Source organism: Acetobacter ascendens (assembly GCF_001766235.1).
Taxonomy (GTDB): Bacteria; Pseudomonadota; Alphaproteobacteria; order Acetobacterales; family Acetobacteraceae; genus Acetobacter; species Acetobacter ascendens.
The window spans coordinates 1,518,187-1,575,857 of record NZ_CP015164.1; the positions used below are offsets into that span (position 1 = coordinate 1,518,187).

A 57,671-nucleotide genomic window follows, 5' to 3' on the forward strand; every position below is an offset into this window, starting at 1 on the left:
GCTTTCACCTTTCAACGCATGGGTGATGCTCAAGGGGCTGGAAACACTTTCTCTGCGCGTTAACGCCATGGCAGCCAACGCCGCAGCTGTGGCCGATTATCTGGCATCTGCCCCCGGTATTGTAAGCGTGCGCTATCCGGGCCGGGCAGACCACCCGCAATATGAACTGGCCAAACGCCAGATGAGCGGCAGCGGAAGCCTGATTGCCTTTGAGGTAAAGGGCGGCCAGAAAGGCGCGTTTGCATTCATAGATGCCCTGAAGCTGATTGCTATTTCCAATAACCTTGGGGATGCACGCTCTTTGGTGACACATCCTGCCACAACCACCCATTCCAAGGTGAGCGCAGAAGACCGCGCAGTTCTGGGCATTACGGATGGCGCCATTCGCTTTTCCGTCGGGCTGGAAGACAGTGCAGATCTGATAGATGATCTGGCCCGTGGTGTTGCGGCCCTTCAGGCTATCTAAACAACACCTGCATTGTCCCTCCCCTCCGCCATAACAGGATCGGGAGGGACAATGCTTGGCATAACAGATGGGTTCGTGATAGGTGCAAGCACCATCCCGTACCACAAACAGGATATTCCATGCCCGACTGGGCCACTTCTCCCCTTTTGCAAGATCCAGAAGAAGCCATGAACGAGCTATTTTCCTCACTGCCCGTCTATGAGGCCGTTACGGAGAATGTGCGCGTGCAAGTGCAGGTGTTCTGGCTGCCAGACCAATCCGAACCGGATGAGCAGTCCTACTGCTGGGCCTATCGTATCCGCATTGGCAATGATGGCACCCAACCTGTGCAGCTTCTGGAACGTACGTGGCACATTACGGATACAGCCGGGCACACAGAATATGTACACGGTTCTGGCGTAGTGGGAGAACTGCCGGTTATTCAACCCGGTGCGCTTTATGAATATACCTCCGGGGCATCCCTTACCACGCCGGGCGGATTTATGAGCGGACACTACCTGATGCAGGATAAAAGCAGCGGCAGACGGTTTGATGCCAGCATTCCTGCTTTCAGCTTGGATAGCCCCTTTCTGCTCCGCCAGATCCACTAATCCGCCCCATCATATCCCTATCTTTTTCTGGAGTGTGGCATGAGCGTGCCTCCGTCTGATACATCTAAGCGCCCAACACAAGCAGAAGCAGAACAGGCTGTGCGCACCCTGCTGCGCTGGGCTGGCGATAATCCGGACCGTGAAGGCCTACACGATACCCCTGCCCGTGTTGCCCGCGCTTACACCGATTTTTTCTGTGGGTATGAGATTGATCCCGCAGCCCTGTTGCGCCGCACCTTTTCCGAAGTGGAAGGGTATGATGAAATTGTGCTGCTGCGCGATATCCGCTTTGAAAGCCATTGCGAACACCATCTGGCCCCCATTATCGGGCGCGCACATGTCGCTTACCTGCCACGCCAGCGCGTTGTAGGCATTTCCAAATTGGCACGTGTGGTAGATGCCTATGCCAAGCGCCTGCAAATTCAGGAACGGCTTACGGCCCAGATTGCCAATACCATCAATGATGAGTTGGAACCCCACGGGGTTGCCGTTATTATTGAATCTTCCCACGAATGCATGACAACACGCGGCGTGCATAAGCCCGGTGTTTCCATGGTGACCAGCACCATGCTGGGCGTTTTTCGGGAAAATTCAGATACACGGCGCGAACTGATGGCAATGCTCAACCGCCCTGCCGCCTGCGAATTCTAAAAGAAAAACCTCTCTCCCATCCAGTTTATGATGGGAGAGAAAAAGCCTTTGAGCCTTAGATGCTCACATTTGCCCCCAGCACCTTAAGGAACTGAGCCAGCCACGCTGGATGTGCTGGCCATGCTGGGGCTGTTACCAGCTCACCATCTGTTACGGCTTCTGTGACCGGAATATCAGCATAAGTGCCGCCAGCCAGCTCCACATCTGGGCGGCAGGCTGGATAAGCCGAAACTTCACGCCCCTTAATAATACCCGCAGCAGCCAGAAGCTGTGCCCCGTGGCAAATTGAGGCAATTGGCCTATCGGCAAATGCTTTTACAATTTCCAACACCCGCGCATTCAGGCGCAGATATTCAGGCGCGCGCCCACCGGGAATAATCAGCCCCAGATACTCATCGGTATCAATGGCATCAAAATCTGCATTCAGCACAAACGCATGGCCGGGCTTTTCGCTATATGTCTGCGCGCCTTCAAAATCATGAATAGCCGTCAGCACCTTATCGCCCGCTTTTTTGCCGGGGCAGATCACGTCCACCTTATACCCCACCATAAGCAGGGCCTGATAAGGCACCATGATTTCATAGTCTTCTACGTAATCACCTGCCAACATCAGTAGTTTGACATCATCAGTCATGATGACCATTCCCTTTCAAGCCTTCGCGCAAACGCGGCATTAACTCCACAAAGTTACAGGGCCGGTGGCGGCTATCAAGCTGGAAGACCAGAATATCATCCCACCCATCCTTCACCGCCCCAGTAGAACCCGGCAGCGCAAACAGATACGTGCCACCCGCCACACCTGCCAACGCACGAGACTGAATGGTGGATGTGCCGATCTTGCGATAAGATAGCATACGGAACAGCTCACCAAATCCTTCAATGTGTTTTTCCAGCACGCTTTCAAAAGCTTCTGGCGTAACATCACGGCCAGTTACGCCTGTGCCACCGTTTGTAATAACAACATCCACCTGCGGATCAGTAATCCACTTGCGCAGTTGTGCTGCTATCTTGTCTGCATCGTCCGAGATAATGGCCCGATCAGCCAGAACATGGCCCGCACCTTCCAGCCGCGCAACAAGCGCTGCGCCAGAGGTATCTGTTTCCAGCGTGCGCGAATCCGAAACGGTAAGCACAGCAATACGAACAGGAAGAAACGGCAGGTTGGTATCGATTTTAGACATTGAGAGAATCTTATCTCCATAATTCTGATGCAGAACTGCACCATATGGCCGTAATAATGGCCTATTTTTATATAAAAAATCCATTAAACTGCACAACAGCGACTACAATCGCATAAAAAATGCTTTAGAAAACGGGAACCGCAGTATCCCGAAACCCAAGGCCACACTTTTTTCTGCTGAAATATGAGGTGGTCGAAAGAAATAAAAATTAAGGGAACATGATTAAACGCCTTCACCTCCATTTTCCTTTTCGCGCCTTATGGCCGACCTGCCTGCTTGTTCTATCTCTTTTCGTTGTTTTACCTGCGCACGCACAGTTGCTGACAGGTGGAAACAGCGCCGTAGGCCTCTGGCCCAGCTTGCAGGTGGATAATGAAGCCGATCAGGTTGAAGATCCTGGCCCCTTTTTTTCTGCACCGTATGGCAAGGATCATTTCTTTGGAAACTGGTGGGGCGCACAGCCTTGGCTGCTGAGCCACGGCATCCATATCCTGGCAGACGTGCATGAAGAACTTGCAGGCAACTTTCGCGGTGGCCGCAGGAAAGGCGTGGATAATGCCGGACAGGTGGGTGTTGAACTGGATGTGGACTGGGGCAAGCTGACCAATGCCGACATCATGAAAGGGTTCTGGACCCACATGATGGTGGTGAACGGGCATGGCCGTAACCTGAGCACAGATTACATTGGGGATTCACTGGGCGGCGTGCAGCAGATTTATGGCGCACGTGGTAACGTGGTGGCCCATCTTGTTTACCTGTATGGTGAACACGCTTTTCTGCACAATCATGTAGATATCAGCGCGGGCTGGATTCCGGTTGGCAGCTTTTTTGCCGCTTCACCACTGTTTTGTATGTACATGAACGTTGCCATGTGCGGGAACCCGGCCCCCACCAAATACACAGAAGGCGCACGAGACTGGCCATCCGGTAACCTCGGTTTTGTTGCCCGTGTTATGCCCACAAAACAAGCCTATATTATGGCTGGCCTGTTTGCTGTTTCCCCGCACGCGTATAACGGCGGTATTTCTGGCTGGGCATGGGCGCAGGATGGCTTGGGTAAGTTCTCATCCCCGGTGGAAATTGGTTGGCTTCCTTCCTTTGGGCGCAATCATCTGGTGGGCCACTACAAGGCTGGGTTTGGCTACGACAACTCCAAATACAAAAACCTGCTAAACGACGTAAACGGCAATGCATGGGTGCAGACAGGCGCACAGCCGCAATACGAGGCAGGCCGTGCAAGCGCGTGGTTTATGGCTGACCAGATGCTGATGCGGAATGGGGATGGCCCCACCAATGGCCTGATCGCTCTGGCGGGTTGGATGTGGTCTGATGGTAAAACCACCGCCATGTCTCACCACGTATGGGCCGGCATGACAGAAACCGGTGCCGCATGGGGCCGCCCGAATGATAGCGTTGGCGCCATGTTCCAGTGGATGACCATGAGCCGCGCCTCTGTTCTGCAGCAGGAAGCTGCATTAGCTGCTGGCGTGCCCTTCCCCGATAACCAGTGGGGCAAGGTATGGGGCATTCAGACCCACGAAAACATCTACGAAGTGTTTTACAACGCACATGTTGCCAATGGCATGTCTTTGCAGCCGGACTTCCAGTATATCAACCGTCCGGGCGGCTCCACCGTGTTCCATGATGCCGCCGTGATGGCGCTTCAGTTTAACGTGGTGATGTAAAACTTTCTTGCGGGCGCAGGCTTAACATCCTGCCCCGCAATGGCGCGAACAGTTGCGCATGGCACGTAAAAATAAGAATCTGAAAGCGCGTAGCGGCTTCTGCCAGCACATCAAACAAACGTTCCAGCCGCATTGGATCTGCAAAAGTAAGTGCATCATCCAGCACCAGAATGGCCGGCACACCGCGCCCATGCAGCATTTCAGCAAAGCCCAGACGCACCAGAACAGCTATCTGCTCGCGCGTACCATCAGAAAGATCTACCACATCTTCGCGCTGATTGCGTGAAAGGGCAGCCACCCCGAAATCTGCATCCATTTCCAGTTCAGCACCGGGAAACAATGCTGAAAATGCGGGCTGCATGGTTTTTACCAGTGGCCCCATATAGCGCGCTGTTTGCTCTTGCTCTGCCTTGCTTAAAACCTGATCAAGCAAAACAAGGGCAGACCTATCCCGCGTGCAGGCAGCCACTTCCATATTCAGGCGCTGCTGAAGCCGATCTGCCTCCGCTATACGTTCATCCAGCCCTTCACCTTCTGCGCCACGCACGCGGGTTTCGCGCTCACGTATATCTTCACGCAGGCGGGCTATGGTTTCTCCATCTGTTTTCTGGGCCTGTTCGCGCCGCTGAATGCCGCTTTCCACCACAGCCAAAGGCCGTTCTTTTTGGCGTGCGTGCTCACAATGCTCCACGGCTGCCTGTGCAGCGTCCTGCTCCTGCTGGCATAGCTGCTTACGTTGGGCCAGTGTCGCATCTGGCTCACGCTCCTGCCAAAGTGCCAACTCTCGCTGCACACGGGCCAGCCCGGCTTCCTGCTGCTGTTGGGCTGCATTGGCTTTATCCAATGCAGCTTTGGCCGTTATAAACACCTGTTGCGTATCGCGCTCTTTTTCTCTGGCGCGCTCTACTGCTACTGCTGCTTCCTGCTCTTGCTGTACGGCTTCCTCTGGCAGGCAGTTGAGGGCACACTCATCAACACTTCCGATCTGACTAGCCAGATTTTGCGCCAAGGTTTGTTTTTTCTGTGTGTAAGCGGCTTCTTCTCTGGCCAGATCATGCCGCAATTCCAGCAAAACCTGATCGGGGTTTGCGCCCTTTTTATTGGGCACCGTGGCGGCAAAAACGGCCTTGGCTTCCTTAAGCTGACGCTCTGCCAAACAGCGCTTTTCATACTGTTGTTCGGCATCTTCTACATTCAGGCATCCAGCCTGTTGCAAAAGATCGGTTAATGCGGCTTGAGCTGTCTGTAACGCCTGCTGCAATTCAACCGTATCCCCGCCAACAGAAGGGGCAATAATAAACCGGCCGATGCCTTCTATCTGAAGTTCTGCAGGAGCATGTAACAGGCTTTTACCCGATGCGCAGGCTTTGCCATTTAACACAACACGCTGCTGCGCTTGTGGTAGCAAATCCATTTCCAACACAGTTGCCTGCGCTTGCAACTGTTGCTCCAGCGTTGCCACTTTTTGGGCTGCCTTACGCAGGCGCTGAATTTTGGCTTCATCCATAGGCAACGCATCAAACGCTGCCTGTGCCTGCTCTATTTGGGCAAAGCTTTCTTGCACATGCTTTAAGTTTTCACGCTGGCGTAAAAGCGCTGCTTCCATATGCTGCACTTCGCGCTGCTGCATGACATGATGCAAAACAGCACGCCGCACCTGATGCTGCTGCACGGCCTTCTGGCATTCAGCCTGTGCAGCCTGATACCGCAGATTGGCAGCTTTTTCGTGCTCTGCCAGTTCTGCAAGTTCTTGCGTACTGGCTGCAATCAACTGCTCCAGCCGGGCGCATTCGGCCCGGTATTCTTTCCGCCGTTCCTCTTCATCCCGAATATTCTGGAACTGCTGCACCGCTGCGGCTTTTCTGGCTTGAGCAGCTTTTTCTTCTGCATCCAAATTGCGCAGGCGGTCACGCTCTTCACGCAGCTTATGCAGTTCCTGCTCTTCCTGCTTTTGCCGTTCTGGGTTTTCCTGCTCACGCAACATGCGGCGAGTTTGCTCAAGCAGAACCATATCTTCTTCCAGCGCAGTACGTTTGGCGTGAAGATGTTTCAGATTTTCCGCAGCTTGGGCCTGATCATCCAGAAGTTGCTTATAACGCCCTGTCGGTCTGCCGGTCGCGGCTGTTTGCAACTGCCCCAACCGCGCCTTTACACGTTCCAGCAACGCCCCCGCAGCGGCAATGCCTGTTACTTCCTGAACACCTTGTTCCAAACAGTTCTGAATACTGGAACGGCCTGCATTATTAAGAATGGGGGCAGCAAAACTTTCCCCTTGGCGCACCAAAAGAGCGTTCCACAAACCCGTTGCTTCGCTTTTGCCGTTTTTCTCCAGCTCTAGCAGAGCATTCAGGTGTTCTTCTGCTGTGTCTCCATCAAAACGCTCTTGCCCCAGCTCAAGACGCGCAAAGGCGCCCTTCATGAAGCGTTTTTCTAACCAACAGGGCTTACCGCTCCATTCAAATCCTACACCAATATGGGGTGCACCGCCGCCATAAGGCTGCATGTCTTTTACGGGTTGAGCTTTAGAGCCATGACGCAAGGTTAACGCAGCACGCAGGGCCATCAGCAAAGTGGATTTACCAGCCTCATTCGGGGCAGCCAGCACATTCAGCCCTTTGCCCAAACCTTCCAGACGCACTGGAGAAGCAAACCGGCGCACACATTCAAGCTGGATATCTGTCAGAATCATGCTGCGGCACCTTCCACTTCATGCCAGAACAGGAACAGCCTTTGCAGGGCCTCTCTTGCTACAGCACCTTCCTCACCTCCTCGCTCAACCATCTGCAACAGTTCTTGGGCTGCTACCTTTACGGTTGCTGAAGCATCAAGCCGCTCCAGATCCTGTGCCCCTGCTGCCAGTTGAGGTGCGCCAGTTATGCGCAAACACGCCACAGCACTTTGTAAGCGCGTGTGAATAACGCTTTCGTATTTACGCAAATCATCCACACCCAACAGGCCAGAAACTTCCAGCCATGCCATAACAACACTGGGGTTATCCGGGTTTATGCCTCTTACGCGGGCTTCCAATGCTTCAATATCTTCACCGTTAGTCAGCACAATGTCTTCCAACTTACGCCAGATATACTTGCCCGTGCGGTGCCGGGAGATAACAGGCTGCGCACATGGACCATCCACTGTTACCACCAGTGTTTCCCCACCGCCTGCGCCACCCGTTACAAAGCGGTCTGTTTCCGGGGTGCCAGAATAACAGGTGCGGGCATCAATCTGGCAAAAGCCATGCCAGTCCCCCAACCCCAGATAGGCAAGCCCGGCCTGTTTGGCCCGATCCAGCGCAATAGGGTTGTGCTCGGCCTCTTGTCCATTGCTAAACCCCACAACAGACCCATGCGCCAACCCAATGCGCAAAGCATCTGGCGGTGTCACCTCATCATTCATGTAATCTGTTAAATCAGAAAGCGTATGGCGGCGCTTGAGCACGGCAGGCAACAGCCACGTATTATGTGCTTTATCTATCTGCACTGCTTGCGGGCATGTATGCAGATGCACGTTATCCGGCACAGCATCTTCACGCCTTAAACGCGCCCACACACCCTCTGGCGAATCTGCATCGTGGTTGCCGGGGATAAGATGCCACTGCACATCGGGGAACTGCCGCATCCGCTCCATGGGCTGATGCAATGTGCGTCTTTCTGGCGTTTCATGTTCATAAATATCACCCGCCACCAGCACGCAGGTTGCACCTTCCTGCCGGGCCAAAGCACCAATGTTGCGCACAACATCTACACGTGCGGCCTGTAGCGCGCCCAAGGTATCATCATCTGCAAAACTAAATGTCTTGCCGATCTGCCAGTCTGATGTGTGGATAAATTTCATGAACTCTGGCGCACTCCATCACGCAACTGGCAGAAAAAATTTCACTTTTCCATGACATACCCAGATCGTGAGCAGCCATCTCTTAACCTCACTTCATCTTATCTTATCATTAGGTTAGATATAATTCACACCCTCGCCATCTGGCCTGACCCGCGTTAAGCGCAACCCCCCTCATCACTCATGGCATCACGCCAAAGATTATATTTTATTTTAAGAAGCATGCTGATACTGCGAGATTCGCTTAAACCCGCCCTGTCTGGCCGGAAATGGCATGCCCCCTAATGTGAAGCAAAGAGGTTAAAGACAGCACAGACATGACAACAGAAACACCGGCAGCATTCCGTATGGGATCTTGGAAGACATTGTTTCTTCCCCTGTCACGCAGCATCTTCGCACATGGCTGGTTTCTGTTTTGTCTGCGCACGTGGCTGTCTGCTGTTCTGGCACTTGCCACGGCTTTCTGGCTCCAGCTTTCTTCCCCCGGTTCTGCTGCTGTTACGGTTATGATTTTGGCGCAGCCCACACGTGGGCAGGTGCTTTCCAAAGCACTTTACCGGCTGGCTGGCACAATTATCGGGGCGTTTGTCGCTCTTTTTCTGACAGCCTGCTTTAATCAAGAACGCGGGGTTTTTCTGGGCGGCGTGGCGCTGTGGCTCACCCTATGCACCATTATGGGCACACTAGAGCGAGACTTCCGTGCCTATGCGGCCATGCTTTCTGGCTACACTGTAGCCATTGTGGGCATTAGCTGTATTGATAACCCGGCTTCCATCTTTGATGTCACTGTTAACCGTGTGTCCGCCATTGTGGTTGGTATTGCAGCCACCGCTGCCATTAACGATGTGTTTGGCTCCCCCACCGCGTTTGAAAAACTGGCAGCCAACTTACGTCGCACAGGCGAAATGGTGCAACGCATTGCGCGTGATGCCGTAGCCGGCCACGGTGTGCCGGATGACATGACATGCGCTGGTTTGGCGGGGGAAATTATTGCCCTGACATCTCAGGTTTCATTCGCCAAAACCGAGCTTGCTGATGCCAAGCTGCGCCTTGCGGGTGCACGCTCTGCCATGGTGGCGCTACTGGAAATGCTCACCTGTAGCCGTGCCATTGCCAATGTGCTGCGCCGGGGCAACATCTCCGGCCCCATACTTAAGCACATCCGCACATCATTTGGTGATGGCACCCCAGTAGAATCTCCCCTTCAGGCTGTGCATGATCTGGAAGATCTGGCTAAGGAAGCCCACGCAGAGGAAGCCTCGCTTGGACCAACACTGGATGAAGCATGGTTGATCGAACGCTCCATGGCGCTTCTGTCTGATGCACGTTGGGCCGCAGATGGCATAGATGCGCTCCAGCATGGGCAACGTGCCCGCACACAAGCACCAGAACTCAAGATCGATCAGCATCATGATGTTATTGCAGCCCTACTTAACGGCTTGCGCACCCTGATTGGGTTTTCTGTTGCAGCCGGGCTTTGTATTATCTCGGATATCCCTGCTACCTATAGCGCGCTTTCTCAGGTCGCCATTATTCTCACTTTGGCTGCTACCACTTATAATGCGCGCGGTTTTGGCATGGGGGCCCTTATTGGCACACCATTGGCAATTGCTGTGGCTGCGGTGCTAAACTTTGGGGTATTACCCCACGGCGCAGACATGCCTTTTCTGGCAATGGCTATTCTTCCAATTATCTTTGGAGGGTGCCTGCTGTTAATGAACCCTAAAACAGCGACTATTGGGTTTAACGCGGGCGTTTTCTTCTTTGTTATTCTGGGTGTGGCCAACCAGCAAAACTACGAACCCTCAGCGTTTATAGACCGCAACGTGCTGTACCTATTTGCAGCTATTATCATCTTTATCTCACTGGTGTTGTTGCTACCACCTTCTGCTACGGGTAGGCGCTTTAGGGTTGGTATTACCATTGGGCACGATTTGCTGCTCCAGTTTGAAGGACATGGTGAACAAGCCGGTTCTGCCCTGATCAGCCGCCATTATGATCGGCTGTGCCGCATTCTGGAGTGGAACCGCTACCTCCCCAACAATAAGGCAAAACAGCGCGTTTTCTCGCGCCTTGCCAGTCTGGATGAATTGAACGTGGAATTGGCACGTGCACGCCGCCATCTGCAACGTGCCGCCACCATTCCTGCAATCCGGCTGGATGCGGAATCTGCCTACCGCGCCACCATTATCTACAATGTGGATTCAGCGCTTTACCGCATGAAGCGCAAGGCACGCGTTTTGCTGGATCATTCCATCAACCTGCCACATGGCCAGATGGCAACGGCTCTTGCTGCCGTATCCGCCATGGTTGGCGCCATACATCTGCTGGAACATAACCGTTCCGCTTTGCATCTGTACGATCTTATCCCTGTGCCAGATCAGCAATGGAAGGCCCGCTAACATGGAATTACGCCCTGTTCTGGACATAGGCGGGCTGCTTGTTTCGTCCTTTGTTGTCCATGCCGGATTGGCTATTGCCACCCTGCTGGCTCTTAACCCGGTTCTATCCAAAGTACGTGCCCGCCGCGTGGTATGGAACCTGCCTCTGGCTGAATTTGGCATTTTGATATGCCTTATCGGCCTTTACACTATTTTGTTGTGAAAGGGCTTTCCGACCGTGTTTGAGCGCGCACGCCGCGTCCTGCAGTTTATCACAACGGGGACCATTCTTGCCATTGCAGCCGTTGTTTGCTTCGTACTGTGGGATTACTACACAGCCGCCCCCTGGACCCGAAACGGACAAGTACGTGTACAGGTTGCAGATATTGCCCCACGTGTTTCAGGCCAGATTATTGCTGTGCGCGTGCGGGATAACCAGTTCGTGCACGCTGGGGACATTCTGTACGAAATTGATCCGTTTGACTTTAAGGTGGCGCTGGCAACAGCAACGGCTATGGTTAACCAGCGCAAAGCGGATATGGCGCTGAAAGACACGCAGGAATTCCGGCGTGACAAGCTGACAGATGCTGCTGCCTCCCGCGAAGAAAAGCAGGTTTATCAAGCCACGGCAGACATTGCCAAAGCTGCTTATGCGCAGGCATTGGCAAATCTTTCCCAAGCAAAAATCAACCTTGATCGTACATATGTGCGCAGCACGGTAACAGGCTATGTCAATAACCTCATCATGCGTGTGGGTGATTATGCAACTGCTGGCAAATCCAATGTTGAGGTAATTGATGCCTCATCCTACTGGGTGGATGGATATTTTGAGGAAACCAAAATCCGCTCCATTCATGTTGGGGACCGCGTGCGGCTAGACCTTATGGGGTATCGTGAACCCATGTGGGGCCATGTTGTTAGTCTTACGCGTGGCATTGCAACGGCCAACGCGGCAACCGCAACGCAAGGCCTGCCATCTGTTGATCCTGTTTATACTTGGGTGCGTCTGGCGCAGCGTATTCCTGTACGTGTGCAGATAGATAGCATTCCTCCCGGCACCCAGTTGGCCGCTGGCATGACCAGCACCGTGACTGTTGTGGGCAGCAAAGGCAAACGCGCACATGATACACTCACTGAAGCATTGGATCGTATGCACGATGCCTTAATGGGTGGCACAGGTGGCAGTGGGCTACGCCATTAAACAGGATAGACGCACCCCTCAGGCACTGGCAGAAAGAAGGCATGCTGTATTCTTTTTTTCGTTCAGAAGTTTGCGCTGCAACGGCTCTCTGCCTGGCAGTTTTTCTACCCTCTATTGCCTGTGGGGCAGAAAAAACCCAAAGCCCAACGCTTAATATTGCAGCGCCTTGCCTGAGCAGCCTACATATTCGTGCTCAAAAAGGCGTAACGCAGCCTGAACCAGAAAATGGCCAATGGCCTGCGGGCATTCAACTAACTACTAACTCAGACGGTAGCCTATCTGTTGCAGGGCAAAGCTGTGGGGCAGATACCAATCTTACGCTCACCACCTCGCCGAATATGCCGCTGGTTATTACCAGCACAGGCAAAGCATCCATTCAGGTGGATGACCGCAAAAGCCCCGTTTTTCTTCAGGCAGGCAGGGGAGCCGTAACACTAGGGCGTGCTGCTGAACTGAACGTTGTGTCTGATTCCACAGGCACTATCAGCATTCCTGTATTGGCGGACTCTGCGCGTTTGCGTTCCACAGTTTCTGCCCCGTTTATGATCGGGAAAGTGCAAGCGCCGGCCCTGGCTGTTTATCTTGGTGGCTCTGCTGCCTTTACAGCCCGGCAAGGCACGCTGGAAGCGTTGGAAATTACATCCAACAGCACAGCAGATGCTGTATTTCATGGTGAAACATCTGTGGCAGCCCTGCATGTTGAAAATGCGGGCAACATTTTGGTGGATAAAGCCACAGGCACCTTGGCTACAGAGCGTGATGGCAAAGGGAAAATTATTGTAACCTCTACCCAAGGCAACCCCTAGCCCGCATTCTGCGCTGTAAATGCGGATCGAGCATGGTCTTTCAATATGAAAGCCCTTAAAAACATCGGTGCACTTTTAACCGATATATCAAGGACTCTCTAAATGTCTGATACCCTGCCCGACCGCCTTTCCGTAAACCCGGAAAGCCCTTTTTATAATGAAGACCTGCTGGCCCGGGGCATTGGCGTGCGCTTTAAGGGCGTAGAAAAAACAAACGTTGAAGAATATTGCATCAGCGAAGGGTGGGTGCGTGTGGCTGTAGGCAAAACGGTAGATCGGCGCGGCAACCCGCTTACCATGAAGCTGAGCGGCCCGGTTGAAGTGTGGGTCAAGGACTGACCTGCCCTCCACACATATCCCAAATACAATTAAATACTTTATTAAATTGTAGATGTTTGGGATAGTGCACCCACGTCAACGTGAGATTCAGGGAGACTTCCATGACTCAAACAGAAAACTCCACAACACCAGATCTACGCTACACTGTTGTTGTCGTGGGTGGTGGATCGGCCGGTATTGCCGTAGCAGCGCGCCTGCTGCGTGAACGCTCCACACTGGATATTGCCATTATCGACCCCGCAACCACCCACGCCTATCAGCCGGGCTGGACACTGGTTGGCGCAGGCGTAATGAAGCTGCGGAGCACGCTGGATCAGGAAGGTGGCGTTATTCCCAAAGGCTGCACATGGCTGCGTGCTGCTGCGGCATCCTTCCAGCCAGATGACAACATGCTTACGCTGGAAGATGGCCGCACCGTTGCTTACAACCGCCTGATTGTTTGCCCCGGCCTCCAGCTTGATTGGAACAAGATTGAAGGCCTGACAGATACGCTGGGCCGTAACGGCGTGTGCAGTAACTATTCCAAAGATACTGTGGAATATACATGGACATGCATTCAGTCCCTTTCCGGCGGCACGGCATTGTTTACCCAGCCGCCTATGCCTATCAAATGCGCTGGTGCGCCGCAGAAAATTGCCTATCTGGCATCTGATTACTGGCGCAAGCAAGGCACGCTTAACCGCACTAATGTAGATTTCTGCATGACGGGTGATGCGCTATTTGGCGTTGGTTACTATCGCCCCGGTTTGCAGGAAGCCGTGGATTATTATGGCATTAACGTACTGTACAAACACACGCTGATTGCCGTAAACGGGCCGGAACACAAGGCAACCTTTGCCGTTACCGGGCCAGATGGCAAAGTTACAAATGTGGTGAAAGAGTTTGACATGCTGCATGTCACCCCACCACAGAGTGCTCCGGACTTCATCAAGAAAAGCCCCTTGGCAAATGAAGGTGGTTGGCTGGATGTAGACCCCAGCACGCTCCAGCACACCAAGTATCCGCTTATCTTTGGTATGGGCGATGTTATCGGCACATCCAACGCCAAAACCATGGCCGCTGCCCGTGCGCAAACCCCTGTGGTGACAGCAAACGTTCTGGCATCCCTGGATGGCAAGCCGCTGACAAGCAGCTACGATGGCTACGGTGCCTGCCCGCTAACCGTTGCCTATGGCAAGATTATTCTGGCTGAGTTCCTGTATGGCGGCAAACCTGCCCCCAGCTTCCCTTACGATCAGCGCAAGCCTAGCCGCTTTGCTTGGTTCCTGAAGACAATCGTATTCCCCCGTGTTTACTGGGATATGATGTTGAAGGGGCGTGATATTGAAATGCCGCACCATCCTGAATGGGTGAAAAAGTAAGCTCCCGCCTTTCTGATTTCTCTTTCAGAAAACAGATATAAAAAAGCCTCCCGATATTTTCGGGAGGCTTTTTTGTTACCTACTCTTATGGCCTGCTTTTTATCAGGCCTCGTCTATAGGCCGCTTAGGCAGCAGAGCTGGCACAAACACAAGTGTGGCCAACAGCGTGCAACCCAGAGAAAGCAGCAGCAACCGCCCCATACTGGCTGTGCCCGGATGGTGCGAAAGCGCCAGAGAGCCAAAGGCCGTGCCTGTTGTAAGGGCGGAAAACAGCACAGCGCGCGCGGTAGGAGAAGCCAGCGGATATTTTACGCCATCCCGCCAGTTCATAACGAAATAGATGTTGAAGGAAACCCCAACCCCAAGCAGCAGGGGCAGTGCAATAATGTTGGCAAAGTTTAGGGTTTCGGGCAGCAGCACAATCAGAATAACCGTCATCAAAGCGGAAAGCAGCAGCGGTGCCAGCACCAGCGCCATATCCTTAACGCGGCGCAGAGCCAGCATGAGAATAACGGCAATCATCACAATAGCTGCACCGGCGGCCTGTTCAAACGCCTTCACAATGGAACGTGCGCTTTCCACAATATCAACCGCGGTGCCAGCCATTTGCGGCTCTACCTTCTGCAGAGAAGCCACAAACTTACGCAACGCACCAGAATTGGACATCACACCCTTAGGATGCACTTCCACCAAGGCGCGGCCATCTGGCAGCAGGTAATCATCTGCAATTTCAGGGGGCACATCCTTGATACTTACAGACGTTGCCTGAAGCATAGTGCGCAGCTGATCCAGCTCTGTCGGTAGGAAGCGGACCAATGCGGTATTAGCTGCCTGCACAGTGGCATCTGGAGCTTCTGCCAGCTTGGCCAGAGCGGCCTGAATACGGCGAAGCGGATCCTGCGCTGGCAGTTTATCCAGCACACCAGCCAAGGCGACAGATGTATCATGCGCTGATTTACGCAGATCATCCGCTGTGGGGGCGGCTTTAGGCTGCGGCACAATAAGCGTTGGCAACAGAATAGAAGCTGCATCCTGAATCAGTGCCAGTTTCTGCTGCTGTTGGGTTGGCACAAAGGAGCCAAGCCACATCACATCATTCACATCTGGCAGATTAGACAGCCGCGTGGTTTCTTTTTCTGCATCCGCAAGAGAATGCACTAGCAGCTCTGCACTGTAAGGAGATGTCTGAGGGTTGTTGATCAACAGCTTAAGGGCGCGCATCCCTTCCGAGTTCGGGTTTTTAGTATGCAGCGGGTCACCATCAAACTGTAAGCTGGGCACCAGTGCCAAACCCACCAAAGCCACCAGCGTAAAAAAGCCCAGAAGCAGCTTGCGCATATGACGGATTTTAATATCCACCGGCTTCATGAACGCATAACCCATGCTAGGGCAGTTTAGCGGCGGGTGGCAGATTTTCAGCAGCGAAGGTAAAAGCGTGGTGGTGCAAATAAAGGCCACCAACATACCAATACCGGCAATAAGACCAAGCTGTGCAACACCCAGAAAAGCTGTAGGCGTAAAGGCCAGAAACCCAGCAGACGTTGCCAGTGCAGCCACAAGTATCTGATGCCCGGTTTCTTCACCCGTTAGGCGCAGAGCTTCAAACACGCCCTCTTCACCCGGCTGCGTGGGGGTTTGGGCACGGAAGCGGACAGAAAACTGGATGGCAAAATCCACCGCAATGCCAACAAACAGAATAGCGAATGCCACGGAAATCAGGTTCAGCGTACCCACGGCCACAGCAGCAAAACCGGTCGTCAGCAACAGGCCCACAACAAGCGTGACTACAATAGGCAGCACCACACGCCATGTTCTGACAGCAAGCGTAAGCCATAAGGTAACAAGTGCTAAAGACCCCAGAAGCCCTGCCACCATGCCTTCTGCCACGGTTGCAAACTCTTCATCATCCAGTTGCACCTGCCCGGTCAGATAAACCTTGGCATGCCCGTTTTTAACAAATTCCAAAGAACTGACAGCCTGCCGCATGGTATCTGCGGCGGCCCCACCCGGCTGAAAGGACCCGTAATCCAAGATCGGCTTGGTGATAACAAACTGATAGTTACCCGCCAGATCAGAGAGCTTGCCGCCCAAAAGCTGCTGCCAAGACATAGCCTCAGCATGCCCAGCCACAGCCTGTTCCAGCGTATTAGCAAAACCAGACAAAGGCGCCTGAAAGCCAGATAGATTAGCCTGATCCTGTTTTACACCCTCTGCCATAAGGGAAAGAGCACCAAACAACCCACGTGCTGAAGGGTCCTGCGCCAACGCCGCCAAGAATGGCTGCGCTGTAATGGTATCATTCAACACCTGAGAAAGGGGCTGAGGCTCCAGAAACATCAAACCATTGCGCAGCAGATACGGGTTGGCATCTGGCCTATGCGCAAAAGAAAAGTGTTTATGATCGGAACTTATCTTGGCAGCCAGTTCCCGCGCTGTTTCCTGCCCTTCTTCTGGCATTTTAGCCTGAATAACAGCTACCAGAAGGTTTTCCTTCTGGGGGAACAGACGCCCCATTTCATCGGAACGCTGCTTCCACTCCAAACGGGGGGAAAGCATTTTGCTGGTATCTGTCGTTACTCCCAGACGGGTCATGCCAGCGTAAACGCCTGCCCCCGAAAGCACGAGAAACAACGCCACAACAGCCCAGGCATGGCGAGCGCAGAACGTAATGAAACGACCTATGGGTGCAAACAGCATGATGAACGACAGGATCCCAAAATAATCACAGCCCAAGCAGAAGGGGCTGTCATGGTTTGCCCAACCCCCCAGCCAGAAGCAAGTGATGATGTAAGCAGGGCTCTGTTTTCCTTTTTACAGACCCGTGCGAGAAAAGGGCATTTTACGCAGGCGCTCGGCATAAGGGCGCCATGTATGCTCAAGCCATTGCCACAGCATAAGAGAGGGCAAACCCCAAGCAATTTCACGCAAACGTTTGATGAGAGAAAGCGCAATAGCAACCGCAGGCGGCATACCAAAAAGGCTGCCAACCATAATGTAGCCCCCTTCTGACACACCAAGAGCACCGGGCACGGCAAACCCGGCTGATTTAGCTGTTTCCCCCACACCTTCGATCACAAATCCGGTAGCAAGAGAGCTCCCATGCCCCATGAAGTGCAGAATCAGCCACACCTCAACAGCCCCTAAAGCCCATGCGCAAAACTGCAATATCAGACCAGTAACCGCGTTGCGGCCTGATTTATACAGCGCGAGCACTTCCTTATTAAGGCCGCGAATACCATCAACACCGCTCCACCCCAGATGAGCGGCTATGCGGATAAGCAATTTTTCTATGAAAGCCACGGCCCCAAGCCACTGGCTGATAAATACGCCGCCACCTATGGCCAAAAGCACCAATGCGCTTTCCAGCAATCGGTCTGTAACGGCGGAACGCTTGACCAAAAACAGCAACATAACCAAGCCGCTGAGGGTAAATACCACTTGGCTCAGCAACTCGATTGTCAGATCGCAAATTGTTGCGGCTGCCGCATGTTTCAGGCCCAAACCGCGGCGGGCCAACAGGCGGGAGGACATAACCTCCCCGCCAACCTGTGCAACGGGAAGAAGATTATTTATGCCCTCTCGCACACAGCGGAGCATAAAATAGGCTCTTAACGGCAGAACCGGGCCAAAAGTGCGCCCTGCAATGGTGCGCCAAGCAGAAGCAGAAAGAAAAACCTGCACGCCATGAAAGGCAATGGCGGCCAAAATGCCCCAACCACCTGTCATAACAAGAGAAAAAATAGAGAACACCCCAAACTGGGCCAGCATCCATATGGTCAACCCCAAACCGAAAATCCCGGCAATGAGAGTGACCCGCTTCATGCTCCCTCCATCCTTTTTCTGGCTTGGCTTTTACACTTTCGGTTGGTGCAGCCTAACACAGCCCATTTATTCAGCCTTTGATCTGGCGCAGTAAGGCCAGAGATTCCACACACGCAGCAGCGGCTTCGCGCCCTTTGTTGTGGATATCATCAGCAGAGCGTACCTGTGCCTGCTCTTCTGTATAAGTTGTCAACACACCAAAGGCGATAGGCGTTTCTGTGGCCAAAGAGGCCTGAAGAATGCCCATTGTGGCGCCTAGGCTGATAAATTCAAAATGCGCTGTATCCCCTTTTACAACGCAACCAAGGCAGATAACGCCTTCATAATTGCCTGTTTTGGCAAGTGTCTGTGCCAGAAGTGGCATTTCAAAGGCACCGGGAGCCGCAAAAACATCACCGTCTTTCACAGTAATGTTATGTTCAGCCAGCCACGCAACAGCACCATCACGCAAGCCGCCCGTTACAACTTCATTAAACCGGCTAACAATAATGGCCAAACGTGGCGCAGGAGAAAGCGCCTTAAGATCCGGCAAGGAAACGGGGGAACGTGTACCCATCAGTTAAACACCCTTTAATCATTCGCTTATTTAAAAATCAGACAACCACATCTGGTTCGGCATCAGCGGCAACAAACTGCCCAAGATGATGCCCCATACGCCGGCGCTTGGCTTCCAGATAGGCACGATTATGCACTGTGGGCGGAATTTCCAGCCCAATCCGGCGACGTACCATAAAACCGCGCGCTTCCAGAGCACGCACTTTATCTGGGTTATTCGTCAGCAAATCCAGCTCGCCTACGTCAAGGCTGCGCAATATGCCCGAAGCCGCGCGCCAATCTCGGGCATCTGTTGCAAAACCCAGCCGATGGTTGGCATCTACCGTATCCAGCCCGGCATCCTGTAGCTCGTAAGCGCGGATTTTATTGACCAACCCGATGCCGCGCCCTTCATGTCCTCGCACATAAACCAGCACGCCACATTCCGCCTTCCCTATAGCCCGAAGCGCGGCATGCAACTGTGAGCCGCAATCGCACCGCAGAGAACCAAGGGCATCGCCCGTCACACATTCAGAATGCAGGCGCACTAGCGGCACAGCCCCTTTGCGGCGCACATCACCTTTTACCAAGGCGACATGCTCCACGCCGTTTTCATCCTGATACGCATGGATCACCAAATCATCCCCCCCGTAAGCACTGGGTAAGGATGCCTGTGCCAGATCTGGCACTGCTGGTTCTGGTGCAACTTCCAGATTTGTTTTTGCAGCCTGCGTCGCCAAGGATGACAAGCCGTTTGCTTTAATCCACGTCACCAACTCTGCAATCGAAACAATCGGCAGATCATGCTGGCGGGCAAACACTTCCAACTGAGGACGGCGCGCCATGGTGCCATCTTCATTCAGAATTTCGCAGATAACAGCGGCAGGCTTTAGCCCGGCCAAACGCAGTAGGTCTATCGAACCCTCCGTATGGCCAATACGTTCCAGCACCCCACCGGGGGCTGCCCGCAGCGGAAAGATATGGCCCGGTGTGGCAATATCCGCAGGTGTTGCGTTTTCTGATGCCGCTACACGTACGGTATGCGCCCTATCTGGCGCAGAAATACCGGTGCTCACGCCTTCCTTGGCTTCAATGGATACCGTAAACGCCGTACCGTACTGGGCTGTATTATCACTCTGCCTTACCATCATGGGCAGGCCGAGGCGATCCACCTGCTCTGGCGTAAGTGGCAGGCACACAAGGCCACGGGCATGGGTGATCATGAAGTTCATGGCTTCTGGCGTCATGAACTCAGCAGCCATGACCAGATCGCCTTCGTTTTCACGATCTTCATCATCCACCATGATAACCATACGGCCTGCACGCACGGCTTCTACCGCCTGCAAAAGCCTAGCCGATGCCTTAGCTGCCACAGGGGCTGCTGTATTTACTTGGTCCGGCATTGTGCCTCCACATATTTGGCAATGATATCCACTTCCACATTCACGGCATCACCTACTTTTAGCGTGCCGAGTGTAGTGTGCTCCCATGTGTGCGGAATGATCATCAGTTCGATGGGAAAGGTCTCGCCGTTTGGCTCACCCACTTCGTTCAGGGTCAGGCTGATACCCGCAAGTGCGACAGACCCTTTGGGCACCATGTAGCGCCGCAGTTGAGTAGGCACTTCAAACACCACACGTCGTGCATCGCCTGACTGCGTACATTCTGTAAACCGTGCCACCGCATCCACATGGCCTTGCACAATATGGCCAGAAAGACGTGTGGCGGGGGTAACCGCACGTTCCAGATTGATCCGGTGCCCGGCCTCAAGCACGCCCAAAGTGGTGCAATCCAGTGTCTCGCTGCTGACAAAAAAGCGAACAAGACCAGTTGTCGAAGGCTCTACAGCAGTCAGACACACACCATTTACGGCTATGCTTTCACCCTCCGCCACATCGTGCAGCCCTGTTTCCACTTCCAGCATAAGAGACTGGGGGCTGCGCTCTGCCTTAGCCACATGACCGAGAGATTCTATGATACCGGAAAACATACCTGCTCCTGCGCACACCGCACCCACTCGGGAAAAAGAGAAAGGGGTGTGACATCATGTTGGATTGAAACAGCAAGATGATCCTGCCCTGATGCATCCTGACGAATGGTCAGCCAATCATCCCACAAATTATGGGTTTTAAGGGCCTCAAGCAGAGTTGGCCCGGCTTCTACCATCACCCACAACGCATCACTTTGCGCCAGAATATCTGGCAGTTGCGCAATATCGGGGCAGAAACGCACATCGAACGCGGCGGAAACACTGGCCAGCCACTCAGCCGGAGCATGCTTTTCCTGCCCACACACCACCAACAGGCGGCTGCGTTGAGGATGATCTTCAACATGCCTCACGGTCAGCGTGGGCCGATCTGCTTGCACTGTGCCTGTCGCTGTCACAATGCCATCTGTGACACGCCGCAAAGTATGCGCCAGCCGGAGGGATGCCGGGGTTGTAAAGGTTTTTTGCCCTTTGGGGGGCACCATGGAGCCTTTGCTATCCAGCGCCTGTTTAACGGTTATCCAAGGCCGCCCGTGCGTCATGCGCATGGCAAATGGGGCCAACAACGCACGGCAGCGTGCATATGTGGCCGCAGCATTCATGCACTGCCACAAACGGTTAACCGTAATACCTTCATGTTCCAGCCGGGCAGCGCCCCCACCCTGCACATGCGGGTTAGGATCTGCACAGCCAATCCAGACGGTTTTTACAGGGGTAGAAAGCAGTGCTTCCGTACATGGGGGGGTGCGACCGGTATGATTGCAGGGCTCCAGCGTAACAACAGCGGTATCAATCCGCTCCACCAACCCAAGAGCACGCGCCTGCTCTACAGCCAGTCTTTCTGCATGTGCGGTGCCTGCCTGATGATGTGCGGCCACAACCAGCACATCACCTTGCGCATCCAGCAGCACACACCCTACCGGCGGGTTTGGGGCTGTACGTCCTACAAAGCTCCACGCCTCAGCCACGGCAAGATGAAACGCCGCGCCAATGCGTTCTGGCATGATCTGTCGGGAAATCTGTGAAAAGCTGTTCACCCTGTTTCTGCCCGCGTTCTCATAAACCAGACGGACTCAGGGCATAAGATAGCCTTGCACGCACGTCATTCTGGACGAATCACGATCACGCACCAGTCTTTCTGTTCTCTTCCATCCGGACTGTAACCGTCGGCCCCGGAATTGCACCGGATCTGCTGACCCCGCCAGAAGCGGGCGCTCGCGGGCTTACAACGCTTTGCGCTGCTTACCGCCGGTAGGGATTTTCACCCTGCCCTGAGAACATCACACCCACAACATGCGAGTGATAACAAGTATGATGGTCCTGCATTTTGCCTTATGCAAGAGCAAATGCCTTCACAGTTTGTTAAAAACTGCACCCACCTTGCCCAAATGTTTCGGCAAAGTTATGATGCCGCCGCATCTATCTGGATCAGGTAAAAGGAACTTATTGCTCCTTAATCCGGGTCTTTCTGATAGCAATCTATGGCAGGTTTTTATGGCACAACACCAAGCACGTGCGTTTTGCATCATACGTAGGCAGACGAAACGACTTTAACCTGCATGCCCTTCATATCTCATCTGAGCCATGGATTCCGCATATCGCTTTTGGGCATGCGTTGCCTTTCCTCACAGCCACAGCGGAATACGGAGCACTGCCTGCCCCTGTTTCTGCCAGCCAACATGGATTTACCATGAGCATACCCGACCAGAAGCAAACATCTGCTTCTTCCACACCACCCTATTCTGGCCTGGCTGGCTGGATTAACAGACGCCTTCCGGTAATTTCCGCCTTTCGGGCTGAATATGTTGATTTCCGTGTGCCGCGCAATCTGAATGGTTGGTGGAATTTTGGGGCTATTCTTACGCTTGTTCTGGGGCTGATGCTGGCCAGTGGCATTTTTCTGGCCATGAACTATACCCCCACAGATGTCGGGGCTTTTCTTTCTGTTGAAGCCATAGAACGCCAGCTTTCTGGCGGGTGGCTTTTGCGTGCCATGCACATGACGGGCGCAAACCTGTTTCTGGCGGCTTTGTATTTGCATCTGTTTCGTGGGCTTTATTACGGATCTTATAAAGCCCCGCGTGAACTGCTGTGGCTAACGGGCCTTGTGCTGATGCTGATGGTTATGGCTACCGCTTTTGCAGGCTATCTGCTGCCGTGGGGCCAGATGTCCTATTGGGGCGCGGATGTGATTACCAAAGCGGTAGGTGCCATACCGGGTGTTGGCCCAACGCTGGAACACATCATGACAGGCAGCGACCATCTGGGAGACATCTTCCTCCATCGCTTTTTTGTGCTGCACTTTGTTCTGGCATTTCTGATTGTGGGTGTTGTGGGCATGCACGTAGCGGCTGTGCACGTTTCAGGTTCCAACAACCCCACTGGTGTTGAACCACGCACCCCCAAAGATACGGTGCCTTTTTACCCTTACTATGTCAGCAAGGATCTGGTTGGGCTTATTCTGTTTGCCATGGTGTTTGCGGCCCTGATGTTCTTTTGGCCCAACATGCTGATTGAGCCAGACAACTACACCCCGGCAGACCCCATGCACACACCTGCAGACATTGAACCGGAATGGTATTTCCTGCCGTTTTATGGGCTTTTGCAATCCGTACCATCCAAATTTGGCGGTCTTGTAGCTGCCGCTGGCTCCCTGCTGGTTCTGTTTGCCTTGCCGTGGCTTGATCGCTCCCCCGTGCGCTCCATGCGTTTTCGTCCTCTGTGCCGCATTGGGCTTCTGGGCGTTGTGTGTGCATTTATTGTGCTGGCAGATGCAGGCAAACATCACGCACAAGGTGGCTGGCTAATTGCCGCCCGTTTGGCCGGACTTTATTATTTTGGGTATTTCCTTGTGTTCCTTCCCCTTGTTTCCCGCACGGAAAAAACGCGCCCTCTCCCTTCCTCCATTGCTGCCTCACAGGGAGACGCCTAATGCGTAAGCATGTTTTTGCAGGCTCTTTTCTAGCAGCGTTTACCCTTGCAACGCCCGCACTGGCCAACACGCCTGATAAAGCCCCTCCTCATCAAAAATGGAGCTTTGAAGGTGCAACTGGCACCTATGATAAAGCCAGCCTGCAACGCGGCTTTTTAGTGTACGATCATGTGTGCGCTAGCTGCCACGGCATGCGTAGCCTGACATATCGGGATCTGGAAGGTATTGGGCTAAGTGATCAAGCGATTACAGACCTTGCCCATAGTAAGCAGATTCCCGGCCCTGTTGGCATCTCGGGCATGCCCACAATGCGCCCCGGCTTGCCGGATGATCACTTCCGCTCCCCCTTCCCCAATGATGCCGCTGCGGCTGCTGTTATGGGTGGGGTTGCGCCGCCAGATCAATCTCGCCTGGCGGCTGTGCATCCCGGTGGCGCAGATTGGCTTTACGCCTTTCTAACAGGCTACCGCATGCCGCCGCCGGCTGATGCCCCCATTGTGCCGGGCAAATTCTATAATGATTGGGCAGAAGGCCATATGATTGGCATGCCACCGCCGTTGATGAACGGTGCCATTCAATACCCTGATGGTACACCGGCAACTGTGGAGCAACAGGCCAAGGATATTACCACATTCTTGGTTTGGGCAGCAGATCCACACCGTAATGAGCGCCACCATATTGGCAAAGAGGTTCTGGCTTATCTGGCTGTTCTGCTTGTTCTGGCTATCGCATGGAAGCGGAAAATCTGGAAAAACCTGAAATCGCACGGATAAACGGAAAGCACGAACAGCATGACACGCGAAACCGAAGAAACCGCAGCAACAGAACAAGCCCCCGGACGCCGTGACTTTTTGGGAATTGTAACCACGGCAGGCACAGTTACAGGCTTGGCAGCCTGTGCTGTTCCGTTTGTGCAAAGCCTGAAGCCGCAAGATAGTGCATCTGCCCATCTACCGGTGGATGTTGATATTTCCAAGCTGACCCCCGGCCAGCAGATGACGGTTGTGTGGCAAGGCAAGCCTGTCTTTATCATGCGCCGCACGCCAGAAGAAATTGCTCTGCTGCAAGACCACGCGCTGGCCGAAAAACTGCGGGATGCAGAGTCTGCTGCAAACCAGCAACCCGCTTATGCCCGCAACTGGCATCGCTCTCTTGTGCCAGAATATGGCGTTTACGTGGGTATTTGCACGCATTTAGGCTGTGTACCGGGCCTTAACCAGCCTACAGGCAACACAGCCGATACATGTGGCGGCTATGGCTGCCCGTGCCACGGATCAAAGTTTGATCTGGCAGGCCGGGTTTATAAGGGTGCACCAGCTCCATATAATCTGCCTGTGCCGCCCTATTCCATGCCCTCTCCCACCAGCATCAGGTTGGGAGAAAACCCCAAGGGGCAAAACTTCGATTTTTCAACAATCGAGCAGATTTAAATATCTATACAAGCGCCGCACTCACCCTGCGGCGTTTTTTATATCTGCATGTTAGGTCCCTCATCTCACTCTGAGAGTGCGAGATGAATTGTCAAAAATCACCCTTATCGAGAGAATAGAAAACCGCCAATCTGTGCGGAGGTTCCTTTTTCTAACCAGCTTGATTGCAAGGGTGTAAAATAAATGTCTGATATTGTGGTGGTTTATCATTCTGGGTTTGGCCACACGCGCAGAGTAGCAGAATATGTTGCTAAAGGTGCCAACGCGGCATTGTTGGAAATTGATCAAAATGGTGATCTGCCCGAAAACGGCTGGGAAACTTTAGACAAAGCTAAAACCATTGTGTTTGGCTCTCCCACCTATATGGGCAATGCCAGTTGGCAATTTAAGAAATTTGCAGATGCCACATCCCGCATCTGGTTCAATCGTGGATGGCAGAACAAGCTGTTTGCCGGTTTTACAAACAGCGCTAGCCCGGTGGGAGATAAAGGTTGCACCATGGCATGGTTTCAGGTTCTGGCGGCACAGCACGGTGGTATCTGGATCAGTCTTGACCTGCTACCCTCCAACACCAAAGCTGCCACAAAAGCAGATATCAACGTGCTGGGTGGTGCCGCTGGCCTGCTGGTGCAAAGCCCATCTGATGCCAGTGTGGATGAAATTCCGAGCGGTGATCTGGAAACAGCCACCACTTACGGCGTTCGCATTGCCAAGGTAACTGCTCGCTTTAAATAACAAGCATTTAGCCAGCATGTTTCCTGCCCCGGAATAGCAGACATGCTGGCTATACCTTTTTCAGCCAGCCCCTCAAACGCTAAAACACCCCCAGTATCTACCGCAAACGGGGACGTAATGGCTGTTTCTTGGGGGGATTTTCAGGCTATCATCCAGCTTTCCGCTGGCTTGAATGTTGCTATTCTCAGCTTTGTGGATATCAGCATCCCCGCCATTAAGGAACGCCGCCGTGTGTTTTCCAAGGCGCGGCAGGAGCTGGAAATATACCGCAAAAACCCACACAAAGTGACAACAGAAGATAAAGCAGCCCACGCAGGCGCGGTAGGAGAAATAGACCGCCAGCTTTTTGACCTATGGCGTGAAACAGCAGAGTTTGAAACTGTGGAAGATTCCATGATTAAAACAACCGGTGTTTTTGGCTTTATTGGTGCAATCGTGAGCATAAGTTTGCTGTGGTATTCCGGCCTGCATTACGATGATCCAATCCGAACATCTGGAGAATTGCTCACATTACTTTCGTTCCTCTCTTTGGCTGCGGCATTTTTCATCAACTTTATTACTGCGTTTAAGGCCGCGCATTATACAAAACGCTGCAATGACCTGCGCCAACAAATGCGGCAGAAATTATAGCCGATAGTCCGGTGCCGTGGATGAAGAACATTCATCATTTCTTTTTTATTTCTTTATCGGAATGTTTCTGCCTAGACTGCCAAACGCTCTGGCCATGTAACAGCCGCACTGAAGGGAAATAACCCTCCATGACGACGCTCCCTAAAAAACAGAAAGTTCTGCTGCTTCTTTCCGCATCTTCGTTGCTGCTTCCTGCTTTGCATAAAACGGCACATGCGCAGGTTCTGCCCTTTACAAGCCTGAAAACAAGCAGTTCCAGCTTGGACCGCTGGCTGTCTGATATTACCCTTACGGGGCAGATTGAAGGCGGGATCATGGCCAATCCGGCTCGCCCCAACCCCGGCTATAACTACGGAGATTTTCTGGCCGACCATGCTAACCAGGTACAGCTCAACCAAGCTGAATTCACTCTCTCCAAAGCTATCGACTCCAGCCTGAACGAATATCAAATCGGCTTCACGCTAGAGGGGCTGTATGGGTCCGATGCCAGATACTACCATGTGCTGGGTATTTCGGATCAGGAATGGAAGGCGCGTTACCAGCTTATTCCCGCCCAAGCGCATGTAGATGTGCATCTACCGTGGCTGACAAAAGGCGAGCTGGATATGCAGGTTGGTATTTTGCAAGCCCCAATGGGTGTTGAAGGGTTGGACCCTACATCCCGCGCCTTTTATACGCTTGCTTATACATCTGAATATTCTGTGCCGTTTGAACATATTGGCGCTATGTTTAACTGGCACGTAACACCAATGGTGGATGTGACTTTCGGGATTGATACCGGCAACCAGACATCCTTTGGCAGTTCTGATAACAACCACATGCCTGCGGCTTATTTTGGCTTCAACCTTAACAACCTTGCACATGGCAAACTACGCATTGTAGAACTCAGCCGTGTTGGACCAGAAAACTCTTGGCGCTCGGTCGGGCATTACGAAGCCGATCATGCACAACGCTTCTGGAACGATATCAACGCCACCTATGATATCAATGACAAGCTCTCTGTTACCGCAGAATTCAACTATCTGCATGATGAAGGCGTGCGCGGCATTGGTGCGCGCGGACAGTTTGCTGGTGCTGATGCAGAAAGTTTTGTCAGCTTTCTAAGCTACAAGATCAACAAGGAATTCACCTTCAATTATCGCGGCGAAATCTACCGCGATAATAACAACATGATGGTGGCCACCTTCCGCGGCAACAATTCTTATATGGAAGCCTTGGCTGGCACGGGTGGAGAAACTGTTGCTGGCCCCTCTGGCCACGGTACCACGTATGGAGATCTGTCTTTAAACGTCGTGTATCATCCAGATTTGGGGCACCATGTGCGCGTATTCCAGCTTCGGCCGGAAATTCGGTTTGATCGCTCCCTTAATGGCACCACACCTTTTAACGGTGGCCGCAACAACGGCATGTTCACCTTTGGTGGCGATGCTGTGATCGGGTTCTGATATACCCAAACACAGGCTGCCATATTCACAGCGGCCTGTTTTGTTTTTTAGCTGCCTAATCTGGATGAAAGCACCAGATACAAAATAAACACACAGTCCAACCCGCACAGCATCAGGGTGAGTTCCGCCCATTTGCGGGTTGTCAGCACAAAGGCTGTATGCAGCAGCAAACCAAATGCCAGACTGACCATAAAATCACCCGTCAGTACGGTGACAAGCAGCATAAACAGCGGAATAACCCGCTCCTGCACAGCCAAAGCTTTCAAATCTGGCAGGCTACCAAGCATACCCAGACCAACCAGAATAAGAGCCGGAGCGGTGGCCACAGCAGGCACGCAGATAATAAGCGGCCATAAAATAGATGACACAGCAAACAAACAAGCCACCACAAGCGCTGTTAGCCCTGTGCGACCACCTTCTTCCACCCCCACCAGAGATTCCAGATAAGCCGAAACTGTGGATGTGCCCAAAGCAGACCCAATAACGCTAGCTGTTGCATCTGCCACAAAAGCCGATTTCGCCAGCAAAGGCTGCCCTTGCCTATCTTTCAGGCCAGAACGCTGCATCACGGCCATCATGGTGCCGGTGGCATCAAAAAAATCACCCAAAAAGAAATATAGCGTTATGGGCAAAACCAGAAACAGATTGGCAAACAAACCGTGAAAATCATACGGGAATAACATGAACCATGGGTAGGAAGGCCAATCCATCCAATGCGCAGGCAATTGCGTAACTTTGCTGCCATCTGGGTGCGCAACCCATAACCCGGCTATTGTTACAGCAATAACAGACACCAAAATGGCGGCTGGTATACGGGCCCATTTTAACATCATGGCCAGAAAAACACCGGCCAGCGCCAACAATACAACAGGGTTGGACAGTTGCCCGAATACCAACCCTTCCCCACCCTTGGTTACCAAACCACCATTTACAATGCCGATATGAGCCACAAAGGCCCCAATAGCAAAATGAATGCCCTGTTTGACTGAAAGCGGAAATGTTTCAACAATTCTGCGCCGCCACGGTGTGAGGGAGAGAAACAGAAATGCCACCCCACCCAACAACACCATGGTAAAGGCCTGAGCAGGCGGCACCCCCATACGCACAACAACAATCTGGGCGAAAACCACATTGCTGCTCATAACAGGTGCCAGCGCGATGGGCAGATTAGCCCCCACAGCCATGATAAAGGACCCTACAACCGCAGAGGCAATAGTGGTGATAACCATGGCATGCTGGTCTAAGCCGGCAGAGGCCAGAATATTGGGGTTAACTGCCATAATATAGGCCATAGCCCCAAAGGTGGTGATACCCGCCACCACTTCCTGGGGGATACTGGACCCTCGGCCAGAAATATCAAAAGCACGATCCAGACATGCACGCATGCCTGACCATAAATATCTCATCCATTCCTCGGCAGTGCTGGTAGGGCCAGTTTCTGCTTTATCTTACGGATGTACGAACAAAAATAACACCAGCGGAATAAAAGATTTCCTGCCCCAACCTATGCAATCTGCGCAGCACATAGCAGCTATCCCGCCTTACCCGTAGCTGAATGCAAGAGACATCCCCATTTCGTAAAATGAACAAATGCTTAGGTTTAAGCATCAAGACAAAAGGATATTTTCCATGACTGATAAAGCACCGCACGAAACCAGCTCCCTTTTTCATCTGGCAGAACGCGCCCTTAAGCAGCCCAAATTGGCAACCAAGGAAGAAGTGCGTGAACTGGCAAATTATGTGCTTAAAGGCGGCGTAAAGGCTGGTGAAGCCGAGCGCGAAGTTGCCAAAAAAGCAGAACGCAACCCAGAAGGCGTAGAAGCCTCTGAAATTGAATCTCTGGCAAAAACCGTTATTGCCGCACATTCCTGATAATTGCGCAGGCGGGTGGCCAAAAACCACCTGCTGCCAAATTTTAGACCGGGACTCCCTCCTTCTTCTCTCCAAAGATATAATTGCGGACAAAGAAGGGAGATGAATTTGAAAAAGTTACTTCTGGTTGCCATGCTGATATGGGCAACCCCAGTTATGGCCTCTTCTGCGCCGCAGAGTGTAGATGACGCCTATTCTTACGTAGATGCAGCCTCCATTTTACTCACTAATGATATCAAAACATTCTTAAGCGGCGGCAAAAGCCTTATAAATTGGGCACCAGTTTTTCCACGCCCAACAGCCGTAACTGCGCAAGCCTATTGGGCAGAATGGAAGTCTAATTCCTCTACGGCTGCAAAAAATTTTCCTATGGACAAACCCATCTACATTACTGGGCAAGCTCTTGCTGTTTCTCAAACAGGGGAAGATTTTTATGTTGATTATGCCTCCTCCCCATCAGGAATAGATAATGTACAGGCCTATCTTTCCAATAATGGTGTGAATGCTGCCTCATCTTATTCCGCTGGGGAAAAGGTCTCTCTGCTTTGTTTTCGTGCAAAAAACATGTTCCAGCCAACAGACTTGGGCGGCTGTGAAGATATAGGCAGTGTTGCACAAAATATTTTTGTAGATGCGTATAAAGATCTGGCCCTTATTGCCGCAAACAAAAGTGGGGGCAGATTGCCTTTTTCCAACGCAGCACAAAGAATGATTATTTCAGCACAAAATTGCGCGGTGCAGCTTCGCAAAGCGGCATCGGAAGCGGTTTCTACAAGAGAAATGGCTTCATGCAGAGGTGGTGGGTAAATCTAACACCGCAGCCTGACAGGCTAAATAACCTGTCAGGCACTGTTGATTTTACAGATTCAATGTGCGTTTAAGTGCTGCACAGTAGGCATCCATAAACCTACGGGAAAGTTCGGCATCCGGCACATACATATCAAACACATGGTACGCCCCCGGCACCACCATAACTTCTGTGGGTACGGCTGCAGCCATTAGGCGGGTTGCGTAATCAAGGTCTTCTTTCAAAAACAGATCCATTGATCCGACACCAATAAAGGTAGGGGGCAAACCCGCCAGATCAGTTGCTCGGCCCGCAGCTGCATATGGCGGCGTTTGTGGGCCACCCGCTTTATCATCCAGGTAAGCCTGCCATGCGTATTTATTGGCAGAGCGTGTCCAGACAAATTCGCCAAAATTGGCGCCCGGATCACTGTTTATTGCCGTGCGATCATCCAGCATGGGGTAAATAAGCAACTGAAAAGCCAGTTTGTATTCTTTTTTGTCACGCGCCATCAGGCTCAGCGCAGCACTTAAACCACCACCTGCACTTTCACCCGCAACAACAACCTTATCACGCGAAATACCAAGTTTACTGGCGTTTTCATGCACCCATTTCAGCACTGCGTAACAGTCTTCAATCGCACCGGGATATTTGACCTCAGGCGCCAGCCGATAATCTACCGAGAAAACCTGAAATCCCAGATCACTAGCCAGCTTTTGGCATTTGGGGTCCTCCACTTCTGGATGGCCAGAAACAAGACCGCCACCATGAATAAAAACCATGGCAGGCGCATTGGGCTGCACTTCACGCGGCGTATAAACAACCACACGCACATCTGGGGCATTGTTCAACCCCGGTACGTATTCTTCCCGCGTGATAACATCTGGCAGAGGCCGACCTTCTATAAGGCGCACAGATGTTAGAAAAACTTCTCGCACTTCTGGCAGTGAAAGCGACGAAAGACCATCAAAAGATGGCATTTTCTCAAGAATGGGAAGGAATTCGGGATTAACTACTGATTTTGGCATAGTAACTCGCCTCCTATTTTGCGGCTGGCATCACATACCATGCCGCAAGTTTTGCGGCTGGCATCACATACCATGCCGCAAGACAAGTGTATATACCTATGAACCATCAGAATTTATTGATTAGTATCAATATAAAAATAAAATATATCAATATTTTATATATGATTATTAAATCATCATTCATTCTATATGCATTATAAACTCGTCTTATAAGAGCCCTTTTGGAAATTCACGGATGAGCGTTTCGGCGTAGCATGAGGCTTCCCATGGCGATGTAGATCATGGCCTCTGCGACGTCGATCCGCTGTTCGTAGTCCTTCACAAGGCGACGCCAGCGGATCATCCAACCGAAGGTCCGTTCCACAACCCACCGACGCGGCAGGATTTCAAACCCTTTTGCTGTCTCTGACCGCCGGATGATCTCGACTGTGAAGTCGAGAAAAGTGGCCTTATCCATCAACTGGAGGCGGTCATAGGCTCCATCGGCAAACAGGTGCTTCACCCAAGGCCAGTGTTTGCGAATGGCATCAACGCGGATTTCTCACACTTGAGGCAATTTCGGGTCATTTTGTAGAATTCAGTCATCCCACAGGAGCCCGATCTGGAATATTGACGATATTCTGCTTCTGGCGGCGGGTTCTGAACGCAGTGAGGGTGTCACGGCCTGAGAAGGCAGTGTTGGTGGAAGCTATGTGGTCTGTGCACTGTCTGTTTCTTCAGATGGCCTGCCGGAGCCTTCGCAATCGTGCATGAGCGAGGGCGAATTCATGCTGACAGGGGAACATGTCCGGCATGGACAGGACAATCCGACGGACGCTGAGCGTTACACGTGTCGCGATTTTGAGCAGTCGTGCGCGTATGGTGCCACAGGTCGCCGTCTCCAGGCTGGTCTGGCCAAGGGCCAGTCTTTGCAGAGCGGTCAGCAGGACATAGGCTGCGGCCGAGAACCACAGCCGGAGCTGGTTGGCCCGGATGGTGTGGGACGAGGTCCTGTCTGAGAACAGATCCATCTGGCATTCCTTGATGCGGTTTTCCATATCCCCGCGTGCGCAGTAAATCTGTTCGTAGAGATGGCGGGGGTCGGACATTCCCTGCGGTAGCGTGGTGACAATAAAGCGATGATAGCGGTTGCCATGGCGCCATTCGGCCTTGGCCACGACCCGCCTGCGGCGCGTCCAGCTGTCCTTTGTGATCCAGTCAAAGGAGGCAAAGCCGCGCGCAGCTCTGCCTGTCGTGGCGGCTTCGTCACGAACCTCAGCGGACAAAGAGGCAATCCGGTCATACAGGCGGGTGTTGCCTGCAAGCCCAAACAGGAAGTCAACGTGGTTGTCTTCGCACCATGTCATCAGACTGTCCCGGGCGAAACCGCTGTCCCCACGCACCAGGATACGCACCCGGGGCCAGCGGCTCCTGATCTGCTCCACGATCCGGCGGATGTCTGCCAGTGCTTCCTTCCCCGGGTCCCTGTCTGCCGTGCGCAGGGTAGCGCTGAGGAGATGGTCCCCGCAGAAGACATACAGGGGCAGATAGCAGTTATGGCCGTAATATCCATGAAAGGCGCGGCCTTCCTGATGGCCATGGATACGGTCATCGGTGGCATCCACATCCAGAACGATCCGGGCGGGTGCGCGCTCATGCTGGTCCATGAAAAGCGTCACGAACAGGGTAGCCAGGGCCTCATGATCAGCAATGATGCGGCAGTAACGATCTGCCTGCTGCCCACTGCGCTCCAACCGGTTCAGCGTGGATTTTCCTGCCAGTGCCGCACAGTTGGCCCGGCTTCCTGACAGACGTCCCGATACCAGACCCATGACAGGATCATGACGTAAAGCGTCATGGTCATTAAGGTCTTCATAGCCCAGTGCCAGGCCCATGATCCGCTGACGGACAAGGTCTTCAACCCGGTATTCCACAAAGCCGGGATGCCGTTCATCGCGAAAACAGGCAGCAAAGCGGCGGCTGAGCCCCAGAATGTCATCAGCCTGCTTCACCAGAATGACACCGCCATCCGAACTCATGCGACCCCCGTCAAAACGGGCCACAACACGCCGTCCACAGGAGGCTGGAAACTCATACGCGCCTGCGCTACACTCTGTCTGCATCGGGTTTTCTTATAGCTTACGAAAATTTCTTTTGTGCAAAACAGACTTTTTCATAATCTAACCCGATGTACAACCCTTCTGTGAGATTTCCGCGTCAAGGATCATCTGTCCTCCTGCACTGTCCGAAATATCGGCTGTTGTCAGCTGGACCAGGAGAAGGCGGCCATCCGTATCAACTGCGATGTGACGTTTCCGACCGACGATCTTCTTGCCTGCGTCATAACCACGTGTCTTTGCGTGGGGTGCCTTGATACTCTGGCTATCAATGACACCACCCGATGGACTGGTTTCGCGTCCTGTCGCTTCACGATCGAGCATCAGACAGACATCATGAATGGTCTGGAACAGGAAACGGCGCATCAGCCTGCGGAACCACCAGTAAACCGTTTGCCATGGGCCAAAATGAACCGGAAGCATCTCCCAACCGCAGCCTGAGCGCACGAGATAGCGCAGAGCATTGATGATCTCACGGAAATCGGTTGTCCGTTTCCGACCACGCCGGTTCGCAGGGGGCATCAGAGGCGCTATGCGCTCCCATTCCTCATCTGTCAGATCAGACGGATAGCGTTTCGTCTTGCGTGTAATTCCGGCCATGCGACCTCGTTGTGCTGGCGTCCACATCCTGCCTTTGAATCACGCTCAAAACCTCTTGAAAACCTATCATAGCGAATTTCCAAAAGGGCTCTCAGAACTTAAATCTGTTCCGATATATATATTAATTAAGAAAAATTCCGCTGTTAAAGACAAAAAATAAATTATATGGTTGATGATGAATTCACATAATAAACGTTGTATTTCTACAATTATATTCCCATAAAAATAACATTTATGAAAAACAAGATGGTATTATATAATAATGATAATTCCTTTATAGGCCACCAAACATTTTCCCAACAAAAGTTGTTCCCACCATAGCGACAATACCCCAAAATAGGACGCGCAAGGTAGGCCGCAAAGGTGCAGCACCACCTGCACGGGCCCCTACAACTCCAAGTAACGCCAAGCTTATGAGTGAGACTGCGGACACAGCCCATGATACAATAGATGAAGATGAGAGTAATGCAGCCAACACCGGAAGTATTGCGCCAGACGAAAATGCCCCAGCCGATGCACAGGCCGCTTGTATTGGTCGTGCAGATGTTGCATCGGAAATACCCAATTCATCACGAGCATGAGCCCCCAATGCGTCATGCTGCATGAGTTGCTGTGCAACCTTGCACGCCAGAGCATCATCCAGCCCACGCTGGCGATATATATCAGCCAGTTCGCCAACTTCGGTATCCCAACTGCTGCCAAGCTCCTGCTTTTCACGAGCAAGATCAGCTTTTTCTGAATCTGCCTGTGAACTGACAGAAACATACTCTCCTGCAGCCATAGACATGGCTCCGGCCACGAGGCTTGATATTCCAGCCAGCAAAATATTTTCTCGACTGGCATGGGCACTCGCAACACCCATAATAAGGCTGGATGTTGACAGAATGCCATCATTCGCACCCAACACAGCGGCCCGCAGCCATCCCAAACGAGATGTTGCATGCGTTTCTTTCTGGCTGTTCAAGATATTATTTCCCATATTTGATTGATGTACTTTCAACCGCCTGCATTTTTTGAAAAACATTTCTTTTCAAAAGAGAGATCACAACAGGAATCATTTCATCTAGAACATCATACATCGCAAACATGACGCAAACCTGAACGTGTTACTGTCAAGTTTCTTCAGACAGCAATATGATTTCTGGGTTAGGGAAACATAGAGAAACACTTAATCCCCGCGCAGAACCAGTAAGAGGTGATTGTAATTGCAAGCGCGCATCCATCTGTCTGGCAATATTACTGGCAATTGCTAAACCAAGGCCGCTTCCATTTCTGGAACTGCCACCACGCACAAATGGGCTTGTCAGTTGGGCCAATGTGTCTGGGGCCAAGGCAGGACAATCATTAATAACGTCAATACAGCCCTCAGGTTTTACCTCAACCTTTACTGGCATATCGGAAGTGCCATGCAAGAGGGCATTTTCAAGTAGATTGCGCAACAGAATACCGGTTGCGTCCATATCTCCATAAACAAAAATATGGCCAATACCCTTGGCTTTTAAATTAATACTCCGGCCAGCATGTGGTAGATGCCCCAGATCATCAACCAGCACATATAATACGACCAGCAGATCAAATCGATCTCGCCGAAAAGCAACGCCAGAAGATGCACGTGAAAATTGTAGCAGTTTTTCAACCGTTCGGGCCAATCTGCGAGTGCGATCCGCAATAATTTCCACCCGCTTATTAGCCGAAGATCCTTCAGGCAACATGCGCCCCAGCATCTGTACCTGCGCAAGCAGGGCACCAAGTGGGTTACGCAATTCATGCGCTGCACTTGCTGCAAAAGCGCGTTCCGTAGAAAGTGCTGTTTTAAGGCGGGACAGAAGCGTGTTTACGGCATGCTGGATAGAAACCAGTTCGACCGGCAAATCAAGTGACGAAATAGGGCTTAAATTGCCACTGCCGCGAGATTGCATTTCATCATGCAAACGGTTCAAAGGCCGCAAGGCACGACGCACTATCAGGCGCACCAACACCCAAATTACGGGCAAAAAGATCAGTATCGGCAAAACGGCCATAGCCGTTGCGCGCCATGTGGCCTCTCGCCGATGCAACGTGGGTTCCCCAACCAAAACACGATAAGCCGTGGCCGTAGGTGCTGCAATATAAACCCTAAACAAAGGCGTATTAGCAAAACCTGTATGAATATCAGGCACAAAAGGCTCAACCGGTGCATTTTGAGAACGCAGAACAACATGGCCAGATTGATCAACAACCTGATACGCGAGTGTTCGTGGCCCCACATCGGGCACCCATGCCACGTTGTCTGACTGGGCTTTATGCGGCTGTATAGTAATGATAGCCTGCAAACGTTCGGATACTTCCTGCAAGGAATTGTCCAGACGTTCTGTTATTTCGTACCGCGTAAAACCGGCAACTGCGATACTAAGGGCAAGAAGGCTCAGCGTGACCACACACAGAACACCACTGACAATCCGGGTCGCAAGGCTCCAGTTTTTCATGCGTCTGCTCTATCGGCCAGGCAATAACCCCGGCCACGCACGGTTTTTATAACCGTATTGCCAACCTTTTTACGCAGGCGACTAATAAAAACCTCAACCGTATTACTGCCAACATCCTGATCCAGCGCATACAGGGCTGTATCAATCTGCTGGCGGGAATAAATGCGTCCGGGCCTGCGAGACAGCAATTCCATGATTGCCCATTCCCGTGCTGTTAACTCAAGTTCCATCTCGTTACGCGTTACGGAACGATTTTCCCGATCAATAACAATCTCGCCCATCTGGTAGCAGGCCTGCCTGCGTGGCGCGACATACCGGCGGGCGACTGCCGCAATCCGCGCCACCAGTTCATTCAAATCATAGGGTTTGACGATGTAATCATCCGCTCCATCGGACAAACCTGCGATCCTGTCACTGATCTGGTCTTCTGCCGTTGTGATCAGAATGGCGGTATCAAAGGACTTACGGCGGATCTCTCGCAGCAGATCGCGCCCATTGCCATCTGGCAGCCCAAGATCCAGCAGCATGAAGTCATAATCCACAGTTGCCACGGCTGCGCGTGCATCTTCCAGAGTCATGAACCAATCCACAGCATGTCCATCCTGCCGCATACGCTCCTGCACGGCTGCCCCAAGATCGTGCTCGTCTTCCACAATGAGGATACGCATCAGTTCTGAACCTCCTCTCGCATGACACGAGCATACAGGGATGGCAGCACCAGCAGAGTGAGCAGCGTGGATGTCACCAGTCCGCCAATCACCACACTGGCCAAAGGTCTTTCCACTTCTGCCCCGGCACTTTCAGAAAACGCCATGGGAAAGAAGCCAAGGCTGGCCACCAACGCCGTAGCCATAACCGGTCTGAAGCGGGCTTTTGCGCCCACAAAAGCCGCCTGCGCCACGGCCATCCCTCGCGCGCGCAATGCGGCTATTTCGCTCACCAGCACAACGCCATTCAGAATAGCCACCCCAAACAGGGCAATAAATCCAATACCTGCTGAAATACTGAAGGGCATTCCACGTAATGTCAGCATAATAATGCCGCCGGTTGCAGCCACAGGCAGATTGATAAAAACCAAGAGTGCGGGCCGGATTGCGCCAAAGGTTACAGCCAGCAAAGCAAATATCAGACCAAGAGCAAGAGGCAGAACAATTTCCAGACGTTGCACAGCTGAATGCAGGTTACGGAACTGCCCATCCCATTGCATGGTGTAGCCCGATGGCAGATGCACATCATGCGTCACACGCTGCTGCGCCTCGGTAACAAAGGAGGCAAGATCCCGCCCTCGCACATTCGCTTGCACAACCATGCGGCGGCGCACACCATCACGACTGATACGTGGTGTACCATCAACTTCATGCACACGCGCCACTTGTGAAAGCATGACATTCCCCTGCCCATCCATACGCCGGACAGGCAAGGCAGCAATAGCTGCCGCTGAAGCCACATGGCGGCCGTTCAGGCGCACCTGCGTGCTGATAATGGCATTGCCAACAATAACAGGCCGCGCACCAACATGCCCGCCTATGGCTTCCACCGTATCCAGAATATCCTGTACTGCCACGTTGCGGCTGGCAGCCTGTGCGCGATCAATGTCCACCACAACCAGCGGCACACTGCCATCACCCGCCGCTGCCACATCTGCGGCACCTTTTACACTTGAAATAGCAGCTACAACCTTGCCCCCCAGAGTGGCGAGTGTTGCCAGATCATCACCAAAAATCGAAACCGCAATCTGTGTTCTTACGCCAGAGAGCAGATCATCCATGCGCATCTGCACCGGCTGGCTCCAGGAATACAGCGCATCTGGCAATTCTCGCCGCAGTGTCTCATCCATTGCAGCCACCAACCCAGCCTGCGTACGCGCGGTTTTCCATGTTGATGGCGGATTGAGAAGAATGAAGCTGTCAGTCTCATTCACACCCATCGGATCTGTGGGAATGGCGGATGTGCCAGTGTTGCTGACAACCGTTTTGACCTCAGGAAAACGCCGCAAAATCTGTTCCTGTTTGGTCACCGATGCAAGTACAGTCTCCAGAGATGCTGAGGGCAGACGTGTGGTGGTAACAGCCAAAGCCCCTTCATCAAGCTGGGGAATGAACTCCCCGCCCAGACGTGTTGCAAGACCTGCCGATAACACCAGAACAGCCAGCGTGCCCCCAAACAGAAGCCGCGGATGTGCTTCTCCCCACTCTGTCAGATGTGCATATGGAGCGCGCAGGCGAGCAATCAGCCATGTATCTCCTTTTGGCCGCACACGCGCCAGAGTCAGAGCCGCAATTACGGGAATACAGATGAAGCAGTAAGCCAGCGAAGCTAGAAGCGCCATGATAACCGTTTGCGCCATGGGCCGGAACATATGCCCTTCAATGCCCTGCAGGGTAAGAATAGGCAGATAGACCATAATGATGACCAGTATGGCGAAGCCGACAGGCCGTATGACCTGCTGAACGGACGAGACAACCAGCGGCATAAACGCGGCTTCTGGCTCCTCCTCCCGCCTTGAAAGGATATGCTCAATAACCACCAATGAGCCATCAACAATCATGCCAAAATCAATTGCGCCAAGGCTAAGCAGATTAGCTGAAATGCCAAAATACCGCATACCGGCCATGGCGCAGACAAGAGCCACTGGAATAACGGAGGCAATTACCAGAGCGGCCTGCCAGCTTCCAATCACAACCACAAGCACCGCTATCACCAGCACGGCACCCATCAGCAGGTTATCGCGCACGGTCGCAATTGTTTGCCCGGTTAATGTGGCGCGGGTGTAATAGGGCTCCAATGTAACACCTGCTGGCAGGGATTGCCTTATACCGGGCAAGGCATGATTGATGGCGGCCAATGTAGCGTTGGAACTTGCGCCACTTTCCATCATCACCACGCCAATCACAATTTCGCCCTGCCCATCACGGGTAACAGCGCCAAGACGTGTGCGTGCGCCAGTTGTAATGCGCCCAAGATCACGCAGGCGTATAATGGAGCCATCGGCATTGGCGCGTACGGCAATGTTGCCAAAATCAGCAAGACTGCCCACCAACCCACGCCCGACCACACTCTGCTGCTCGGCATGATGAGTGATCCACCCACCGCCTGATGCCGCATTGTTTGCATCCACCGCGCGATAAACCTCACTCACTGAAAGGTTGCTGGCAATCAGCCGGGCAGGATCCAGCGCAACCTCATAGGTTTCTTCCGCGCCACCATTGACGTTTACATCCACAACACCCGGTACAAGCCGCATCTGCGGCACTACCGTCCAGTTCATGATCCGGTTGAGTTCCATAAGTGAGCGCCCCGCCCCCTTGATCTGGAACTGCATGATTTCACCCATGCCCGTTGCAAGCGGCCCCATGCTTACAGTAATGCCCGGCACAGATATGGAACCCCGCGCCTGCTGGATGCGTTCATTCACCCGTGTGCGGTCAAGATTGATATCCGTATCATCAGCAAACTGCACATAAACAACCGAGACCCCACCACGAGAAACCGATCGCAGATCCGTCATGCCGGGAATACCAGTCATGCTGGCTTCAACCGGAAAGGTGATCAGTTTTTCCACTTCCTCGGTCGCAAGGCCGGGCGCCACAACAGAGACAAGAACCTGCTTTGGTGAAATATCTGGCACAGCCTCCACAGGCAGTTCCAGCACTGCCATAATACCTGCCGCCAATATCAGAGCCAGTCCACCCAGCACTGGCATACGGGCCCGCAGCAAAGTCTCCAGGTATTTACGGGCCATCAGTCTGCGTCCATTCCGGCCAGCCCGATAATTGATTTCAGGGCAAAACTGCCGTAGCTGACCACTGCCTCACCCTCTTTCAAGCCTGAGCTTACAACCGCGTGCTTACCATCATCCAAGGCTATATTCACCATCACAGGCCGGTAATGCGTTTTATCTATCTGCACAAACACGACGTTATGGACACCAATTTTCTGAATGGCATCTGAAGGCAGGACAATTCCCGTTACACTGTCACGCTCCGTCAGGCTGGCATCCAGCACCATGCCTGGAACCAACGCACCAGTTGGGTTGGAAACACGGCTGATAACACGCACCAACCCTGTTTGCGGGTTGGCCATACCATCCACTGTATCAATCCGGGATGTGATGGCACCATCGTTGGTCTCTGTGGTCTGTAGTCCCCCGGGCTGAAGACGTGCTGCCTGTTCCGGCGCAATGTCCGAAACAATCCACACGTCAGATAGATCTGCCACGCTCGCCACGTTTGTAGTTGGCGTTAGGTCTGCAGCGACAGATGTGTCCAGCGTTTGCACCATACCATCAACCGGAGAGATCAGGGTTGATACCTCATCCTGCTGTTTCCGACTGCTTTGTTCAGAGGATGAATTGAACTCCTCATTAAACCGATGACCCAATGTATCCACATCTGCCTGTCGGGCCCGCATGGTTGCATCTGCCTGCGCCAGAATATCCTGCCTGCGGCGCAGCTCTGCCAATGAAAGGGTTTGACCAACCAGTTGTTTTGCGCGCTGCACTGCGGCTGCAGCATCATTTCTACTGGCAATGGCAGCTGTTAACGCGGCACGCATCTGAATGGCCTGAAGCCGTGCACCATGAAGGGAATGATCCTGATAGCGCAGCAGAGCCTGTCCTTTACGGACCGAAGCACCTGGCTGCACCAAAACGTCCAGCACTTTGCCACTTCCGGCTGAGTGGATATACACAAGCCGCGTGGTATCGGGCATAACCCGGCTGACAACTGGCAAAATACGAGAAAACTTACCATATTTTGAAAATATTACTGTAATACCTTCATTTTTTATCGCTTCTGTATCCAGCGCGACAACTGAAGGGAGTATCTGATCTTCCGCATTGGCGAGAGACGACATACAAAAACACACAGCGAAATACAGAAGGATGCGCCCTTTCATGGTGTAATCCCCATGGCAATCATCATACGCAGCGTTGCGGCATGCCATTCCACCTCTGCACGGGCGTTGGCAAATTGCGCATTGCAGGCGGCCTGTTCTGCCTGCATGACAGTTTCGAGTGTTGCCTCTCCCACCCGCCATGTATGCTCTTCTGCCGCTGCACGCTTTTGCATATTTGCGGCGGCTATACGGGTGGTCTGCCGGGCCGCTGTGGCGGCCATCAGCCGAGCCCGCACACGGGATATTTCCAGATGCACCATGCGCCGGGCCTGTATTTCCTGACTATTGGCAGAAGCAAGCCTGTTGCTGGCCTCAGACATAATCGGTGTATTCCGGACCTCGCTTGGTAGTGGGATGCTGAAATTGACACCAACCCGGTCATCCCATGGGCTGCCATACTGTTTTTCATGAATTACATCGATGCCCAGTTCCGGGTTGGGCATAAAAGAGCGGCGGGCAAGCTTCATATTAGCTTGTGCGGCTTCAACATTTTTGTGTGCGGCTTTTACGCGCGGATCATTGTCTTCCATATCACGTGGTTCCACAAACCGCACATGTGCCATATCTGCGCCATGAGAAAGATCAACCTCAACTGGCTGGGTAAATAAAACTTCCAGTTCAGCCTGAGAATTTTCCAGATATTCCTGCGCCAATGCCTGTTCATTACGGGCATTTTCCATTTCTGACTGTGCTATCTGGCTTTCCGAAGATGAAGATTCACCCATATGCGCAGAATGGGCAATCAAACTGTTTATCCTGCTTGCATACTCATACAGTTGATTTGCCGCCTTTAAACGTTCCCGAGCAATCTGTGCTTTGGCCGCCCCATCCAATATCCTTATGGAAAGCGACAGGTGTTCAACATTTAGCTGCTCATCCAGAGATGCAGCTTCAGCACTTGCGACCTGACGCGTGGCGCTTCCCTGCCCTGGCAACCAGAGCGGTACGGACACCCCTCCCTGATAGGTGGTGTACCCTTCATTACTCCCGATTGCATGGTCATCCATATATTCACCAGACAGAGTTGGTCCGCCAGCAAACCATGATCCTGCCGCACTGCTGCGCGCCTTTGCAGAATGATGGCCAACCTGCAATTCCGTACGCACAGGATCAACCGCCCAGGCTATATTAACGGCTCTATGAAAATCTATTTTTTCTGGCATGTTCTGGGCATTCGCGGAAAATATGTCCAATGAAAATGTCACAATACTTAACAGCAGGATTTCACGCATGAGGTTACACGCAGCCTTCTACGGAATAATCGGCTTGTTATGCGTAATTCGGGAGGCGAGGTCATTCCATAGATTGACCGTTGCCAAGTTGATGTCGCCTTTTATGGATGAAGGTGACTGGGTGCGTGAAAAAGACGTCAGGGCCATGCGTTCACCAATCACAAAACGCCCTTGCGAAAATAATGTGACGGAAAGCGATCCCAACCGCCCCTGCCCGGCCGGCCGCTTGATAGACACCCGCATATGTGGTGGAGGCACAGCAATGGCGTGAAATACCTGAAGTTCTGTTTCTCCTATAGGACAGGCAACACTCTGCAAGACTGCAGGCCGTAAAACAGAATGTGGATAGCCCGCATATGAGCCATCTATATGCAGAAGAATACCTTCTTCCGTTCCCTTACAGATACTTTCTGTTTCGGTATAAGAGACACATCCGCACAGGCTGAGTGTTATCAGAATTGACAATCCGTAACGTATTACCCGTTGCATAACCTGTATCTGGCCTTCCTAATACGATCCACAGCACGCCGTTGTTGCGTTGGCATCTTTGCCCCTATAACGCGCTAAGATGACGTGAACCTGAATGGCCACCAGACAACGGGTTTCTACGTAGAAAGAAATGCCTCGTCAGGTCACAGGCCTGACATAGAACATGATGTGTAAAGTTATGCCTCTGAACTACTTCAGTCTGGCCAAGAACTGTTCAAATATCTTTTGTTTTTTATGATAAATCTATCACCTGAGCAAAAACTCCGGCAACCATGCAAAAAGATTCAGAGATTCCGCTTACGCCTCATCCCGGTCATTCTCGATCCAAACGAACTTTCCCTAAAGCTGACATGATTTTGCACTTTGGCCTCAGCGAACTCCAAGTTGGAAGCTGAACGCTGGTTTTTGGTCTTTATGGCTATTGCTAACGTCGAAGTCCTTGCGACGTGAGGCAACCTGACTTGCTGCGACGACACAAAAATGTCTTCACACCTACAGAAGGCCCATTCAGTCAGAGCAAGCTCCGCCAGGTGCTTCGTCGGCACCCAATTATGGGTTCATAGAAAAATTTACATCGCGTCATTGCCTATCTTCTTGTCCGAGCAGCTAACAGCGTAACCTCAAAGCGAAGACAGTTTAGAGGAACACTTCGCAGCCGCTATCGAACCGCTCTTCTTAAGGATGCTCTCGTCTGGTAAAAATATTCTGGTGAGACAATTATTATTCAAAACGAGCAGTAATGGGTACTAAATTAAAAGCCCTCAAAGTAGGCGATAAACTCGGGAACTGGACGCTTGTTGAAGCTATCGATTCCGGCGGAAACGCAGATGTGTGGCGGGCTTCGCATTCAGATTATCCAAACGCGGCCATTAAAATCCTGCGTGATCTCGGAGAGGAACCTTATGCTAGATTCCGCAATGAAATCTCTGCTTTGCAAAAACTAGACGATTTGAAAGGCATCGTGCCGATGCTAGACTTCTGCTTTCCGGATGGAAAGAGCGCGCGTCCTTGGTATGTCATGCCTCTGGCAACCGGAAGCACAGAGTTTCTGAAAAAGGCTGACAAAAGATCGATCGTCTTGGGGAGACGCTGACTACCCTCCACGCGAAAACAATCGCACACTGGGACATCAAACCGCAGAACCTTCTCGGCTGGGACGACCGTCTATGTTTCTCGGAATTCGGACTTGTGAAATACCCCGATCTCACCCCCATCACTAAGCCTCGCCGTGACGTCGGTGCCAAGTTTATACGATGGCGCCGGAAATGCGGCGGGAAGCCGCCGGCGCGGATGGTCTGCCCGCCGATGTGTTCTCGTTTGCGAAAACGCTTTGGATTTTCCTGACCGGAGAACCTCTTGGGTTCGACGGGCCGTATGTGGCGTTATCGAGAGTCGGCTTGAAGAATTTCATGCCAGAGGAATATACCACCACATTGGATGTATTGCTCACCGATTGCACGCAACATGATCCAGTCGAACGCCCTTCTATCGACCAGGTCGTGAAACGTCTGCAGGAATGGTTGAAGATTGTCGACGACTTTCAACTGCGCAATGCGAATGAATGGTCCGAGTTTTCTAGCACTACAGTTGCATTTTGTGTCGTGAGTGAGCGCGGATAGCGCTGGCCTGATGTGTTCGTCGAAAGACGGACCATCTGAGGATGTGAGAGACAGGTAGTCTGCGTTGTGCAAGTTTTACGACGAGGCGCCTGATTTCCTGAATGGACCAGCGGACGACGATTATCGTGTTCTGCGTTGTGTTTTTTTCGGTTTCAATGAGTTTGCCTGATACCGGACACTTGCCATGACGGCATAGGCCAGCATGACCAGAGAGACATGCCGATGCCAACCATGCCAGGAGCGGGTCTCGTTATGATCAAGACCAAATTCGTTTTTGGCCGTCTCGAAACATTCTTCGATCCTCCAGCGCGTCCCTTCAACGTTCACGAGTTCCTGCGTGGTTGTCCCTTTCGGGCTCCAGGTCGTAAAATAGGCAAGGTCCCCGTCAGAGATGTTTCGGCGGATCAACAGGCCACGTGTCCATGGTCCGGCTATAGGGCTGTCAAATTCTTCAGCATCCAGATCAGCAAGCGGAAGATACGCCCAGTCATAAAGTCGCTCACCTTTTGTGCCGTGCCCCGCTGACAGACGACGCCAGGCCTGGTCTGGCAGTCCTGCTGCAATATCTTTCGCCTCTCCGGCAATCAGCGGTTCCATTGTCCATGATCCGAACCAGTGATTGCCCTTGACCCCAAGAACGTATCCAATTCCTGCCCGGCGAAGCGTGCGTTCCACATCGCCGACGCCATACACGCTGTCTGCTGCAACCCAGCGGAAGGGCACACCGGCCTCAATATTCCGCTCAATCATCATTGAGGCTAACGCCGGTTTGGTTGCGAACACCACGTCATCGGGAACGTGGGCCTGCTTCAGGCGCTCAGGCTTTGATGTCCAGTCTTTTGGAAGATACAGGGCGCGGTCAATAAAGGCATGCCCCCGTTCCGAAACATAAGCGCCAAACACACCAATCTGGCAGTTCGTGATCTTGCCGGCAGATCCCGTATACTGCCGCCCCACACCGCAGGACGCCTGACCCTTCTTCAGAAAACCGGTCTCATCAATGACCAGCACGCCCTCTTCAGTGCCCAGATGCTCAATCACATAATCCCTGACGACATCACGAAGGACCTCGGCATCCCAGTGCCCGCGCCCCAGAAGCGCCTGCTGCCGCCATGGACCGGGATCTCCTACGGCTTCCGCTCGCATCCATCCCGTCTTGCGTGGTTCATTGCCAATCAGAACGTCAAGGAAGGCACACGCAGAAGCCGCAACACGCTTCTGCGTGAACAGCGGCGCCATCCGATCCTTGGCGGACCGAAGCGAGCGCGCCCATAATTCCAGCGTCTCTTCAACAGACGCACCGCCACTCATCATATCCTGAATCATGGTTACCCATAAATTCAGAACTCAATGCAAAATGCAACTGTAGTGCTAGGGCGTGTCGTCAGTTAATTCCGATGATGGCGGAGACGAGTTGCGCTGCTGCGAAGAATGTTGACTTCAGCTTGTCGTAGCGCGTTGCAATGCCTCTGAACTGCTTCAGCCTGGCAAGAAGCGTTCAATGATGTTTCTGTTTTTGTAGAGCTGGAAGCTTATTTTCCGTGAATCGCGTCGGTTTTTCCTTGAAGGGATAACCGGTGTAATCTGCCGTTCTTCGAGCTTTTCGATAAGCGGATCAGCGTCATAAGCCTTGTCAGCGATAAAGGTTGCAGGGTCGACTTCATCCAGCAGGCGGTCTGCTTCCGTGATGTCCGCTCTCTGCCCGGGCGTCAGGGACAGGGCGACCGCCTTTCCTGCGGCATCGACAATGGCGTGAATTTTCGAGGTCAGTCCGCCACGGGACCGCCCGATGGCCTGATCCGCTCCCCTTTTTTACGGGCACCCGCACTGTGCTGGTGAGCCCGGATAATCGTCGCGGATTTCTCACACTTGAGGCAATTTCGGGTCATTTTGTAGAGTTCAGTCATCCCACAGGAGCCCGATCTGGAATATTGACGATATTCTGCTTCTGGCGGCGGGTTCTGAACGCAGTGAGGGTGTCACGGCCTGAGAAGGCAGTGTTGGTGGAAGCTATTGTGGTCTGTGCACTGTCTGTTTCTTCAGATGGCCTGCCGGAGCCTTCGCAATCGTGCATGAGCGAGGGCGAATTCATGCTGACAGGGGAACATGTCCGGCATGGACAGGACAATCCGACGGACGCTGAGCGTTACACGTGTCGCGATTTTGAGCAGTCGTGCGCGTATGGTGCCACAGGTCGCCGTCTCCAGGCTGGTCTGGCCAAGGGCCAGTCTTTGCAGAGCGGTCAGCAGGACATAGGCTGCGGCCGAGAACCACAGCCGGAGCTGGTTGGCCCGGATGGTGTGGGACGAGGTCCTGTCTGAGAACAGATCCATCTGGCATTCCTTGATGCGGTTTTCCATATCCCCGCGTGCGCAGTAAATCTGTTCGTAGAGATGGCGGGGGTCGGACATTCCCTGCGGTAGCGTGGTGACAATAAAGCGATGATAGCGGTTGCCGTGGCGCCATTCGGCCTTGGCCACGACCCGCCTGCGGCGCGTCCAGCTGTCCTTTGTGATCCAGTCAAAGGAGGCGAAACCGCGCGCAGCTCTGCCTGTCGTGGCGGCTTCGTCACGAACCTCAGCGGACAAAGAGGCAATCCGGTCATACAGGCGGGTGTTGCCTGCAAGCCCGAACAGGAAGTCAACGTGGTTGTCTTCGCACCATGTCATCAGACTGTCCCGGGCGAAACCGCTGTCCCCACGCACCAGGATACGCACCCGGGGCCAACGGCTCCTGATCTGCTCCACGATCCGGCGGATGTCTGCCAGTGCTTCCTTCCCCGGGTCCCTGTCTGCCGTGCGCAGGGTAGCGCTGAGGAGATGGTCCCCGCAGAAGACATACAGGGGAAGATAGCAGTTATGGCCGTAATATCCATGAAAGGCCCGGCCTTCCTGATGGCCATGGATACGGTCATCGGTGGCATCCACATCCAGAACGATCCGGGCGGGTGCGCGCTCATGCTGGTCCATGAAAAGCGTCACGAACAGGGTAGCCAGGGCCTCATGATCAGCAATGATGCGGCAGTAACGATCTGCCTGCTGCCCACTGCGCTCTAGCCGGTTCAGCGTGGATTTTCCTGCCAGTGCCACACAGTTGGCCCGGCTTCCTGACAGACGTCCCGATACCAGACCCATGACAGGATCATGACGTAAAGCGTCATGGTCATTAAGGTCTTCATAGCCCAGTGCCAGGCCCATGATCCGCTGACGGACAAGGTCTTCAACCCGGTATTCCACAAAGCCGGGATGCCGTTCATCGCGAAAACAGGCAGCAAAGCGGCGGCTGAGACCCAGAATGTCATCAGCCTGCTTCACCAGAATGACGCCCCCATCCGAACTCATGCGACCCCCGTCAAAACGGGCCACAACACGCCGTCCACAGGAGGCTGGAAATTCATACGCGCCTGCGCTACACTCTGTCTGCATCGGGTTTTCTTATAGCTTACGAAAATTTCTTTTGTGCAAAACAGACTTTTTCATAATCTAACCCGATGTACAACCCTTCTGTGAGATTTCCGCGTCGTGCAGTCGATCATCATATATCCGTTGTCACGATCGGCGGCCAGATGCCGGAAAACCTGCTCGATGACACCGCTTTCGCACCAGCGGCGCAGACGTCTGTGAACATTCTTCCAATCCCCGAACCGCGCTGGCAGGTCACGCCAGGGAATGCCTGCGCGGTAGCGATACACCACCGCTTCCACAAGCAGACGGTTATCGGCGGCCGTTCCGTCGACATGACCTTCACGACCCGGGAGAAGATCTTTTATCCGTTCCCACTGGCTGTCACTCAGGCCATATCGTCGCATTCATTCTCTCCCTGAAAACAGAGAGAAAACATCACAGATTGAATTGCCCCGGGTATTGATGTCTCCACAAAACCCGGGGCAATTCATTCAGTTCACATCAGGATGGCAGACTCTCCATAGGTGGGCAAAGGATATAATTAGTCATTATTTTTTCAAAATGATCCATCCCGATCTGATTTCCCAGACTCCGATTCGAATCTGATTCGCAGCAGAAGTGATACTTTTATAGTCGCTTCAATTGATACCGTTTATGATCTGAAAAAGTAAATGATCAGAATTCAACTGAAAAACCAAACAATTCTATGATTTTCTCGCATATTCTGATTCCAGAAATATGAATATCCTTATAAAATAACCGATATTTTTTCTTCTTTCACCAAAAATACTAACAGGGAACTTATATCATATAGATCAAACTCTCATTGCGTAGATTGTTGAAGTTCTATAACCGCAGAAAATTCAAACTTATACTATGATAAACAAAGTAAAAACATAATAATCCAAAAATAAATAGAAAGCACACATTATTTTTTCCTGAATTTAGGGAATTTTTCGTTGTTTTACACAATACACAACTTTAGAAATTTGATTATTAGTTATTTTTCCTGTATCAATACATACATCAGGGAATACCCTCCTGCATTCCACAATAAATATAAGTATTGTGGATACTATACTTCTGACGGAGAAATAAAATGTGTGAAAACTTACTCACACTGAAGCAGGTGTGCGAGCGCGTGTCGATGTCGCCATCGTACGTGAGACTCTTGATCAGAAATGACAAATTTCCTCCTGCCACACATAAAATCAGTCCGCGCACTGTTCGTTGGCTTGAGTCGACCGTCACAGAGTGGATACAGCTGAACGCCAAAAACAATAATTAAATCTACCCTTCCCTGCTCTATGGATTTCAGAAATATCTACTGGAATCCATAGAGCAGAGAGAACCACAGAACTCTTTACCGGGAATGGGAATCCCCATTTCCGGCCATTTCAACGCTTCCGATGCCTCAGGAGTGTCATCGCATCGGGCTGGTCTTTCATAAGCATATCCGCCCAAATCTGGGCCAGTTGCCTTCGCCGTTCTATGGACTGTCATGGGATATATCAAATGGCGGAGAGAGAGGGATTCGAACCCTCGGTACGCTTGCGCGCACAACGGTTTTCGAGACCGCCCCGTTCGACCGCTCCGGCATCTCTCCTATAGCGCGGGCTTATAGACACGCTTTTATAGCCCATGCAAGTGCATAGGCCCCATATTTCTATTGACGCGCCCTACCCTGACCGCTTAAAAATCCGCCCTAATCCACACAGATGGAACCATGCTGCGCGCATTGTGCAGCCAAAGAAGAAAAAGCGACCAGAATTTTCGCCTGTATCTGAATGGTGCCGCGAGAATCCAGAGATCGGAAGAGACAGTTTATGTACGCAGTTATCCGCACCGGCGGCAAGCAGTACCGGGTTGAGCCCAACATGGTGCTGAAGGTTGAAAAGCTGGAAGTTGAAGCCGGCGCAACCGTTACATTTGATGAAGTTCTGGCCGTTGGTGGCGAAAGCGGCAGCCAGATTGGTGCCCCTACCGTGGCTGGCGCAAAGGTAACGGCAACCGTTATCGCTCAGGACCGCCTCAAGAAGGTCATCATCTTCAAGAAGCGCCGTCGGCAGAACAGCCGCCGTAAAAATGGTCACCGCCAGCCGGTTACCGTTCTGCGCATTCAGGAAATCAACGCAGCCTGAACCCACATTAGGGATTCAGACTGGTTAAGACCACGGAGAACTTAGGTCATGGCACAAAAAAAAGCTGGCGGTTCATCCCGTAACGGGCGCGATAGCGCCGGACGCCGCCTTGGCGTCAAGAAATTTGGTGGCGAGCAGGTTATTGCTGGCAACATCATCGTGCGCCAGCGTGGCACGAAGGTGAAAGCTGGCGTAAACGTTGGTGTTGGCAAAGACCACACCCTGTTTGCCCTGACTAACGGTAATGTTCGCTTCGAACGCCGTGCAGAAGGCCGCGTACACGTTTCTGTGGATGCGCTGCCTGCCGCTGCTGAATAAGCAGTTCGGTTTTTCCACCGCACGTTTTCCCGTGTGGCCGGAGCAGAAACAGGGGCCGGTCCTCAGGATCGGCCCTTTTTCGCGTTCTGGACTTGAGTAAGGTATGTCATGAAGTTTCTGGATCAGGCAAAAATCTACGTCCGCTCAGGAGATGGCGGAGATGGCGTGACAGCCTTCCGGCGGGAAAAGTATATTGAATTCGGCGGCCCCGATGGTGGGAATGGCGGACGCGGTGGCGATATTATTTTTGAAGCCGTACCCAACCTGAACACTCTAATCGATTTTCGCTACACGCAGCACTTCCGTGCGCGCAAAGGCGGCAACGGCGCCGGGGCTGACCGCACAGGGGCTGCGGCCTCTGCTGTTATCATCAAAGTGCCCATTGGCACCCAGATTATGGATGATGATCGCGTAACCCTACTGGCGGATTTGAACGAAGCTGGTAAACGCATCACCCTTTGCCGCGGGGGCGATGGCGGCTACGGCAATGCGCATTTTAAAAGCAGCACCAACCGTGCCCCCCGTCGGTCTGATAAAGGCTGGCCGGGTGAAGAGCGCTGGGTTTGGCTACGCCTTAAGCTGATTGCGGATGTCGGCCTTGTTGGTCTGCCCAATGCTGGCAAATCCACATTCCTTTCTGTTGTTTCTGCTGCAAAGCCCAAAATTGCCGATTATCCCTTTACAACATTGCATCCTCAGCTTGGCGTTGTGCGCCTTTCCATGACGGAAGAGTTTGTTGTAGCGGATATTCCCGGCCTTATTGAAGGCGCACATGAAGGCACCGGGCTTGGAGACCGCTTTCTGGGCCATGTTGAACGCTGCGCTGTATTGCTGCACCTTATTGATGGTGCCGCTGGCAGCGTTGTAGACGCATGGCGTACTATTCGGCATGAGCTTGCCGCTTATGATGGCGGGCTTGCAGAAAAGCCGGAAATCATCGCTCTGAACAAAATGGATGCCATGACCCCGCGGGAAGCTTCTTCCCGGCGCGCTGCGCTGGAAAAAGCCAGTGGCGCACCAGTGGTGTTGATTTCTGCGGCAACCCATCAGGGCGTGCCAGAACTTTTGCGCATGCTCCAGAATCAGGTTACCGAAAACCGCAAGAATGCGGATAAAAACCCCGCCTGAACACTTAGCTGCCCACAGGCCCCTCAAGCCCCTTTGCTTTTACGGAACTGATCCATGACCGGATACACCAGCCCCTCCCTTACCAATGCCAAACGGCTTGTTGTTAAAATAGGTAGTGCGCTGGTGGTGGACCCAGAAAAACAGGCACCTCGTCAGGAATGGCTGGCCAGTGTGGCAGCAGATATTGCGTATCTGCGCAAACAGGGCACGGCTGTTACTGTTGTATCTTCTGGCGCTATTGCACTTGCCCGGCACACATTGGGGCTGGCTGGTGATGCGCTCCGCTTAGCAGAAAAGCAGGCGGCCGCGGCCGTAGGGCAGATCAGTCTGGCACAGGCATGGAGCAATGCTCTTTCGGCCCACGGCCTTGTTGCTGCCCAGCTTTTGCTCACCCCGGAAGATACAGAAGACCGCAAACGCTACCTGAATGCACGCGCAACGCTGAACACCCTACTAGAAATGGGGTGTGTTCCCGTTATTAACGAAAATGATACCGTTGCCACAGCCGAAATCCGTTTTGGCGATAATGACAGGCTTGCAGCCCGTGTTGCACAAATGACTGACTCAGATCAGCTTGTGCTGCTTTCTGATATTGATGGCCTCTACACGGCTGACCCACGCACAAACCCGGATGCACAGCATCTGCCCGTGATTGAAACCCTTACCCCAGAAATTGAAGCAATGGGGGGTGAGCCTCCTCCGGGCTATTCTTCTGGGGGTATGCGCACCAAACTGTTGGCCGCGGGCATTGCTACGCGCTCAGGCTGTGCCATGGCTATTGCCTTGGGCAAAACGCCCCACCCGCTCCGCTCTTTGTTGGAAGGCGGGCGCTGCTCATGGTTCCTGCCGCAAAATTGCGCCCATACGGCCCGCAAGCAATGGATTGCAGGCAGCCTGACACCAGCAGGTGAAATTATGGTGGATAATGGTGCCGTAACCGCATTGCAGCAAGGCAAATCTCTTTTGCCAGCAGGTGTGCTTGGGGTGAAGGGTGATTTCTCTCAGGGTGATCTGGTAGAAATTATCAATACGGATGGCATCGTGCTGGCACATGGGCTTGCCGCCTATGATGCAGATGATGCCCGACGTATTGCAGGCTACCGCTCCACTGAGCTTACAGATATTCTGGGGTGGCATGGGCGGGACGAGATCATCCATCGTGATGACCTCGTCATGATCTAAAACTTTTAATCGTTCGCCGGATTTTTTCTTGGCCAATTCAGCACAGGTTCCGCACGGCCAGTATGCTCATCAACACGCGGTATCCGAACAGATGGGTTAGGCGGTGGGGCCTCGTGTGAAAAATCAGGCCGATACGGTGGCTGGTTGGCATCTGGTGCACGCTGCCGGCGCAGTATTTCCGCTCCAGTTTCTGCTGGCGGGGCTTCTGGCTCATGCCACGGCATGCGGCGCACCACCGGCTTTTCCGGGTCTGGCGCAAGATGCGGTTTTGGTGGGGCTTCCTCTCGCGCTTCATACGCATCAGAAACCTTAGGTGTCCGCAGTTCGGGAAAAACGGGCACTGCACGAGGTGCCGCAGGAGGTTTTGCAACCTCCGGCGGACGCACCTCTTCCACCACCACGCCGGATGATGTTCTGCCGTTTCGCTCTGCTGCAACAGGCAGCGTAGGCTCCTGATACGCAGGAGCACCCCGCACAGCCTGCGCACGCAGCTCGGCCTGGATTTCTTCCAATTGGAGAGAAATCTCACCCAACCGCCCTTTTACCCCAAACACGGCAAAAGGCATCATCATGAAAGCAAGCCCGAATAACACGCCAAAAGCCAGAACCAAAAGCTGGCCCCAGACAGGCATCCAATCAGGAAAAGACAGAGACATCATGGGAAATAGACCCGACTAGCCTTTTACATACCCAATGCGCGACGGTAGATATCCAGCAGTGTTTCCTGCTCTTCCACTTCGGCCGGCTCCTGCTTACGCAGGCGGATGATCTGGCGAATAACCTTTACATCAAACCCGGCAGACTTTGCTTCTGTAAAGATATCCTTGATATCTCCCGCCAGAGCCTTGCGTTCTTCTTCCAAGCGTTCAACACGCTCAATAATGCTTCTCAGCCGATCTGCGGCAATACCGCCAACAGCTGCATCTTCATCCCCGGAAATGCGTTCGCCATCCATGCTTCGGCCTCCTAATTTATATACAAACACCCAACAGTGCGCAGGCAGAACCTGCTAACATTGCCAGATAGTGAAGCGCGGGCTTATCGCGCCACGTGTATGTGGTCAATGATGCAGCACATCAGAACCCCTTGCAAACACGCGGGCAGCCTTCCATAAGCACAGCACCTTGTTCTTGTTCTGGGCCTTTTGCCCGCAAACCACGACTTTTTTACGGCGGGCATCGCCCTCCGGCTGACCAGCGAGAACCCTGCATCATGGCTCTTGTGAACCGCACGGAACCTTTTGACTTTGTCATCTTTGGCGCGACAGGTGATCTGACACGCCGAAAGCTGATGCCTGCATTTTTGCGCCGCTTCCATGCTCGCGAATTTGATCAGGAAGCACGAATTATCTGCACGGCGAGGTCTGAACTCACCACCGAGCAGTTTCGGAATTTGTGCAGCGCCACCCTGCACGAATTTGCCCCTGACATTGCCAAAGACACAGAAACACTCAACCAGTTTCTGGGGCTTCTGACCTATGTGTATCTTGATGCCACGCAGGAAGGCCCCCATTGGCAGGAGCTTGGCGCTACGCTTTCCGATGCAGAGCGCACGCGGGTTTTCTATTTTGCTACGGCTCCGGCGCTGTATTCCGCCATTTGCGCAGGGCTTTCCCACCATAACCTGATTACGCAGCATACGCGGGTTGTGCTGGAAAAACCCATTGGCACAGATCTGCAATCTGCCAATGAGATCAATGAGGGTGTGGGCCGCTACTTCTCTGAAGACGCCATTTACCGGATTGACCACTATCTGGGTAAGGAAGGCGTGCAGAATATTCTGGCCCTACGCTTTGCCAACCCAGCACTGGAACAATTGTGGTCTTCCCAGGCCATCGCCCATGTGCAGATTACCGCAGCAGAAACAGTAGGTGTGGGAGACCGTGGGTCCTACTACGATAAATCTGGTGCGTTACGAGATATGGTGCAGAACCACCTTTTGCAGGTTCTGTGCATGGTAGCCATGGATGCCCCAGCCTCTCTGCGCGCGGATGATCTGCGGAATGAAAAGTTGAAAGTGCTCAACGCCCTCCGCCCCATGACACCCGATATGGTGCGCAAAAATGTTATCCGGGGGCAATACACGGCTGGCCACATAAAAGGGGAAGACGTTCCGGGCTATGTGGATGATCTGAAAACAGGCCGCCCCAGTGATACCGAAACATTTGTAGCCATTCGCACCAAAATTCGTACGGCCCGGTGGGGGGATACACCTTTTTACCTGCGCACAGGCAAACGGTTAGCTACCAAAACTACAGAAATTGTTATCCAATTCCGCCCGCAGGTCTGGCCGATTTTTACCAACATGCCCTCTCCTGGCCGGTTGGTTATCCGCATTGCCCCGCATGAAGAACTCTCACTTGTATTGGCAGCGCGAGACCCCGGTGCTGGTGGGTTCAGAGTGCGCAACGCCACGCTGCATATGTCTTACGAAAACGAATTTGCTGTGCAGTATCAGGATTCCTACGAGCGTTTGCTGCTGGATGCCGTGCGCGGAGACCCAGCCCTTTTCATCCGGCGTGATGAAGTTGAAGCCTCATGGAAATGGGTAGAACCTATTCTGGATTCCTGGCGCTATGCCCTTACGCCGCTAGAACCCTACCCTGCCGGAAGCTGGGGCCCTGCAACCACTCGTGCGCTTCTGGCACGTGATGGTGCTCTTTGGCACGAAGATATGCTAACATGAACACATCCTCCCCTAAAATGACTGGTCGCGGGCCATTTGCAAAGCGCACCCTGCGCCAACACATTCTGCGCCGGCTGGCAATTGTTTTGCCTCTTTCCCTTATGATGATCCTGCTGGCCAAAACCGGCACGCTGGATCGGCTGGTGGATTCCTATACGTTCAAACCCGCAAGCTGGTTTGATGATACAGCCTTAGTGCGCCACCTACGCCTGAAGGTCACCCATAACGGCATGACGCATGATCGGCCAGATTGCCTACTGTTTGTGGTGAACGGAAACGATGCCCCCACAGCATCGCGCATTGATGTTATGGAAAAGCATTCCGGCACCTGCCCCGGCCCGAAAGATGACTTGCCTAAACTGTTCACTTTGCGAGTGGATAGGCTGAATCGGCTTGTTTATTCGGATCAGGGGTCACCGGGGGTTTTTCATCCCATTCCGTAATGTGCTTGACCGGCCTTACCCGGCAAAGGCTTTCTTCAGCACCTTGCCACCAAACCGCAAGGCCGCCTTGCCATGCGGCATAAAGGCGTAAAAGTTCAGGAACGCATGTAGCGCACCGGGGTAACAGCGGTATATTACCTCAACCCCTGCCAGCTCCAACGCCTGCGCATAGGCTGTGCCTTCATCACGCATGGGGTCACATTGCGCCGTAATAATAACGGCTGGAGGCAAACCTTGCAGATCCGGGTTTAAGCCCGGTGCAAAACGTGGGTGCAGCCAGTGTTCAGGCTTTTGAATATACTGATCTCCATACCACTGCATTGATTTGCGAGAGAGAAAATAGCCTTTCTCATAAGTGCAATGAGATGGAAAAAGCTTCTCTCCATACAGAGAAGGATAATACAGCAACTGCATAACAGGTTGGGGCCCCAGCCCCCCGCGCCCATCCTGCGCCAGAACAGCAGCTAAATTTCCGCCCGCACTGTCTCCCGCAACGGCAACCTTGCCCCCCCAATATCGGGCAGAAGCACCAGCCAGCCATTGCAGGGCGACCTGACTGTCATCAATAGCAGCGGGGAAAGGATGTTCTGGGGCCAAGCGATAATCAGGCAATAATACCGCAGCGCCAGAAGCTCGCGCCAAACGGCAGCATATCCCGTAATGGGAATTCAGCCCGCAGTGTACAAACCCGCCCCCATGCAAATACAGCAAAGCGCCCCTTACCCGCCCATAAGGAATAAAAAGACGCGCCCGCATCGGCCCCGCAGCACCGGGTATAGATAAAGTGACCACCCTTCTTATCGGCACAGATGAAAGGCGTAGCGGAAAAGATGGGGTATCCATCGCCTTGCGCAACCGCACAAGAAACGCAGCCATTTCCTGGGCTGCGTTGTGAGGCCTGCCTGTTTCAGACTCATCTGCGCCCGCATGCTTCCGCTTAAGCTGCTCCTGCCACCTGATACAGCGCAGCAAAAGCCGAGATGGAAGATTGGGCCGTGCAGGAACGGAGTTTTGAGGCACATCAGAAAAATCAGACATAGCTACCTGATTACCGGCAATTTTCTGCATCGTCATGCCTTCATAACATCAGTTGCGGCTTGACCTGAACGCAAGCCCGACGCAGGGTGCGCTCCGTCAGGTGGTTGGGCGGTCGCTGTCCTGCTCTTTAACGGGCAGGAGAGAGGAAAGTCCGGGCTCCACGGAAGAACGGTGCCGGCTAACGGCCGGCGAGGGTAACCTTAGGGAAAGTGCCACAGAAAACAGACCGCCTTCCGGGTCT

The 57,671-nt window shown here is 52.8% G+C and carries 52 protein-coding genes, 1 tRNA gene, 1 other RNA gene, 4 pseudogenes and 1 riboswitch (2 of these 59 only partly in view); of the genes and pseudogenes, 28 read left to right on the forward strand and 30 right to left on the reverse strand.

Annotated elements, in window-relative coordinates; all coding sequences use genetic code 11:
* The 3 genes from metZ to folE all read left to right on the forward strand — a co-directional run.
* Positions 1-466: the end of an O-succinylhomoserine sulfhydrylase gene (gene metZ / locus A4S02_RS07305; RefSeq protein WP_070323371.1), read on the forward strand. The gene continues 743 nt to the left of window position 1, outside the view; only the last 466 of its 1,209 coding nucleotides appear in the window; its start codon lies off the left edge, out of view; it ends in the stop codon at positions 464-466.
* A gap of 119 nt (positions 467-585) precedes the next feature.
* Entirely contained in the window at positions 586-1,056 is a 471-nt protein-coding gene (apaG, locus tag A4S02_RS07310) for a Co2+/Mg2+ efflux protein ApaG (RefSeq protein ID WP_070323372.1), read from the forward strand.
* Positions 1,057-1,095: 39 nt separating this feature from the next.
* The gene (gene folE / locus A4S02_RS07315; RefSeq protein WP_019088211.1) at positions 1,096-1,707 is read left to right on the forward strand and encodes a GTP cyclohydrolase I FolE; all 612 of its coding nucleotides are present in this window, start codon (positions 1,096-1,098) and stop codon (positions 1,705-1,707) included.
* A 55-nt stretch (positions 1,708-1,762) separates the two neighbouring features.
* Here the strand turns inward: folE and A4S02_RS07320 are convergent, their stop codons facing one another.
* Both A4S02_RS07320 and moaB read right to left on the reverse strand, forming a co-directional pair.
* Positions 1,763-2,341, reverse strand: a complete 579-nt coding sequence (locus A4S02_RS07320) for a DJ-1/PfpI family protein (RefSeq protein WP_070323373.1) — start codon at positions 2,339-2,341, stop codon at positions 1,763-1,765.
* A complete protein-coding gene (gene moaB / locus A4S02_RS07325; protein ID WP_185303282.1) occupies positions 2,334-2,972 on the reverse strand; it encodes a molybdenum cofactor biosynthesis protein B in 639 nt (212 codons plus the stop codon). Before moaB ends, A4S02_RS07320 begins: the two co-directional genes overlap by 8 nt.
* A gap of 134 nt (positions 2,973-3,106) precedes the next feature.
* On the opposite strand from moaB, the gene A4S02_RS07330 reads away from it, so the two are divergent.
* Positions 3,107-4,573, forward strand: a complete 1,467-nt coding sequence (locus A4S02_RS07330; protein WP_070323375.1) for a carbohydrate porin — start codon at positions 3,107-3,109, stop codon at positions 4,571-4,573.
* Here the strand turns inward: A4S02_RS07330 and A4S02_RS07335 are convergent.
* Together A4S02_RS07335 and A4S02_RS07340 are read right to left on the reverse strand one after the other, a co-directional pair.
* Entirely contained in the window at positions 4,557-7,262 is a 2,706-nt protein-coding gene (locus A4S02_RS07335) for an AAA family ATPase (protein WP_070323376.1), read from the reverse strand. The two genes, A4S02_RS07330 and A4S02_RS07335, sit on opposite strands and share 17 nt — an antisense overlap.
* Entirely contained in the window at positions 7,259-8,407 is a 1,149-nt protein-coding gene (locus A4S02_RS07340; protein ID WP_070323377.1) for a metallophosphoesterase family protein, read from the reverse strand. The genes A4S02_RS07335 and A4S02_RS07340 overlap by 4 nt, the downstream gene beginning before the upstream one ends.
* 314 nt (positions 8,408-8,721) lie before the next feature.
* Between A4S02_RS07340 and A4S02_RS07345 the strand changes: the two genes are divergently transcribed.
* From A4S02_RS07345 to A4S02_RS07370, 6 genes are all read left to right on the forward strand, one after another.
* The gene (locus A4S02_RS07345) at positions 8,722-10,806 is read left to right on the forward strand and encodes an FUSC family protein (protein ID WP_070323378.1); all 2,085 of its coding nucleotides are present in this window, start codon (positions 8,722-8,724) and stop codon (positions 10,804-10,806) included.
* Position 10,807: 1 nt separating this feature from the next.
* The gene (locus tag A4S02_RS07350; protein WP_003624554.1) at positions 10,808-11,008 is read left to right on the forward strand and encodes a DUF1656 domain-containing protein; all 201 of its coding nucleotides are present in this window, start codon (positions 10,808-10,810) and stop codon (positions 11,006-11,008) included.
* Positions 11,009-11,023: 15 nt separating this feature from the next.
* Positions 11,024-11,986, forward strand: coding sequence for an efflux RND transporter periplasmic adaptor subunit (locus A4S02_RS07355; RefSeq protein ID WP_019088204.1), 963 nt, complete (start codon positions 11,024-11,026; stop codon positions 11,984-11,986).
* Positions 11,987-12,027: 41 nt separating this feature from the next.
* A complete protein-coding gene (locus tag A4S02_RS07360; protein ID WP_070323379.1) occupies positions 12,028-12,792 on the forward strand; it encodes a hypothetical protein in 765 nt (254 codons plus the stop codon).
* 102 nt (positions 12,793-12,894) lie between these two features.
* On the forward strand, positions 12,895-13,131 hold the full coding sequence (locus A4S02_RS07365; RefSeq protein ID WP_003624557.1) for a DUF3297 family protein: 237 nt from the start codon (positions 12,895-12,897) through the stop codon (positions 13,129-13,131).
* Between the two features lie 101 nt (positions 13,132-13,232).
* Entirely contained in the window at positions 13,233-14,492 is a 1,260-nt protein-coding gene (locus tag A4S02_RS07370) for an NAD(P)/FAD-dependent oxidoreductase (RefSeq protein ID WP_070323380.1), read from the forward strand.
* A gap of 102 nt (positions 14,493-14,594) precedes the next feature.
* Here A4S02_RS07370 and A4S02_RS07375 read toward each other — a convergent pair whose 3' ends face one another.
* From A4S02_RS07375 to ribD, 6 genes are all read right to left on the reverse strand, one after another.
* Positions 14,595-17,189: an MMPL family transporter gene (locus tag A4S02_RS07375; RefSeq protein WP_070324211.1), complete on the reverse strand. Its 2,595-nt coding sequence runs from the start codon at positions 17,187-17,189 to the stop codon at positions 14,595-14,597.
* 114 nt (positions 17,190-17,303) lie between these two features.
* Positions 17,304-18,314, reverse strand: coding sequence for a lysylphosphatidylglycerol synthase domain-containing protein (locus tag A4S02_RS07380; protein ID WP_070323381.1), 1,011 nt, complete (start codon positions 18,312-18,314; stop codon positions 17,304-17,306).
* Between the two features lie 70 nt (positions 18,315-18,384).
* Positions 18,385-18,870, reverse strand: a complete 486-nt coding sequence (gene ribH / locus A4S02_RS07385) for a 6,7-dimethyl-8-ribityllumazine synthase (RefSeq protein ID WP_019088199.1) — start codon at positions 18,868-18,870, stop codon at positions 18,385-18,387.
* 37 nt (positions 18,871-18,907) lie between these two features.
* On the reverse strand, positions 18,908-20,221 hold the full coding sequence (locus tag A4S02_RS07390) for a bifunctional 3,4-dihydroxy-2-butanone-4-phosphate synthase/GTP cyclohydrolase II (RefSeq protein WP_026019235.1): 1,314 nt from the start codon (positions 20,219-20,221) through the stop codon (positions 18,908-18,910).
* A gap of 14 nt (positions 20,222-20,235) precedes the next feature.
* Positions 20,236-20,838 carry a riboflavin synthase gene (locus A4S02_RS07395; protein ID WP_070323382.1) on the reverse strand — a complete coding sequence of 201 codons (603 nt, stop codon included), beginning with the start codon at positions 20,836-20,838 and terminating at the stop codon, positions 20,236-20,238.
* Positions 20,820-21,872 (reverse strand): bifunctional diaminohydroxyphosphoribosylaminopyrimidine deaminase/5-amino-6-(5-phosphoribosylamino)uracil reductase RibD, encoded by a 1,053-nt coding sequence (ribD, locus tag A4S02_RS07400; protein WP_082246782.1) that lies wholly within the window; start codon positions 21,870-21,872, stop codon positions 20,820-20,822. The genes A4S02_RS07395 and ribD overlap by 19 nt, the downstream gene beginning before the upstream one ends.
* 99 nt (positions 21,873-21,971) lie before the next feature.
* A riboswitch (FMN riboswitch) is annotated at positions 21,972-22,118 on the reverse strand.
* 230 nt (positions 22,119-22,348) lie between these two features.
* Here ribD and A4S02_RS07405 point away from each other — a divergent pair.
* The 6 genes from A4S02_RS07405 to A4S02_RS07430 all read left to right on the forward strand — a co-directional run bounded on the left by A4S02_RS07405 (position 22,349) and on the right by A4S02_RS07430 (position 28,007).
* Positions 22,349-23,767 (forward strand): cytochrome b, encoded by a 1,419-nt coding sequence (locus tag A4S02_RS07405; RefSeq protein ID WP_082246783.1) that lies wholly within the window; start codon positions 22,349-22,351, stop codon positions 23,765-23,767.
* Positions 23,767-24,540, forward strand: coding sequence for a cytochrome c1 (locus tag A4S02_RS07410; protein WP_070323383.1), 774 nt, complete (start codon positions 23,767-23,769; stop codon positions 24,538-24,540). Before A4S02_RS07405 ends, A4S02_RS07410 begins: the two co-directional genes overlap by 1 nt.
* Positions 24,541-24,558: 18 nt before the next feature.
* Entirely contained in the window at positions 24,559-25,197 is a 639-nt protein-coding gene (petA, locus tag A4S02_RS07415) for a ubiquinol-cytochrome c reductase iron-sulfur subunit (protein ID WP_019088193.1), read from the forward strand.
* A gap of 183 nt (positions 25,198-25,380) precedes the next feature.
* Positions 25,381-25,932, forward strand: a complete 552-nt coding sequence (locus tag A4S02_RS07420; protein WP_070323384.1) for a flavodoxin family protein — start codon at positions 25,381-25,383, stop codon at positions 25,930-25,932.
* Between the two features lie 42 nt (positions 25,933-25,974).
* Positions 25,975-26,562, forward strand: coding sequence for a hypothetical protein (locus A4S02_RS07425; RefSeq protein WP_208858869.1), 588 nt, complete (start codon positions 25,975-25,977; stop codon positions 26,560-26,562).
* Positions 26,563-26,690: 128 nt separating this feature from the next.
* Positions 26,691-28,007, forward strand: coding sequence for an outer membrane beta-barrel protein (locus A4S02_RS07430; protein ID WP_070323386.1), 1,317 nt, complete (start codon positions 26,691-26,693; stop codon positions 28,005-28,007).
* 47 nt (positions 28,008-28,054) lie between these two features.
* Here A4S02_RS07430 and A4S02_RS07435 read toward each other — a convergent pair whose 3' ends face one another.
* A complete protein-coding gene (locus A4S02_RS07435) occupies positions 28,055-29,413 on the reverse strand; it encodes an NCS2 family permease (protein ID WP_070323387.1) in 1,359 nt (452 codons plus the stop codon).
* A gap of 223 nt (positions 29,414-29,636) precedes the next feature.
* Between A4S02_RS07435 and A4S02_RS07440 the strand changes: the two genes are divergently transcribed.
* Together A4S02_RS07440 and A4S02_RS07445 are read left to right on the forward strand one after the other, a co-directional pair.
* Entirely contained in the window at positions 29,637-29,879 is a 243-nt protein-coding gene (locus A4S02_RS07440) for a hypothetical protein (RefSeq protein ID WP_003624576.1), read from the forward strand.
* A gap of 102 nt (positions 29,880-29,981) precedes the next feature.
* Positions 29,982-30,686, forward strand: coding sequence for a hypothetical protein (locus tag A4S02_RS07445; RefSeq protein WP_070323388.1), 705 nt, complete (start codon positions 29,982-29,984; stop codon positions 30,684-30,686).
* Between the two features lie 51 nt (positions 30,687-30,737).
* Here A4S02_RS07445 and A4S02_RS07450 read toward each other — a convergent pair whose 3' ends face one another.
* The 11 genes and pseudogenes from A4S02_RS07450 to A4S02_RS16090 all read right to left on the reverse strand — a co-directional run bounded on the left by A4S02_RS07450 (position 30,738) and on the right by A4S02_RS16090 (position 43,472).
* The gene (locus A4S02_RS07450) at positions 30,738-31,694 is read right to left on the reverse strand and encodes an alpha/beta hydrolase (protein WP_070323389.1); all 957 of its coding nucleotides are present in this window, start codon (positions 31,692-31,694) and stop codon (positions 30,738-30,740) included.
* Between the two features lie 229 nt (positions 31,695-31,923).
* Positions 31,924-32,226: pseudogene (locus tag A4S02_RS07455) on the reverse strand (transposase); the annotation flags it as partial.
* Between the two features lie 184 nt (positions 32,227-32,410).
* Positions 32,411-33,796 carry an IS1380 family transposase gene (locus A4S02_RS07460; protein ID WP_070323251.1) on the reverse strand — a complete coding sequence of 462 codons (1,386 nt, stop codon included), beginning with the start codon at positions 33,794-33,796 and terminating at the stop codon, positions 32,411-32,413.
* A gap of 90 nt (positions 33,797-33,886) precedes the next feature.
* A pseudogene (locus A4S02_RS07465) lies at positions 33,887-34,417 on the reverse strand (IS5-like element IS12528 family transposase); the annotation flags it as partial.
* 247 nt (positions 34,418-34,664) lie between these two features.
* The gene (locus tag A4S02_RS07470; RefSeq protein ID WP_070323390.1) at positions 34,665-35,369 is read right to left on the reverse strand and encodes a VIT1/CCC1 transporter family protein; all 705 of its coding nucleotides are present in this window, start codon (positions 35,367-35,369) and stop codon (positions 34,665-34,667) included.
* A gap of 133 nt (positions 35,370-35,502) precedes the next feature.
* Positions 35,503-36,855, reverse strand: a complete 1,353-nt coding sequence (locus A4S02_RS07475; RefSeq protein WP_070323391.1) for a sensor histidine kinase — start codon at positions 36,853-36,855, stop codon at positions 35,503-35,505.
* A complete protein-coding gene (locus tag A4S02_RS07480; protein ID WP_070323392.1) occupies positions 36,852-37,523 on the reverse strand; it encodes a response regulator transcription factor in 672 nt (223 codons plus the stop codon). The genes A4S02_RS07475 and A4S02_RS07480 overlap by 4 nt, the downstream gene beginning before the upstream one ends.
* The gene (locus A4S02_RS07485) at positions 37,523-40,597 is read right to left on the reverse strand and encodes an efflux RND transporter permease subunit (protein ID WP_070323393.1); all 3,075 of its coding nucleotides are present in this window, start codon (positions 40,595-40,597) and stop codon (positions 37,523-37,525) included. Before A4S02_RS07485 ends, A4S02_RS07480 begins: the two co-directional genes overlap by 1 nt.
* The gene (locus tag A4S02_RS07490) at positions 40,597-41,751 is read right to left on the reverse strand and encodes an efflux RND transporter periplasmic adaptor subunit (protein ID WP_070324214.1); all 1,155 of its coding nucleotides are present in this window, start codon (positions 41,749-41,751) and stop codon (positions 40,597-40,599) included. The genes A4S02_RS07485 and A4S02_RS07490 overlap by 1 nt, the downstream gene beginning before the upstream one ends.
* Positions 41,748-42,983: a TolC family protein gene (locus tag A4S02_RS07495; RefSeq protein WP_070323394.1), complete on the reverse strand. Its 1,236-nt coding sequence runs from the start codon at positions 42,981-42,983 to the stop codon at positions 41,748-41,750. The genes A4S02_RS07490 and A4S02_RS07495 overlap by 4 nt, the downstream gene beginning before the upstream one ends.
* Before the next feature lie 18 nt (positions 42,984-43,001).
* Positions 43,002-43,472, reverse strand: a complete 471-nt coding sequence (locus tag A4S02_RS16090) for a hypothetical protein (RefSeq protein WP_070323395.1) — start codon at positions 43,470-43,472, stop codon at positions 43,002-43,004.
* Between the two features lie 739 nt (positions 43,473-44,211).
* On the opposite strand from A4S02_RS16090, the gene A4S02_RS07505 reads away from it, so the two are divergent.
* Positions 44,212-44,565: a protein kinase family protein gene (locus tag A4S02_RS07505; protein WP_070323396.1), complete on the forward strand. Its 354-nt coding sequence runs from the start codon at positions 44,212-44,214 to the stop codon at positions 44,563-44,565.
* A 172-nt stretch (positions 44,566-44,737) separates the two neighbouring features.
* Positions 44,738-45,091, forward strand: coding sequence for a protein kinase family protein (locus tag A4S02_RS07510; protein ID WP_070323397.1), 354 nt, complete (start codon positions 44,738-44,740; stop codon positions 45,089-45,091).
* A gap of 120 nt (positions 45,092-45,211) precedes the next feature.
* Here the strand turns inward: A4S02_RS07510 and A4S02_RS07515 are convergent, their stop codons facing one another.
* From A4S02_RS07515 to A4S02_RS15055, 4 genes and pseudogenes are all read right to left on the reverse strand, one after another.
* Positions 45,212-46,417, reverse strand: a complete 1,206-nt coding sequence (locus A4S02_RS07515; RefSeq protein ID WP_070323398.1) for an IS701 family transposase — start codon at positions 46,415-46,417, stop codon at positions 45,212-45,214.
* Between the two features lie 58 nt (positions 46,418-46,475).
* A pseudogene (locus A4S02_RS15050) lies at positions 46,476-46,947 on the reverse strand (IS5 family transposase); the annotation flags it as partial.
* A gap of 183 nt (positions 46,948-47,130) precedes the next feature.
* Positions 47,131-48,516, reverse strand: a complete 1,386-nt coding sequence (locus A4S02_RS07520) for an IS1380 family transposase (protein ID WP_070323399.1) — start codon at positions 48,514-48,516, stop codon at positions 47,131-47,133.
* Between the two features lie 77 nt (positions 48,517-48,593).
* Positions 48,594-48,899: pseudogene (locus tag A4S02_RS15055) on the reverse strand (transposase); the annotation flags it as partial.
* A gap of 743 nt (positions 48,900-49,642) precedes the next feature.
* Between A4S02_RS15055 and A4S02_RS15060 the strand changes: the two are divergent.
* Positions 49,643-49,783 carry a helix-turn-helix transcriptional regulator gene (locus A4S02_RS15060; RefSeq protein ID WP_231869323.1) on the forward strand — a complete coding sequence of 47 codons (141 nt, stop codon included), beginning with the start codon at positions 49,643-49,645 and terminating at the stop codon, positions 49,781-49,783.
* Between the two features lie 228 nt (positions 49,784-50,011).
* On the opposite strand, the gene A4S02_RS07530 is transcribed toward A4S02_RS15060, so the two are convergent.
* Positions 50,012-50,101 (reverse strand) — tRNA-Ser (locus tag A4S02_RS07530).
* Between the two features lie 220 nt (positions 50,102-50,321).
* On the opposite strand from A4S02_RS07530, the gene rplU reads away from it, so the two are divergent.
* The 4 genes from rplU (at position 50,322) to proB (ending at position 53,264) form a co-directional block, all read left to right on the forward strand.
* Positions 50,322-50,636 (forward strand): 50S ribosomal protein L21, encoded by a 315-nt coding sequence (rplU, locus tag A4S02_RS07535; RefSeq protein WP_026019364.1) that lies wholly within the window; start codon positions 50,322-50,324, stop codon positions 50,634-50,636.
* Positions 50,637-50,684: 48 nt separating this feature from the next.
* A complete protein-coding gene (gene rpmA / locus A4S02_RS07540; protein WP_019089166.1) occupies positions 50,685-50,954 on the forward strand; it encodes a 50S ribosomal protein L27 in 270 nt (89 codons plus the stop codon).
* 108 nt (positions 50,955-51,062) lie between these two features.
* Positions 51,063-52,082: a GTPase ObgE gene (gene obgE, locus A4S02_RS07545; protein WP_070323401.1), complete on the forward strand. Its 1,020-nt coding sequence runs from the start codon at positions 51,063-51,065 to the stop codon at positions 52,080-52,082.
* Between the two features lie 54 nt (positions 52,083-52,136).
* Positions 52,137-53,264 (forward strand): glutamate 5-kinase, encoded by a 1,128-nt coding sequence (proB, locus tag A4S02_RS07550; protein ID WP_070323402.1) that lies wholly within the window; start codon positions 52,137-52,139, stop codon positions 53,262-53,264.
* A 5-nt stretch (positions 53,265-53,269) separates the two neighbouring features.
* On the opposite strand, the gene A4S02_RS07555 is transcribed toward proB, so the two are convergent.
* On the reverse strand, positions 53,270-53,923 hold the full coding sequence (locus A4S02_RS07555) for a hypothetical protein (protein WP_026019365.1): 654 nt from the start codon (positions 53,921-53,923) through the stop codon (positions 53,270-53,272).
* Between the two features lie 23 nt (positions 53,924-53,946).
* Positions 53,947-54,219, reverse strand: a complete 273-nt coding sequence (locus A4S02_RS07560; protein ID WP_003623048.1) for a DUF2312 domain-containing protein — start codon at positions 54,217-54,219, stop codon at positions 53,947-53,949.
* 95 nt (positions 54,220-54,314) lie between these two features.
* Between A4S02_RS07560 and zwf the strand changes: the two genes are divergently transcribed.
* Both zwf and A4S02_RS07570 read left to right on the forward strand, forming a co-directional pair.
* Entirely contained in the window at positions 54,315-55,949 is a 1,635-nt protein-coding gene (gene zwf / locus A4S02_RS07565) for a glucose-6-phosphate dehydrogenase (protein ID WP_082246786.1), read from the forward strand.
* The gene (locus tag A4S02_RS07570) at positions 55,946-56,392 is read left to right on the forward strand and encodes a hypothetical protein (RefSeq protein WP_003628480.1); all 447 of its coding nucleotides are present in this window, start codon (positions 55,946-55,948) and stop codon (positions 56,390-56,392) included. Before zwf ends, A4S02_RS07570 begins: the two co-directional genes overlap by 4 nt.
* 15 nt (positions 56,393-56,407) lie before the next feature.
* Here A4S02_RS07570 and A4S02_RS07575 read toward each other — a convergent pair whose 3' ends face one another.
* Positions 56,408-57,466, reverse strand: coding sequence for an alpha/beta hydrolase (locus tag A4S02_RS07575; RefSeq protein WP_070323403.1), 1,059 nt, complete (start codon positions 57,464-57,466; stop codon positions 56,408-56,410).
* 60 nt (positions 57,467-57,526) lie between these two features.
* Here A4S02_RS07575 and rnpB point away from each other — a divergent pair.
* Positions 57,527-57,671: RNase P RNA component class A (rnpB, locus tag A4S02_RS07580), an RNA gene on the forward strand; it runs 283 nt beyond the window's last position.

Excerpts from the sequence above, each read along its gene's own strand:
- apaG (WP_070323372.1), top strand. The coding sequence starts at position 586 with ATGCCCGACTGGGCCACTTCTCCCCTTTTGCAAGATCCAGAAGAAGCC.
- folE (WP_019088211.1), top strand. The coding sequence starts at position 1,096 with ATGAGCGTGCCTCCGTCTGATACATCTAAGCGCCCAACACAAGCAGAA.
- A4S02_RS07320 (WP_070323373.1), bottom strand. The coding sequence starts at position 2,341 with ATGACTGATGATGTCAAACTACTGATGTTGGCAGGTGATTACGTAGAA.
- moaB (WP_185303282.1), bottom strand. The coding sequence starts at position 2,972 with ATGGATTTTTTATATAAAAATAGGCCATTATTACGGCCATATGGTGCA.
- A4S02_RS07330 (WP_070323375.1), top strand. The coding sequence starts at position 3,107 with ATGATTAAACGCCTTCACCTCCATTTTCCTTTTCGCGCCTTATGGCCG.
- A4S02_RS07335 (WP_070323376.1), bottom strand. The coding sequence starts at position 7,262 with ATGATTCTGACAGATATCCAGCTTGAATGTGTGCGCCGGTTTGCTTCT.
- A4S02_RS07340 (WP_070323377.1), bottom strand. The coding sequence starts at position 8,407 with ATGAAATTTATCCACACATCAGACTGGCAGATCGGCAAGACATTTAGT.
- A4S02_RS07345 (WP_070323378.1), top strand. The coding sequence starts at position 8,722 with ATGACAACAGAAACACCGGCAGCATTCCGTATGGGATCTTGGAAGACA.
- A4S02_RS07350 (WP_003624554.1), top strand. The coding sequence starts at position 10,808 with ATGGAATTACGCCCTGTTCTGGACATAGGCGGGCTGCTTGTTTCGTCC.
- A4S02_RS07360 (WP_070323379.1), top strand. The coding sequence starts at position 12,028 with ATGCTGTATTCTTTTTTTCGTTCAGAAGTTTGCGCTGCAACGGCTCTC.
- A4S02_RS07365 (WP_003624557.1), top strand. The coding sequence starts at position 12,895 with ATGTCTGATACCCTGCCCGACCGCCTTTCCGTAAACCCGGAAAGCCCT.
- A4S02_RS07370 (WP_070323380.1), top strand. The coding sequence starts at position 13,233 with ATGACTCAAACAGAAAACTCCACAACACCAGATCTACGCTACACTGTT.
- A4S02_RS07375 (WP_070324211.1), bottom strand. The coding sequence starts at position 17,189 with ATGCTGTTTGCACCCATAGGTCGTTTCATTACGTTCTGCGCTCGCCAT.
- A4S02_RS07380 (WP_070323381.1), bottom strand. The coding sequence starts at position 18,314 with ATGAAGCGGGTCACTCTCATTGCCGGGATTTTCGGTTTGGGGTTGACC.
- ribH (WP_019088199.1), bottom strand. The coding sequence starts at position 18,870 with ATGGGTACACGTTCCCCCGTTTCCTTGCCGGATCTTAAGGCGCTTTCT.
- A4S02_RS07395 (WP_070323382.1), bottom strand. The coding sequence starts at position 20,838 with ATGTTTTCCGGTATCATAGAATCTCTCGGTCATGTGGCTAAGGCAGAG.
- A4S02_RS07410 (WP_070323383.1), top strand. The coding sequence starts at position 23,767 with ATGCGTAAGCATGTTTTTGCAGGCTCTTTTCTAGCAGCGTTTACCCTT.
- petA (WP_019088193.1), top strand. The coding sequence starts at position 24,559 with ATGACACGCGAAACCGAAGAAACCGCAGCAACAGAACAAGCCCCCGGA.
- A4S02_RS07420 (WP_070323384.1), top strand. The coding sequence starts at position 25,381 with ATGTCTGATATTGTGGTGGTTTATCATTCTGGGTTTGGCCACACGCGC.
- A4S02_RS07425 (WP_208858869.1), top strand. The coding sequence starts at position 25,975 with ATGCTGGCTATACCTTTTTCAGCCAGCCCCTCAAACGCTAAAACACCC.
- A4S02_RS07430 (WP_070323386.1), top strand. The coding sequence starts at position 26,691 with ATGACGACGCTCCCTAAAAAACAGAAAGTTCTGCTGCTTCTTTCCGCA.
- A4S02_RS07435 (WP_070323387.1), bottom strand. The coding sequence starts at position 29,413 with ATGAGATATTTATGGTCAGGCATGCGTGCATGTCTGGATCGTGCTTTT.
- A4S02_RS07440 (WP_003624576.1), top strand. The coding sequence starts at position 29,637 with ATGACTGATAAAGCACCGCACGAAACCAGCTCCCTTTTTCATCTGGCA.
- A4S02_RS07445 (WP_070323388.1), top strand. The coding sequence starts at position 29,982 with ATGAATTTGAAAAAGTTACTTCTGGTTGCCATGCTGATATGGGCAACC.
- A4S02_RS07450 (WP_070323389.1), bottom strand. The coding sequence starts at position 31,694 with ATGCCAAAATCAGTAGTTAATCCCGAATTCCTTCCCATTCTTGAGAAA.
- A4S02_RS07460 (WP_070323251.1), bottom strand. The coding sequence starts at position 33,796 with ATGCAGACAGAGTGTAGCGCAGGCGCGTATGAGTTTCCAGCCTCCTGT.
- A4S02_RS07470 (WP_070323390.1), bottom strand. The coding sequence starts at position 35,369 with ATGGGAAATAATATCTTGAACAGCCAGAAAGAAACGCATGCAACATCT.
- A4S02_RS07475 (WP_070323391.1), bottom strand. The coding sequence starts at position 36,855 with ATGAAAAACTGGAGCCTTGCGACCCGGATTGTCAGTGGTGTTCTGTGT.
- A4S02_RS07480 (WP_070323392.1), bottom strand. The coding sequence starts at position 37,523 with ATGCGTATCCTCATTGTGGAAGACGAGCACGATCTTGGGGCAGCCGTG.
- A4S02_RS07485 (WP_070323393.1), bottom strand. The coding sequence starts at position 40,597 with ATGGCCCGTAAATACCTGGAGACTTTGCTGCGGGCCCGTATGCCAGTG.
- A4S02_RS07490 (WP_070324214.1), bottom strand. The coding sequence starts at position 41,751 with ATGAAAGGGCGCATCCTTCTGTATTTCGCTGTGTGTTTTTGTATGTCG.
- A4S02_RS07495 (WP_070323394.1), bottom strand. The coding sequence starts at position 42,983 with ATGCGTGAAATCCTGCTGTTAAGTATTGTGACATTTTCATTGGACATA.
- A4S02_RS16090 (WP_070323395.1), bottom strand. The coding sequence starts at position 43,472 with ATGCAACGGGTAATACGTTACGGATTGTCAATTCTGATAACACTCAGC.
- A4S02_RS07505 (WP_070323396.1), top strand. The coding sequence starts at position 44,212 with ATGGGTACTAAATTAAAAGCCCTCAAAGTAGGCGATAAACTCGGGAAC.
- A4S02_RS07510 (WP_070323397.1), top strand. The coding sequence starts at position 44,738 with ATGCGGCGGGAAGCCGCCGGCGCGGATGGTCTGCCCGCCGATGTGTTC.
- A4S02_RS07515 (WP_070323398.1), bottom strand. The coding sequence starts at position 46,417 with ATGATTCAGGATATGATGAGTGGCGGTGCGTCTGTTGAAGAGACGCTG.
- A4S02_RS07520 (WP_070323399.1), bottom strand. The coding sequence starts at position 48,516 with ATGCAGACAGAGTGTAGCGCAGGCGCGTATGAATTTCCAGCCTCCTGT.
- A4S02_RS15060 (WP_231869323.1), top strand. The coding sequence starts at position 49,643 with ATGTCGCCATCGTACGTGAGACTCTTGATCAGAAATGACAAATTTCCT.
- rplU (WP_026019364.1), top strand. The coding sequence starts at position 50,322 with ATGTACGCAGTTATCCGCACCGGCGGCAAGCAGTACCGGGTTGAGCCC.
- rpmA (WP_019089166.1), top strand. The coding sequence starts at position 50,685 with ATGGCACAAAAAAAAGCTGGCGGTTCATCCCGTAACGGGCGCGATAGC.
- obgE (WP_070323401.1), top strand. The coding sequence starts at position 51,063 with ATGAAGTTTCTGGATCAGGCAAAAATCTACGTCCGCTCAGGAGATGGC.
- proB (WP_070323402.1), top strand. The coding sequence starts at position 52,137 with ATGACCGGATACACCAGCCCCTCCCTTACCAATGCCAAACGGCTTGTT.
- A4S02_RS07555 (WP_026019365.1), bottom strand. The coding sequence starts at position 53,923 with ATGATGTCTCTGTCTTTTCCTGATTGGATGCCTGTCTGGGGCCAGCTT.
- A4S02_RS07560 (WP_003623048.1), bottom strand. The coding sequence starts at position 54,219 with ATGGATGGCGAACGCATTTCCGGGGATGAAGATGCAGCTGTTGGCGGT.
- A4S02_RS07570 (WP_003628480.1), top strand. The coding sequence starts at position 55,946 with ATGAACACATCCTCCCCTAAAATGACTGGTCGCGGGCCATTTGCAAAG.
- A4S02_RS07575 (WP_070323403.1), bottom strand. The coding sequence starts at position 57,466 with ATGACGATGCAGAAAATTGCCGGTAATCAGGTAGCTATGTCTGATTTT.